Genomic DNA, 56,792 nt, shown 5'->3' with positions numbered 1-56,792 from the left:
CGCCCGTGGGGCACACGCCCACGCAGGGCGCGTTCTCGCACTGCTGGCACTGCATGGGCATCCAGTACATCTCGATGTCGGGGTACTCCCCCGTGGGCCCGATGGCCATCACGCGGTTCCAGAACGATCCGAGCTTGATGTTGTTCTCGTACTTGCACGCCACCGTGCACGAATCGCAGCCCGAGCAGCGATTCAGATCGATGACCAAAGTTCGTCTTGCCATGGTGCGCCCCCTAGTTCTTGAAAGTCTCGTTGGTAAACGTGTGCGCTTCGTCGAACGTGACCACCGGCGTCCAGCTGGCCGCGGGATCGCTCATCGTCTCTTCGAACGGGTGCGCGTCGACGTACTGGTTCTTGTTCGTGTACATGAGCGGCTGGAACTCCTCCGGCTCCACCCATACGCGCGCCGGCTTCTCGGCCTTCTCCACCTTCACGCAGAAGCCGCGGTTGGTGTAGGAGCCGTAGCATTCGTTGAACGGCGCGGTGTTCTTGGTCAGGATGTTCACGTTGCACTCCTGCCAGCCGCCGCTCTTCGTCTCCTGCGAGGAGTCGAAGCACTCGGGGTTCCAGAAGCGCTCCATCCACACCACGTTCTCGTGCATGCCGTCGGTGACGTACACGCGCGCATGCGTCGAGCCGCGGCGCGAGGTGACCTTCACCCAGTCCATGTGCGCAAGCCCGTACTTCTCGGCCGTCTTGCTGTTCATGCGCAAGTCGGGCGCGGGCCATATCTCGCGCATGTAGGGCGCCTGGCGCTGCGTGCCGTGGTGCGTGTAGTACACGCGGCCGCTCGTGAGCGTGAGGGGGTACTCGGCGTCGTAGCCCTCCGTGCCCTCGAGCGGGCTCTCGGCCGGCTCGATGTGTTGGCAGATGGGAGCGTAGGTGCCCTCGTACTCGCCCTGCCCGATGGACGGGTCGACGTCCACCTGCGCGCGCGGATAGCAGCAGGGGAAGCCCGTCTTCGCCAGCTGCACGAGCATCTGGGCGTACACCTCGAACTTGCGGCTCTCGGTGCCGAAGCCCGCCTTCAGGCCGTCGACGGCCATCTTCTCGTGCTGCTCGTACGTCCAGAAATCGTCCGGCGAGCTCCACCAGCGATGCGTGCCGTCCGCCTGCAGCTTGCCGCCGCCCTCGCCCGCCACCGGCGTCTGGTACTGCTCGGGGTTGGCGTGCAGGGCCTCCATGTCCGGCGCGCCGAAGCGCTCGGCGAACGACTGCTGGATGCGCTCGTCCGACTCCTCGCCGAACATGATGCCGGGAGGCAGGGGGAAGCGCAGGTTGAACTTGCTGCGGTCGATCTCGTGCAGGTACGAGGCGCCCTTCGACGTGGTGAGGAAGCCGTCGACGGCAACCGTCGGGTTGTCCTGGTACGTCTTGTTCGTGGCCTGCCCCACCGCGCCCAGCACGATGTCCTCGCCGGCTTCCAGCTTGGCGTTCAGCAGCTCGGCCACCTTGCCCGTCACCTTCTTGGGCGCCACGAAGTTCGACACCGTCTCGCCCAGGTGCAGGATGGGGAACATGCCGAACTTGAAGTTGAGCTGGCCCGTGTCCGTCGTGTCGGGCGAGGGGTCCTTGATCTCGCCCTCAGTGGTGATGTCGCGCCCGTCGTGGCTCGTGACTTCGAGCCACTCCTCGATGGGGAAGATGAGGTCGGCCACTTCGGCCTGGAACGAGGTGATCATCGGATGCTGGCAGATGCAGAAGTCGATCTCGGGGAACACGTCGTACCACGACTTCGCGTTGCCCAGCATGGCCAGCTTGTTGCCCGACATGTCGAACCACACGCGCGGCTTGTAGGGCTCGCCGGTTTTGATGGCCTCGAGCACCGACGGGATATGGCTGTGCTCCCAGTGGTACAGGCCCTTGTGGTTCTTCATGCCCAAGCGGTCGAGGCGCAGCTGGTTCGTGACGTACAGCAGCTCCGCGGAGTGCGGCGTGGGGAATCCGTCGGGATCGGGCGCGAACGCTTCGAGGCGCGCGGCGTTCTCCTCGGGCGAGTTGCCCACGATGTAGCCCACGCCGCAGTCGTGCACAATGTCCACGTTGCGGTACTGGAAGATGGTGGTCGGGCGCAGCGCCTTGCCCGCGTCGTCGGTTTTCGCCGGCGCGTTCTGCGTGAGCGTGCAGCCGGGCTTGTTCACGTAGCCCATGATGGCGTCGAGGCCGCACAGGCCCACGGGAAGCTGATGGGCGATCTGCTCCATGTCGGAGGACACGCCGTGGCAGATGCCGCCGCACTTCCCCTCCTTCAGGGGCGCGGTGTACAGCAGGATGGCCTTCTCGTTGACGTCCGCCGGCACCCAGGTGACCTTCTCGGTCTGCTCGAGCGTCCATACCGCGGCGGCCTCTTTGTAGATCTGCCCGGCGCTGCGGGCCGTCACGCCCAGCTCGTCGATGGTGCCGCTCCAGAAGATCTCGGGGTCCACGCTCTCGTCCTGGTACTCGAAGGGCACGAGCACGCCGGTCTTGGCGTCGAAGCACACGTAGGCCGGGGTGTCGGCAGGCGTGCTCTGCACGTAGTCGGGCCAGATGTCGGTGGCGCGGTACGGCAGCTTCGTGTCTTCGTTGACGATGAAGGGCAGGTTCGTCCACTGCTTGGTGAACTCCCGGTCGAACAGCTCGTGCTCGATGATGTAGTTCCACCACGACAGCGCGAGCGCGCCGTCGGCGCCGGGCCGCACGCGCAGCCACACGTCGGCCTTCACGGCGTCGGGGCTCATGTTCGGGTCCACCACCACCGTCTTGCAGCCGGCATCGCGCAGCTCGGCCATGCCGCGGCCCGACTGGGCCGTCTGCGACACCGAGGGCTGCGCGCCCCACAGCACGAGCATCTTCGTGTCGATCCCGTCGGCGTAGCCCTTCTTGTTCTCGTCGTCGATCTGGTCCCACACGCCCATCTTCTCGTACCAGCGCTTCGCGATGCCCTTGAACGGCTCCTGGGCCGCCGCGTCGGCGATGGACTGGTCGGCGCCGCCGTACATGAAGAGCGCCACGGAGTAGCGCGGCAGGTAGCACTGCGCGCAGCCCGGCTCGAACACCGTGGGAGAGCCGAGCGAATGGCTCATGGTGATGGCCTGGCGCATCGCGTAGGACCCGCCGCCGCCCACCGAGGTGAAGAACGAGTACGTACCGTACTTCTCGATGGATTCGGCGATCTTGGTGGCCGCGAGGTCGATGGCCTCGTCCCACGAGATGCGCTCCCACGCCATCTCCTCGGCGCCGCGCGGGCCCGAGCGCTTGAGCGGGTACAGCACGCGACGCGGGCTGTAGCAGTTGTTGATCTGGTTCATGCCCTTCATGCAGAAGGCACCCAGCGACGTGGGCGCGTAGGGATGGCCCTCGATCTTCACGACGATCCCGTTCTCCACGTACACGCGGCAGGGGCAGGCCTGGATGCAGCCGCGGCACGTCGAGACGTACGTCTTGCGCTGGCCGGCGGCCGAAGCGTCGGCGGCCCACGCCTTATCGGTTTTCTGAAGCTTCCCCCCGTACTGCGTGCCCAGTGCCGCAGCGGCGCCCGTCAGGGATGCCGCCTTGATGAAGGAGCGTCTGGTCAATCCCTCACTCGTCATAGAACTTCCTTTCTTTGGCAGATGGCATAACGCTACGAGCGCCATTCTTGCCGCTGACGAAAGGGCGAGCAATGATCCTGAGGTATGAAAAACGCAGGTGAGGGGAATATAACCTTCTGGGTGATGCGGGTTAGACGACCTGTTTAGAGGTCTTGGATGACGTCGATGAAGTCCTGGCGGCGGTGCACGCCGAACTTCGTGTAGATGTTCCTGATGTGCGTCTTGGCCGTGTTGCGCGAGATGCACAGGCTGTCGGCGATGTACTCCGCGTCGCGGCCCGCCTTCATCAAGGCGAACACCTCGAGCTCGCGGGGCGACAGGTGCACGCTGCCCAGGCCCTCCTGCTGCGCAACCGGCGCGGCGGGCGCCTCGGCAACCGCATCGTCCACGAGGATGGACGAGATGTCCACGCGGCGGATGGCGACGGCGCACAGCAGCAGGATGGCGATCATCACGATGACGATGACGGGCAGCGTCTGCTCCAGATCGACCCCCGACAGCACGTGCACGCCCACGAGGCTGCCCACGAGCGAGCCGCCGGCGTACACGCTGCGCCCGTAGCCGAACACCTGGATGGGCGAGAAGTAGCGGCTGTGCCCCAAGTACGACATGAAGAACCAGATGTAGGACGAGAACAGGCAGTAGATGAGGAACGTGCCGCCGATGCCGACGGGGTTTCCGAAATCGAGCAGGTAGGCAAGCGCCACGAACGCGATGAGGCAGAAGATGATGGGACGGTACAGCCGCTCGAACTGGATCTCGCGCATGCGGACGAAGAACACCGTCAGGACGAACGACGCCATCACGAGCAGGCTCACCCCCAGCGTCAGGCCGCTGTCGAGGTCGGCTTGCGGGAACCACGAGCCGCCCAGGCCGTTTTGCAGGAAGGCCACCGCGCCGATGAGGAACACCACCACGAGGAAGCGCAGGAACGACTGCCAGGGCATCCCGCCCGCGTCCACGTAGCCCGCGCCCACCGCCGCATCGTCGTTGGACGGCGCGGCCGCCACGATCATCGCGGCCGACAGCGACGGGAGGACCACGGCCACGAACAGGCAGATGATCGGCCAGGTGCCGATGCAGAAAAAGAAGATCATGCCCGCCGCCACGTCGCTCAGAAGCGTCGCGATCACCGCGGTGTTGATCTTCACGGACGAGTAGATCTGCCCGGCCCTGATGGAGATCGGCGCCGTGCAGACGCCCGTGAGCCCGCTTCCCACGAGGAACAGCCAGCTCGCCGGATCGCGCAAGAGCGCCAACGAGGCGAACTCCATGGCCACGCCGAGGCTCGCGACCGCTCCGAACAGGATCATCGACCACTTCAGCGAGAAGAGCTTCGCGGCGCGCACGTGCAGCACCGAGAGTAGGATCGACACGACGATGTAGCATGCGGTGGAGACGTAGTACATGCTCAAGCCGGGATTGACGCCCTCCGGCAGCACGAAGTTGAGCCAGAGCGGCGAGGAGTACATGATGAGGAACCATGCGCGCCAAAACGCGTACGACAGATACTTCGCTGCAGACCAACTGGCCATATCAGAACCCCCGCTCCGTGCGCCTCGCACGATCTCCCCCGCTCGGGCCTCGCGCCCGCTCGCCGTCGAAGCGGGCCCCGACCCCCTTCGCGACGAGCTTCATTCTAGCATGACCTACGAAAGCAGGCCCGCGTCGTCGAAGGGCCAGAGCACGGCCAGGCTGCGCGCTTCCGCCGAGGCCGCGGGCACGGCGCCGAAGAAGCGCGAGTCCTGGGAGTTCGTGCGGTTGTCGCCCATCATCCACATCATGCCGTCGGGAACGGTGTAGGGATACGTCACCGCGCTCGGCAGCGTGTAGGTGGGGCGGCCGTCGGTGTAGGGTTCGGCCAGCGCCACGCCGTCCACGTACACGAGGCCGTCCTCGTCGTTGACGTCGACGGTCTGGCCGCCCACGGCGATGCAGCGCTTGAGCAGCAGGCGCCCCGGCACTTCCGGGTCCTGGAACATCACGATGTCGCCCGGTACGGGGTCGCGAAAGTAGTAGCTCACCTTCTCGGCGAGCACGCGATCGCCCGTCATGATGGTCTCCTCCATCGAACCCGAGGGAACGGCGTAGGCGTGCCCCACGTAGGCGAACGTCAGCCATGAGATCAGGGCGACGAAGCCCGCCCACACGAGCAGGTCGACGAAGCGGCGCAGGAGGCCGGGACGGTCGTCGCGCGCGTGATCACCGGAGTTCATGGCGCCCCCCTACGCTTCCGCGGGCTCGTCGGCCAGCGTCTGCAGGAAGGCGCGGTCGGCCTTCGACAGCTCCACGGCGTCCAGCAGGTCGGGACGCAGGCGGGCGGTGCGCTCGAGGCTTTGCTCGCGGCGCCACGCGGCCACGGCCGCATGGTTGCCCGACAGCAGCACGGGCGGCACGTCCATGTCGCGAAACGTGGCGGGCCGCGTGTACTGCGGGTACTCCAAGAGACCGTCGGCGAAGCTCTCGCCGAGCGCGCCCGTCTCGGCCCCCAGCACGCCGGGCAGCTTGCGCACCGCGGCGTCGATGACCACCATGGACGCCAGCTCGCCGCTCGTCAGCACGTAGTCGCCGAGCGAGATCACGCGGTCGGCCAGCGTGTAGGCGCGCTCGTCGATGCCCTCGTAGTGGCCGCACACGAACAGCAGGCGCTCCTCGCGCGACAGCTCGCTTGCCACGGCGTCGGTGAAGGGCTCGCCGCAGGGCGAGAGGAACACGGTGGTGGGACGCGGGCCGCTCGAGGCGATGGCGTCGTAGGCTTCGAAGATGGGCTCGCACTTCATCACGAGGCCGTCGCCGCCGCCGTAGGGGTCGTCGTCGGTCGTGCGATGGCGGTCGTGGGTCCAATCGCGCAGGTCGTGCGCGACGAACGTGAGGATGCCCTTCTCCTGGGCGATGCGCATCATGGAGGCGCCCATGACGGACGCGTACATGTCGGGAAACGTCGACAGCGTTTCGATGATCACGGGCCAGTCCTTTCGGTGCGAGCGGATGGCGGCCCGCTAGAGTTCCAGCAGACCGTCCGGCAAATCGACGTCGATGCGGCGGGCGTCCTCGTCAAGGCCCGTCACGAGCGCGTCCACGAGCGGCACGAGCACCGCCCCGGCGCCCTCTTCGCGCGCCACGCTCAGCAGGAACTGCCCCGGGTTCTCCACGACGGATTCCACGGTGCCCACGAAACCGGCGCGCGCATCGTGCACCTCGAAGCCCACGAGCGTGTCGGCCTCGGTGGCAAGCGCCTCCTCGGGCAGGTCGGCGCGGCGCACGAGGCAGCTGCACCCCACGAGCAGTTCGGACACGTCGATGGAATCGACGCCCTCGAACGTCACGAGGTAGCCGCCCTTGCCCGTTTCCTGCACGGATTCCACGCGGGAGCGGCGCGGCGCGTCATGCTGCGGCGGCACGAAGGCAACCTCCATGCCCGGCTGCAGCAAAAAAGGAAGACCCGGCGCGCAGCGCGCGACGAGCCCTCCTGTCAAGGTCTTCGTTTTAGATAGCTCGGCTACGTTCGCCCACGTGCGCATTTAGTCGAGAAGCTCCACTTCGACATGGGTGTTCGTACGCGATGCAGCGGCACGTGCCAGCGTGCGGATGGCCTTGATGACCCGTCCCTGGCGACCGATGACCTTGCCGGCATCTTCTTCGTTCACGCGAACTTCGACGAGAATAGAACCGTCCTCGGCGTCGCTCGACGTGATCTCCAGCTCGTCGGGAAACTCGACGAGAGGGCGCACGACGGACTCGACGAGACCGACGATATCTTCCGTCTGCTCGGCCATGGGTCTTACGCGTTCTCGCGAGCGCGCTTGATCAGGCTGGCAACCGTGTCGGTCGGCTGAGCACCGTTCTTGATCCACTGATCGACCTTGTCCATGTCGAACTGCACCATGGCAGGCTCGGTGCAGGGGTTGTAGCGGCCGACTTCCTCGATGAACTTGCCGTCGCGCGGGCAGCGCGAGTTGGCAACGACGATGCGGTAGTACGGGCGCTTCTTGGCACCGTGACGGGCCAGGCGAATTTTGACTGCCATGAAGATGAACTCCTTTTTGCTTCTTACATACGATTCGATGCGTACATCGCAACATTGCGGTGCAGCGAAAACAGCAATTGCTTATGATACGGTGTAAACGCCCGTTTGACAAGCGGATTACTTGCTGGAATTGTACCGAAATGCGCGCCTGCGCCCCACCTCGACCGCGCGCGTCCTCGAAAATCCCATGTTTCGGGCCTCCGGCACCCCTTTGGCAACCCTTCCGCGCACCCGCTTGACGCCGCCTGCGCTCCTGTAGTACGATCGCCGCCAATTGAAGAGCAGACCTGCCGCCGGGTAGGTCAAGACGTAAGCATGCGCACCCTCATCGGTAGGCCTGAGAAGATGAGGGAGGTCGCATGCTTTTCCTTTGGGAGGAACCCATGAACTGGATTATCTTGATCATCGCCGGCTTGTTCGAAACCTTTTGGTCCTACGAGTTGAAGCTCTCCGAAGGCTTTTCCAAGCTCCTTCCCAGCATCCTCACCATCGGCGGCATGGTGGTGAGCTTCGGCCTGCTGGCCCATGCGCTGAAAACGCTGCCGCTCAGCGTGGGGTACGCCGTGTGGACCGGCATCGGCATCGTGGGGGCCGCCATCCTGGGCATCGTGCTGCTGAAGGAGCCGGTGAGCGCGGCGAAGGTGCTGTGCATCGGCCTCATCGTCGTGGGCATCGTGGGGCTGAACCTCACGTCGGGCGACTAGGCCTGCGCTTCGCCGAACAGCTTGCAGCGGTTGCGGCCGGCCGTTTTCGCCTCGTAGAGGGCGCGGTCGGCCTCGTCGTAGAGCTGCTCGTAGGTTTTGCCGCCGCCGACGCAGGCGCTGATGCCGATGCTGCACGTGACGGGCTCGCCGATGGCGCGCTCCCCCACGCCGGGCATCTGCGCGCAGATGCGCTCCGCCACGAGCTTCGCCTCCTCGGCGCTCGACAGCGCGTCGAGGTAGATGCAGAACTCGTCGCCGCCGATGCGCCCCACGATGTCGCGATCGCGCACGACGGACCTGATGGCCTGCGTGCTGCCCTGCAGCACGGCGTCGCCGCGCGGATGCCCGAACGTGTCGTTGACACCTTTGAAGTCGTCCAGGTCGAAGATCATGAGCGCACCGGTCGCGCCCGCGTCGGCTTGCTCGAGCCGCGCGGCGATGAGCGAAGCGGCCGCGCCCAGGTTGCTGGCGCCGGTCAAATGGTCGGTGGACGCCTGTCGCTGCAAGCGCTCCCGCTCGCGTTTCTGCTCGTCGATGTCGGCGAGCCGGTACACGCCCTTCCGCGGGTTGCCCTCCTGGTCTTTGATGATGCGCCCGCTGACGGAAAACCACGCCATGCCGCCGTCTCGCCGCGCGAACCGGCACTCGACCGCCGTCGCGTCGTCCGCGCGTTCGACGAGGTCGTACAGCCCCTTGAACGTGGCGGCGCTGCGATCGTCGGGATGGTCGATCCAGAAGCGGCTGAACCGCCCCACCGTACTCGGGCCGTCGTAGTAGGAGCCGTAGGCGCCGAGCATCGTGAGTTCGTCGGAGGCGTAGTCGTACTCCACGAACATCTCGCCGGTCAGGTCCATGAGGATGCGCTGCCGCTCGAGCTCGATGCGCAGGCGCTCGTTCGTCTCCACGACGTCGGTGACGTCGGTGTAGAACAGGTACATGACGGGATAGACGTCCTGGTAGCGCTCCTCGGTGAGCATGCCGTTCGTCTTGACCCATATCCGATGGCCGTCGGCGTGCACGAGACGGTACGTGATGCTGAAGGGCTCGCCCGTCTCGATGGCATGCTGCACGGCCCGCTCGAGCCTCGGCTGATCCTCGCGGTAGATGTACAAGCTGCTGTTGAAGCCCTGCGATTCCACCACGCCGCGATCGACGCCGCACAGCCGTGCCAGGCCGTCGTTGTAGTACAGGATGCTGAACTCGTCGTTGCAGGCGAACTTGCCGATGCCGTCGGCGATGGCGTCGAACACGCTTTCCAGCTCGTGGTTCTTTTGATCGACGAGCTTCTTGAGCAGCTCGAACGCTTTGTCGTCGTGGGGCATACACTCTCCGTTCTTGCAGGTAAGAGTAGTATATCACCCCCCCCCCCCCCGCTCAATGCAACCGGGTGCCGAAAGTTTACTAGATTAGTATAGTTTCAGCACCCCAGCGGCGTGCACCCTCAGCAGGGGCCGCCCGTGTCCACGACGTCGCGGTAGTAGATATGCATATCCTCGTAGCCGCCCATGTTGCCGCAGAAGCCGCCCGGGATGGTGCCCACGCGCGTGAAGCCGAGGTCCTCGTACAGGTGGATGGCCGACGCGTTCGAAGCCACCACCGCGTTGAACTGCAGGCCGCGGAATCCCCGCTTCGCGGCCTGCTCGATGGAATCCTTCACCAGCTCGCGGCCGAGCCCCAAACCGCGCGCGCTCGACACCACGGCATAGCTGGCGTTCGCCACGTGCGCGCAGCGCCCCACGTTGTTGGGGTGCAGGATGTACAGCCCGAACAGCTTACGGTCCACCACCGCAACCACCGTGAGCGCCTGCGCGGCGAAGAACTCGCGCGCCTCGTCGATGGACAACGGCATGATCTGCGGGAAGGCGTTGCCCGCCTCCACCACTTCGTTCCACACCTTGATCATTCCGGCGAGATCTTCCTCGCGATAGGGGCGTATCTCAAGCGCCATGTGCGCATCCTCTCCATCCGTGCCGATTACCGATGGCAACGATTATAGAGGATGAAGCGGCACTGCGGCGCAGCATCCTCCCCTACTCGGCCACCAACTCCCGCACGTCCACGCGCTTGATCTTACGTGCCGAGACGAACGCGGCGGCCAGGAACACGAGCGCGAGGCCCACGGTGAGGGCCGCCACCATGAGCGGGTTCGTGTCGAGGACGAACCGCGTGACGCCGAACATGCCGAACAGCTGGCTCATGAGCCACCCGCCGCTCGCCGCCGCGGCCGTCGCGCCCAGGAGGCACCCCAGCAGCGCCACGATGAAGAAGCGCAGGGCGAACTGGCGGCGCAGACGGTTCGAGGTGAAGCCGAGCGCGCGGTACACGCCCAGGTCCTGCCGCTCGGCGGTGAACATGCGGCCCGTGATGAGCGACACCGCCAAAAACGCGAGGGTCGCCGCGACGAGCGCCATGAGGTAGGCCATGGTGATGAACAGCGTCTGGATGAGCGTGATCATGTCGTCGGTGTCGGTGAACAGGCCGGTCGGCCGCACATCGACAGCGTCGCCGAAGCGCTGCTCGAGCCCGCGGCGCACGTCGTCGGCCACGTCGGGGTCGGCCAGGGCGTACTGGCGCGCCACGGTTTCGTCGTCGGAGTCTTCGCCGAACAGGGTGCAGAAGGCGTCGTAGGTGAGCACGCTGCCGTAGCCGGCGTTGAACATGCCCGAGAGGAAGCCGCACACGATAAGCGTGCGCTCCTCCCCCGCCACCTCGATCACGAACTCGTCGCCCACCTCGAGCCCCATGGACGAGGCAAGGTTCGGGCCGATGAGCACTTCGTTGTCCAGGCGAGGCGCGCGCCCTTCCACCACGTCCTGGATGAGCGACAGGTCGGACAGCCCCACGAACGAGCGGCTCTCCCCATCCAGATTCACCATGGTGAACAGCTCTTTCCACGATTTCTCGACGGGGCTCGACTCCTCGATGAAGCGCTCCACCTCGTCGAAGTCAACCTCGCCCGTCGCACGCACCGACACGTCGCTCTTCCACATGCCGAACGTGGTGTACGCCGCGCCCGGCGCGCCGAGGGTGCCTCCGATGCCGAACACGAGCACGATGAACGCGCATAGCACGAACGAGCAGGCCAGCAGGCCGACGTAGCGGCGCTTCGCCGACACCACCGCGCGCATCGCCACCTGCAGATCGAGCGGCGATCCCGTCACGGGACGCGCGAGGCGGCTCGCGAAGCGCACGTCCGACGCGCCGCCGCGAAACGCCACGAGCGGCGAGATGCGGGACAGCTTGCGCGCCTTGAACGCCACCACGCCCACGACAAGCGCCATGAGCAGCGCGAGGCACGCCACCGCGGGCAACGACACGCCGCCGTGCGCGGCCAACACGCCGGTGAGCTGCGTGAAGAACGGCAGGGCGACGGGCACGAGCACGAGGGACAGCCCCGAGCCCGCAAGGAGGCCGAACAGGCTCGCCCCCGCGTACTCGATGACGAGCACGCGCGACAGCACGGGGCAGGACACGCCGAGCGCTTTGAGCGTGCCGTAGTCGGCGTAGTCCTGCTCGATGGACGTCGACACGGCGTGCGTGCAGATGACGAGCGCGATGACGAACAGGAGCAGCGCGAACACCCCGCACACCGCCGAGCCGATGACCACCACCATCATGGCGTAGCCCGCAAGCGTCGTGGCGCTGAACAGGCCCGAGGTGGACTTGCCCCAGGACGTTTCCTCAGAGATGATGCGCGTGAGGTCGTTCGGCCCCATTCCGGCGGCGCGCGCCTCCTCGGTGAGGTCGACGTTCATCTGGACGATGCGGTACGCCTGCTGCTTCGAGGTGAACACGTCGGACGGCGCCCCCGATTCGAGGGTGAGCGCGTCGACGTCGTCGCCCATGCCGTCGATGTCGCCGGGCGCGAGCAGGCAGCGCTTGACCTCCATGAACGGCGTTCCCAGCTGCGGGTCCTCGAAGAACGCCGCGATGGTGAACGTGCGCGTCTCATCGCCGATCAGCAGGTCCACCGTGTCGCCGACGTCCACCCCCGGCGACGATCGCCACGAGGCGGGCGCGTACAGCTCGCCGGGGCGCGGGGATGCGGGGTTCTCCACGAACGACCCGCCGTCGTCGGCGAGCACCCGGTAGGCCAAGCCGGCGCCCCATGCTTCGAACATGTTCGACGACGTGGGGTTCTTGTCGAGGTCGCCGCCTGCATGGTGGAACTTCGTGGGAATGCGCAGCGCGTCGTACGCCCGCGCGTCGCCCACCTCGTCGATGGCGCGCACGTCGTCCACCACCTCGTCGGTGAGGTTCCACGGCACGTCGTACACGTACACGTCGCCCGCGCCCGATTCCGCGAGCGCCTCGGCTTCGCGCGCGTTCAAATCCACGTACATGCCGATGGTGAAGCACAGCGCCGTCGAGGTGAGCGCCATGAGGAAGAACAATCCCAGAAACGAGCCTTTGCCGCGTTTGATGCCGGCTTTCGCCAGCGTGCTCACGAGCGCCATGGCGCGCCCCCTACCACGACAGCGACGCGAGCCAGGCGTTCACCTGCGCCTCGCGCGCCTTCACCGTGGCCGCCGCGTCGTCCGTCCACGCGGGCAGCCCCAGCTCCCCCACGATGGCGCCGTCCTCGAGGTACAGCACGCGGTTCGCGCGCACGGCGCTCTGCACGTCGTGGGTGACCATGCAGATGGTCTGGCCCTTCGCGTTGAGTTCGGCCAGCAACGCGAGCACTTCGAGCGTGTTCGCGCGGTTGAGCGCGCCGGTGGGCTCGTCGGCGAACACGATGTCGGGGTCGTTCACCACGCTGCGCGCCACGGCACAGCGCTGCTGCTGCCCGCCCGACGTCTGGCTCGGCAGGTGATGCGCGTCGTCCTCGAGGCCCATGCGCTCGATGAGCGCCTGGGCAACCGCGCGCGTCTCGGCCGGCGTGCGGCCCTCCTTCAAGTAGCCGGGCACGGCGATGTTCTCGAACAGCGTGAGGTTCGACACGAGGTGCGCCTGCTGGAACACGAAGCCGAAGCGCTGCGCGCGCAGCTCGGCCATGTCGCGCTCGCGCAGGGCGGTGAGGGAGGCGCCGCGGTAGCGCACCTCGCCCGCCGTGATGCCGTCCATGCCCGACAGGCAGTACAGCAGCGTCGACTTGCCCGACCCCGACGGGCCCATGATGGCGGTGAAGTCGCCTTCGTAGAGGGTCAGGTCGACGTTGCTCAGCACGTGCGTCTGCACGCCGTCGGCCGCGTAGCTCTTCGAGAGCTTATCGGTGCGGATGATGGATGGTTTCATGACTGCCTCTCAGATCGGTTCGTGTCCGAGAAGCATCCTACGGCGCCCAACATTAAGGCGTCCTTAAGGCTCGCAGGGAAATTCGAGAACCGCCCGCAGCCCCGGGGCGGCGTCTTCGAGCCGGACGACGCCGCCCATCTGCTCGACGAGGTAGCGCACGATGAACAGGCCGAGGCCCGCGCCGGGCGCGTCGGCGGCGTTGCGGCCGCGGTAGAAGCGGTCGAAGGCGAAGGGCACGTCCTCGGGCGCGATGCCCGGCCCGCGGTCGCGCACGGCCACGCGGTAGGCGCCCGCCTCGGGCACGCGCGCGCCCGACACCTCGACGGCCGAGCCGGGCGCGTACTTGCGCGCGTTCGCGATGAGGTTCTCGAGCACCTGCGCGAGCCGCTTCGGGTCGTGGCGCACCGTGGCATGGTCGAGGCGGCCGAGGACCACGTCGCCCGTCGCGTCGAAGTCGGCCACGGCGGCGCGCAGCGTCTCGTGGATGGCGGCGTCGGCGCTCGTCACCGCGATGCGGTCGAGGTCGGCGAGCGCATGGAGGAACAAATCGTCGGTGAGCGCGGTCACCTCGTCGCACTTGCGCGCGATGGTGCGCGCGTAGCCGGCCCGCTCCTCCTCCGTGCGGGCGAGCCCCAGCTCGAGCGCTTCGGAGTAGGCGCGGATGGACGCGATGGGCGTCTTGATGTCGTGCGACAGCGCGGCCACGGTGGTCTTGCTCTGCTCGACCGCTTCCGTCTCGGCGGCGCGAGCGCGCTTGATCTCCGTGCGCATGTTGTCGAACGCCCAGGTGAAGCGGCCGAAAGGGTTGCTGCGCTCGTAGGAAAGCGGCAGGTCGAGATTGCCTGCCGCCACCTCGTCGGCGAACCGTTCGAGCTTGAGGAAGGGCCGCACGACGCTCGCGTACAAATACGCCACCACGATCCACGCCGCCGCGATGCCCGCCGCGGCGAGCGCCCACACGAAGGCGAACGGCAGCGTCGAGCGCACGTCGGCCGCCTCGCGCAGCGTGTCCTGCGCCGCGGCGAGCGCCCGGTCGGCCTCCTGCGCCGGCGCGTCCCCGTCGAGCGAGGCGCGCGCCTCGTTGAGCGCCACCACGCCCGCGCGCACCGTGCGCGCGGAGCCGTCCGTCGAGAGCGCCGCGCTTGCGCCCGCCGCGAGCGCGAGGAGCAGTAGCGACGCCGCCACGGCGCACGCGAACAGGCGGTTCATGATGGGCCGCGCCTCGCGACCGACGGCGGGGTTCGTCACGACGCCGCGCCCGCAGGGTCGAAGCGGTAGCCGCGGCCCCGCACGGTTTTGAAGTAGCGGGGATGCGCCGGGTCGTCCTCGAGCTTCGCACGTAGCCAGCTCAGATGCACCGACACCGTCTGCGGCTCCACCTCCGAGAACGCGCCCCACACCTCGGCCAGCAGGCGCTCCTTCGACACGACCTCGCCGGGATGTCGCACGAGGAAGCGCGCGAGCGCGAACTCCTTGGGAGAGAGCGCCACCGCCTCACCGTCCTTCGACAGCGTCTCGGCGGCCTCGTCGAGCGCGAACGGGCCCGCGACGAGCGTCTCCGCCGCGCCGCCCGCACGTCCCCGTGTGCGCCTGAGCAGCGCGTTCACGTGCGCGAGCAGCTCGCGCAGCGAGTAGGGCTTCGGCAGGTAGTCGTCGCCGCCCGTGTCGAGGCCCACGATGCGGTCCGTCTCGCTCGTGCGGGCCGACGCGAAGATGAGGGGCACGCCGCTTGTGCGCCGCAGCGCCGCGCACGCGGCGAACCCGTCGTCGCCCGGCAGGTTGATGTCGAGCAGCACGAGGTCGAACGAGCGGGTGCGCAGCACCTCGTAGGCGTCCTCCGCGCTGCCGGCGCGCACGACCACGAACCCCTCGTTCTCAAGAAAGCGCCCGACGATGGCGGACAGGTCCGCATCGTCGTCGATGATCAGTATGCTGGGCACGCGCGATCCTTTCTCGGGTTTCGCGCGAAGCGCGAAGCAATCTGCCGGGTTCGCGCAGTGCGTCAGCGAGGCCGCCCGAGATGCCCGAGATCGTGGGGATCGCGCGGGCGACGCGTACCGCGGTACGCGAGTCCGCGGGATCGCCGCGAGATCGGGCATCTCGGGCGGCCGCAGCGTCGGCTCCTTCCGCTGGCCGACAGGCCGGCGGAACCCTTACTCCCCCAACATGTCCTGGAGCTTTTTGAGGTCGGCCATGTTCATGCCGCCCATGCCTCCGGGCAGGCCCATGCGACGGCGGCGGCCCTTCTTCCCCTTCTTGCCCTTCTTGCCGCCCTGCATGTCCTCCATGGCGGGCATCATCTTCTTCATCATCTTCTTCGTCTCGTTGAACTTCTTCATGAGCTGGTTCACGTCCGAGACGGTGACGCCCGCGCCCGCGGCGATGCGCGCGCGGCGGGAGCCGTTCAGGAGGTCGGGCCGTTCGCGCTCGGCCTTCGACATGGAGTTGATGATGACCTCCATGTGGTCGAACGCGCCCTCGTCCACCTGGCCGGCCGCCATGGCCTTGTCGCCGCCGGGCAGCGCGGACAAGAGCTTCGACACGCCGCCCATCTTGCGGATCTGGCGGTTCATGTCGATGAAGTCGTTGAGCGTGAGGTTCGCGCTCATCATGCGCTCGGCCTGCTCCTGCTCAACCTCTTCCTGCTGCACCTTGACGGCGCTCTCGATGAGGCTGACCACGTCGCCCATCCCGAGGATGCGCTTCGCCATGCGGTCGGGGTGGAATTCCTCGAGCGAGTCCGGCTTCTCGCCGGACGAGATGAACTTGATGGGCTTGCCGGTGACCTGCTTGATGGACAGGGCGCCGCCGCCGCGGGCGTCGCCGTCCATCTTCGACATGATCACGCCGTCGAAGTCGACGCGCTCGGAGAACGCGCTGGCCACGTTCACCACGTCCTGGCCGGTCATCGCATCAACCACCATGAGGATCTGGTCGGGCTTCACCGCGCGCTTGATGTTCTCGGCCTCGTCCATCATCTCGTCGTCCACATGCAGGCGGCCCGCCGTGTCCACGATGACCACGTCGCGCAGGTTGTCAATGGCGTCCTGGATGCCCTCCTGCGCGATCTTCACCGGGTCCTGCCCGTCGCCGCGGTACACGCGCACGCCGATCTCGTGCCCAAGCGTTTCCAGCTGGTCGGCCGCGGCGGGTCGGTACACGTCGCAGGCCACGAGCAGCGGGACATGGTTCTCCTGCTTGAGGCGGTAGGCCAGCTTCGCGGCGGCCGTCGTCTTGCCGGAGCCCTGCAGGCCCACGAGCATGATGACGTTGGGGATGCGGCTTGAGAGCACGAGTTTGGAATCGGTGCGGCCCAGCAGCTCGGTCAGCTCGTCGAGCACGATCTTGATGACGTTCTGCGCCGGCGTGAGCGAGTCGAGCACCTCGGCGTCGAGGCAACGCTCCTTCGTGCGCGCGACGAACGACTTCACCACCTTGAAGTTGACGTCGGCTTCCAGAAGCGCCATGCGGATCTCGCGCATGGCGTCGTTGATGTCGTCCTCGGTCAGGCGGCCCTTGCCGCGCAGTCCGGAAAATATGCCCTGCAGGCGCGTCGATAGGTTCTCGAGCATGGTCGGTGTGCTCCTCGTCGTATGCGTCGATTAAGCGTAGTATTCAAATTATACGCCACACCGCCCACCGCGGCCACAAACACACAACCAATCCGACCGTTCCTCAGAAATACCGGTGGATTCCGGCTTCGTCGGGTTCGCGGCGGATGGCGCGGCGGTCGACGAGGTGGTTGAGGATGACGAGGCCCTCGGTGACGATGCACCAGCGCTGCACGAACGAGATGGCCTCCCAGGTGTCGAACGGCACGTTCCAGCGGATGGCCCTGATCACCTCTTCGCCTGTGAGGCCCGGGTTCTCGCGCACGATGGCGCGCGTCTCGTCGAGCCGCTCGAGGTGGTGCGCGGCCAGCCAGTCGATGCGCGCCTCGAAGTCGTCGCGCGGCTCCCCGTGCGAGACGAACAGCCTGCGGCACGCCAGGCGGCGCACCTTGTCGAGGCTGTCGAGGTAGGCCTGCAGCCCGTCGGCGCCGTCCGGGAACAGCGCGATGCTCGGCGAGATGACGAACAGCACGTGATCGCCGCTGAACAGGATGCGCGACTGCGGCTCGTACAAAGACAGGTGGCCCGGCGTGTGGCCGGGCGTCTCCACCACGCGGAAGCGGTAGCGCCCCACGTCGATGGCGTCGCCCTCGCAAGACGGCACGAGCGTCAGGCGCGACGCGTCGAACAGGCGCGGCTCGACGGCGTAGCGAGCGTAGCCCGACGCGTCGGACGGCGAGACGCCCTCAGCCACGAACGCGCGGCGCGCGCTGTCGTAGGAGGAGGCGGCCCGCGAGGCGCGCACCGCCTCGAAGTCCACGGGGCTCACGTAGAGCCGCGCGCCGGGAAGCGCGATGCGGTCCACGAGCCCCGCATGATCGAGGTGCAGGTGCGTGAGGAAGAAGGCCGCGCGCGCCCGATCGACGCCGAGCTCGGCGAGCGCGGCGTCGAGGATGGCGAAGCCCTCGTCCGACGGCGCACCCGTGTCCACGACGAGCGTATCGTCGCCGTCCCGCACGATGTAGCAGTTCGTGTCGTTCGTGGAGATGTTCTCGAACGGCACGCGCACCTCGAACACGTCCGGGTCGCGATGCACCTGCACGCAGGCCACGCTAGCCCCGCTCGTCGAAGGAGCCCACGAGAGCGCGGGAGAAGTCGTGCGCGTCGAAGTCCTTGAGGTCGTCGAGGCCCTCCCCCACGCCGATCTTGAGCACGGGCAGCCCCAGCTCGTGCGAGACGGCCAGCGCGATGCCGCCCTTCGCCGTGCCGTCGAGCTTCGTGATGATGACGCCGTCCAAGTCGAGCGCGCGGTCGAACTCGCGCGCCTGCTGCAGGCCGTTCTGGCCCGTGGTGGCGTCGGTGACGAGCACGGTGTACACGGGCAGAGCGCTGCGCTTGCGCACGACGTTCACCACCTTCTCGAGCTCGCGCATGAGGTCGGCGGACGTATGGAGGCGCCCCGCCGTGTCGATGAGCACGAGATCGGCGCCGGCGGATTCGGCGCGCTCGATGGTGTCGTAGCACACGCTGGCCGGGTCGCTGCCGCGCTCGCGCGTGACCACTTCGACGTTCGCGCGCTTCGCCCACACCTCCAGCTGCTCGATGGCGGCGGCGCGGAACGTGTCGGCGCTGCCGAGGATCACCGTGCGGCCGGCGTCGGTGGCCTCCTTGGCCAGCTTGCCCACCGTGGTGGTCTTGCCGGTGCCGTTGATGCCCACGAACAGCACGAGCGCGGGCTCGCCGCCCAGCACCTGTTCGCCGCCTTGCGCGAACGTAGAGGCGATCTGGTCGTTCAGCAGGTCGAGCACGGCGTAGGCGTCGGGCAGCGCCTTGCGCGTGGCCTGGTCGCGCAGGTTTTCCACGATCTCCGTGGCGGCCGCGCCGCCGATATCGGCCAGGATGAGCGTCTCCTCAAGCCCGTCCCAGAACTCTTCGTCGAGGTCGGGGCCGCGGTCGAGCAGGACGTTCATCTGCTCCTTGAACTTGTCGCGCGAGCGGGTGAGCCCCTCGCTGATGCGGTCGAACAATCCCATGATGGCGGGCTCCTTTCTTGGTAGCCTGAACAGTGTATCCCAAATGAGGCCGCGCGTCAGCGGCGGGGGTCCTCCTCCTGCTCCACGTGGAGCGTGTGCAAGGTTCGCGTATAGCCGACGAAGGGGAAGAACGCGAAGACGAACCCGGCGGCGAACACCAGGCATCCGACGAGGCTCGCCCACGACCCCGCCTCGTTGCCCTGGGCGGCAAGGCGGCCCTGGAGCGCGAACAGCAGCACCGCCGCGAGCGCGCAGACGAGCGCGGCCCATCCCGCGCCCGTCCGGCTCGCCGACAGCGTCTCCGCCTCAGCGTCGTCGTCGGTGTAGAGCGGGACGGTGCCGGCCTCGGCGCGCACGATCTGCCACGTCGGCCCCAAGGCGACGGGCTGCCAGCCCGCCATGGCGTAGAGCTCCTGCGCCTCGGCCGAGAAATCGCGCTGGAAGTCCACCGCGTAGTCGTACGCATGCGGCGCACCCGCCTCGAAGCGGTACAGGATTCCGCACGAGAAGCCGCTCAGGTGCCACCCGCGCGCGCTCATATCGGCGAGCATCTTCATATCGTGCTTCGGCATGATGGCCAGGCCGCCGCACATCCGGTACTTAGCCATGATCCTCCTCGTTCGCCTCGCCCAGACGAGCCTCTGCCACGGCCAGCAACCGCCCTCGCCGTTCGAAGTCGCGCTGCAGCACCGCGCGGCCCTCGTCGGTGGCCGCGTACAGGATGCGGCTCTCGTCCTCGGCGATCTCGGCGATCCAGCCCGCCGCCTTGAGCTTCTTGAGCGTCGTGTACATGGTGGCGGGACCCACCTCCACGGCGCCCGACGTGGACTCCTTGACGTCCTGCATGATCCGATACCCGTACGCCGGCTCGAGCGTTGCCAGCAGGATCAGAAAGATGCTGTCGGACAGCTCCCCGGTCTCGTACGGGCTCCTCTTCGCCATTTCGTTCCTCTCGTATATCCATCATGGATACTATGCTACAATGGGCCTGCTTGCAAGCGAATCCACTACGATTTCCCACTATACTCTATCTTGAAATGGAGCGTCCCATCATGGCTGAAGAGCGTTTGGAAGCAGCGGTTGCAAGCGAGCATGCCCCGGCACCGGCACCGCAGAAAGAAGCCTCCCCCTGGAGCAAAGAGCGCGGCACGAGGATATTCCGGATCATCACGATGATCGCCCTGCCCCTTCTGTGGATCGGGTTCTTCTACGCGCTGTACGCGGGCAACGAGAGCACCATGTCCAGCTACTCGCTGCTCATACTCATGTTCTCGCTGCTGAACGCCGATGTGCTGGTCAAGGGCGAGAAGCTGCCGAACAAGGCGCTCAACGTCCTGGCCAAGGTCAACGCGGTGCTGCTCTGCACCTGGGCGGTCGTTGTCATCGTCCGCCTGCTGATGGGGTAAGCGCCCCCGGCCGTGCAGGCCGGCGCGCTATTCGGCGTACTGCAGGGCGCGGTCGAGCTTCTGGCTGACCACCTTCGTCACGCCGTCGGCCTGCATGGACACGCCGAACAGCACGTCGGCCATCTCCATGGTGCGCCTCTGGTGCGTGATCATGATGAGCTGGGTGGAGTCGCGCAGCGATTCGAGGTACATGGTGAGGCGCCGCAGGTTCGAGTCGTCGAGCGCGGCTTCCACCTCGTCGAGGATGTAGAACGGCGTCGTGCGGATGCGGTACACCGCGAACAACAGCGCGAGCGCCGTGAGCGACTTCTCGCCGCCGGACATGAGCATCATCTTCGTGATGCGCTTGCCCTTCGGCTGCGCCGTCACCTCCACGCCCGTGTTCTCCAGGTCGTCGGGGTCGGACAGCGCGAGCTCGGCGCTGCCGCCCGGGAACAGCACGGCGAAGATCTCGCGGAAGTTCGCGTCCACCGCCTCGTAGGTGCGGATGAAGTCGTCCTTCATGCGGGCGTCGATGACGCGCACGATCTTCGTGAGCGAGCGGCGCGCGCTGTCGAGGTCGGCCAGCTGGGCGGCCAGGTAGTCGTAGCGCTCTTTGAGCTGCTCGTACTCCTCGGCGGCGTCGGGGTTGATGGTGCCCATGTTCGCGATGCGGCGGCGCAGCTTGAAGGCCGCGTCCTCGCACGCGCCGCGATCCTCGAGCTCGGGAAGCTCGAGCGCGCGGTCGAGCGGCACGTTGCAGTCGTGCACGATGACGTTCACCGCCGCGTCCACCTGCACCTCGAGGCGCCCCTTGTCCACGCGCGCCGCCGACAGGCGGGCGTTCGCGTCGTCGAAGGCGTCGTGCGCCGCACGCGCGACGGCGCGGGCCTCGTTCACGGCGTTGTGCAGGCCGGTCGAGGAATCCTGCGCGGCCGTGGCCGCCTCCTCGAGGTCGCGCGTCCACTTCCGGGCGCTTGCCACGAGCTCCTCGAACAGGGCCAGCAAGGGCTCGATGCGCTTCTGCGCCACCGTCTTCCTGAGCAGCGTCTCGCGCGCTTCGGCGTCGCTTTTCGCCACGGCCTCGAGGTCGCGCGTGCGCGCGTCCACCACGCGGCTCGTGTAGGTCTGCCGCTCGGACAGCGTGGCCGCCTTGAGCTTCGCCTCGGACAGCGCGTCGCGCAGGCGCGCGGCCTCCTTGCGCAGCGGCACCACCGTGTCCTGCGCCTCCTCGAGACGCGCCGCACCCTGCTCGAGCTCCTGCTTGAGGGCGGCCAGCTTCTGCTCGAGCGCCTCCACCGACGGACGGGCCTCGGCCACCGTGCGCTCGGCCTCGCCGCGCTGCCGCTCGATGTCCTCGAACTCGCGGCGCACCGCGGCCAGCTTCTCCTCGCCGCGACGCGCTTCGGCGCGGGCCGAATCGGTCTTGCCGCGCAGCTCGGCCAGCTCCTGCGACAGGCGCAGGCTCTCCCCCTGCGCCGTGCGCAGCGCGGCCTCGGCCGCCGCCGCGCGCTCCTCGGCCGCGGCGCGCGCCTCTTCGGCAGCGCGCAGGCGTCCGCGCAGCTCCTCGAGCCGGCGGGCGCGCGCGAGCACGCCTTCGTCGCTGTCGGCCGCGGCGGCGCCCACGGTCACCTTGCCGTTCGGCCACACGATGCAGCCGTCGGACGTGACGTAGCGCACGCCCTGCGCCCGACGCGCATGGGCGGCGAAGGCCGCGTCGAGGTCGGCGCACACCACCACGTCGCCCAGCAGCGCCTCCACGGCGTCGGCGTCCTCGGCGGCGTACGTCAGCTCGTCCACGAGCGCCCGACCGAGCCCCGCGGCCGCGGCCTCGCGCGCCGCCGCAGAGCGCACGCTCTCGCCCGTGCGCGGCACGAGCACCACTTCGCCCCGCTCGTCCTGCGCCACGAGCGCGGCCGCCGCAGCGTTCGCGCGGGTCGCGTCGTCCACGAGCAGCGCCGACACGTCGGAGGACAGCAGGTGCTCCACGAGCGCCTCGAAGCCCTCGGAGGCGCGCACGGCATGCGCGAGCGGGTCGAGGCGCACGCCGAGGTCGGCGGCGTTGTCGAGCAGCCAGGCGCGGGCCGGTCCCGCCGCCGCGCTCGCGCGCTCCACCTCTTCGAGCCCCTTGATCTCGGACGCCACGAGCGAGGCCGCGTCGCGCGCCTCGTCCAGCTCGCCGCGCGCCGTCTCGCGCGCGCCCAGCGCCTCGCCCACGCGGGCGCGGGCCGCCCCTTCGGCCTCCACGAGCGCATCGAGCGCCGTGCCTGCCTGCGCCGCCGCGTCCGCGAGCGCCACGGCCTCGGCTTGCGCGCGCTCCAGCTGCAGCTCGAGCTCCTTGCCGTGCCCCTCGATGAGCTTCACGTGCGCAAGCCCGCTCGTGAGCGCCTCCTGCGTCTCGGCCAGCTCGCGGCGCGCCTGCTCCTGCGCGCGCTCGCCCGTGCGCTTCGCGCGCTCGAGCTCCTCCACCTCGCGTTCGAGCGCGCGGCGCTGCTGCGCGTTCTCCGCTTGCTCCTGCGCCAGGCGCGCCACGGCGGTGTCGGCCTGCTCGCGGTCGTGCTGCACCTCGGCCAGCTGCGCCGCAGCCTGCGCGCGGTCGGCTTCGGCCTGCGCGCGCTTCGCCTTGTTCGCTTCCAGCGTAACGCGCAGCTCGGCCTCGTAGCTCTGCGCCGCGCGGCGCTTCTCGTGCAGCAGCAGGGTCGCGCCGTCGAAGCGCTCGACGGCCGACGAGGCGCGGCGGTGCTGGCGGGCCAGCTCGCCCGCGTCCACGCTCTCGCGGCGAATCTTCTCCTGCAGCTCCTCGGCCGCCGCCTCGGCCTGCGCGATGGCGGCGCGCTTCTGCTCGAGCTCGGCCTCGAGGGCCTGCTCGCGGCTCACGGCGTCGTTCCATCCGCGCCGCAGCGTGCGCAGGTCGTCCACGGCGAGCCCCAGGTTCAAATCGGCCAGCTCGTCGGCGAGGCCCTGGTAGGTGCGGGCGCGCTTCGCCTTGCGCTCGAGCGGCCCCAGCTGCCGCTCCACCTCGGCGGCCACGTCCTTGACGCGGGACAGGTGCGCGTCCATGGCGGCCAGCTTGCGCTCGCTCTTCGCCTTGCGCTGCTTGTGCTTGAGCACGCCGGCGGCCTCCTCGATGAGGGCGCGGCGATCTTCGGGCTTCGATTGCAGGATGGAATCGAGCGATCCCTGGCTGATGATGGAGTGCGTGCCCGTGCCCAGCCCCGAGTCGTGCAGGATGTCCAGCACGTCCATGCGGCGCGCCACCACGCCGTTGATCAGGTACTCGCTCTCGCCCGACCGGTACATGCGGCGCGTGATGGCCACCTCGTCGAAGTCCACCGGCAGCGTGCCGTCGGAGTTGTCCAGCACGAGGTCCACCTCGGCGATGCCCACGCTCTTGCGCGCCGACGACCCCGCGAAGATGACGTCCTCCATCGCCTGGCCGCGCAAATGCTTCGCATTGCGCTCGCCGAGCACCCACAGCACGGCGTCGGAGATGTTCGACTTGCCCGAGCCGTTCGGCCCCACCACGGCGGTGATGCCCGGTTCGAGCGCCAGCACGCTGCGGTCGGCGAACGACTTGAAGCCTTTGAGAACGAGCGATTTCAGATACATGGAACGGCTACCCCTGCTTGCGCTGCTTCGCGCGCTCGCGTTCGGACTTCTTGCGCGCCTTCTCCTCGGCGCGGGCGGCGGCCTTCTCGGCCTTGGCGAGCTTGGCCGCTTCGGCCTTCTCGGCGCGCGCCTCGCCGTCGACCCCGAGGCCGAAGAACTCGCCCAGACGGGCGAGCGTGCTCTTGGCGGCCTGGCTCTCGGCCTCCTTCTTCGTGCGGCCCGTGCCGCGCGCGAGGCCCTGCGAGCCGGCGAACACCTGCGCGACGAACGTGCGGTCGTGCGGCGGCCCCTGCGTCTCCACCAGCTTGTACGTGGGCGTGATGCCGTCTTCCTGCAGCTTCTCCTGCAGGGCGCTCTTGGGGTTCTCGGGCTCGCGCGCCATGTCCACCGACATGCGCGGGATGAGCGTGCTGTTCACGAACGCCACGGCCGCGTCGATGCCGCCGTCCAAGAACAGCGCGGCCACCACGGCCTCGTACACGTTCTCGAGCGCGGAGTGCAGGCCGCGACGGCCCGTGCCCGTCTCCGAGGAGCCGAACACGATGATGTCGGTGAACCCGAGCCGCTCGGCGACGTCGGACAGGCTCGCGCCCGACACGAGCGCCACCTTGATGCGCGTGAGACCGCCCTCGTCCAGGTCGTGGAAACGATCGAAGGCGATGGTGGCCACGATGGCGCCCAGGATGCTGTCGCCGAGGAACTCAAGGCGCTCATAGGAGTATTTGACCGACTTGCCCTCGGTGGCCGAGGGGTGGGTGATGGCGGAGAGCAGCAGTTGCTCGTCGGCGAAGCGGTAGCCGAGGATTTCCTGCGCGCGCGTCAGTTTTCTCTGCTGTTCATCGGTGAAGGTCATGGAGTGCTCGGGCTTTCGTTCAGGCTGCGGATGGGGAGCTGGTGCAAGGTCCAATGACGGGTCGGGCATCGCGCTATGCCCCCTCCTCGGTAGCGGCGGGACGCGGCGACGCCACGGTTTGAGCGATTATATCAGAAACGCCCGCGCGCGCGATGCTCGCGGTGGTCAGCACGCCGTTGCGCACGGCGAGCGCGTTCGAGGACCCGTGACCCACGAGCAGCGCGCCCTTCACGCCGAGCAGCGGAGCGCCGCCGTACGTGTCGGGGCTCACCTGCGCCATGAGCTGCTTGAGCCCACCCTTGATGGCGAGCGCCCCCAGCTTCGTGAGCGGCGTGGACAGCATGATGCCCTTGAGCGTTTTGAACAGCGTCTTCGACGTGCCCTCGATGGTTTTGAGGCACACGTTGCCCGTGAAGCCGTCCGTGACGATGACGTCGAAATTGGCCGGCAGGATGTCCGACCCCTCCGCGTTGCCCGCGAAGTTCGGCAGCTGCTCCTTCAGCAGGGCGTGGGCCTCCTGGGCGAACTGCGAGCCCTTCGTGTCCTCCTCGCCGATGTTGAGCAGCGCCGCGCGCGGATGCTCGATGCCGATGATGCGCTCGGCGTAGATGGAGGCCATCTGGCCGAACTGCACGAGGTACTCGGGCTTGCAGTCGGCGTTCGCGCCGATGTCGCTCATGACGACGGGGCGCACGGGCGACGGGATGACGGTGGCGAGCGCGGGGCGGGCGACGCCCTTGATGCGGCCCATGACGAGCGTGCCCGCCGCAAGGCAGGCACCGGTGGAGCCGGCGGAGAAGAAGCCCTGCGCGGCACCCTCCTTCACGAGGCGACAGCCCACCACGATGGACGAGTCCTTCTTCTTGCGCACCGCGTTCGCGGGGTGCTCCGCCATGCCGATGACCTCGGTGCACACCTGCGCCGTGCAGCGCTCGTGCGCCGCCGCGAAGGGCTCCACGACGTCGGCCGGGCCGCACAGGATAACCGTGAGGCCCTCGTCGGCGGCAAGCGCCTGGGCAACGCCTTCGAGCACCACGCCAGGAGCGTCGTCGCCTCCCATGGCATCAACGGTGATGGTGACCTTATCGTCAGACATTTCGAAACCTCACTTCTCGCACTAAAGTCAGCGAGAGGCTTTGAGGTACCTGATATTGCCCCGCCGCGCGGCTGAGCGTACTTCGGTACGCGAAGGAAAGCGCACAAGGGGCAAGATCAGGTGCATCAAAGCCTCGCAGTGTCGGGCGGTTCCGCCGTTCGTAGAACGGCGGAACGCAAGAAAAGCCTCCCGGCGCATCACACGCGGGGGCGCGATGTGCGGGGAGGCTTGTCAATGCGCGGCAGCAGTACGCACGCGCATGGGCGGTGCGCTAGTCCGTCTCGATGACTTCGCGGTTCTTGTAGAAGCCGCAGTTCGGGCACACGCGATGCGGAAGCTTGACCTCGCCGCACTGCGGGCACACGGAACGCGAAGGCGCTGCGATTTTGTCGTTGCTGCTGCGACGGGCGTGGGTGCGGGCACGGCCCATTTTGCGCTTAGGTACTGCCATGATTCTCTATCTCCTTCTTTAAGCCGAGCGACGGGCGCTCGTTTCTCGCTTAAGTAAACACGCGAAACGGTATAGTATCAAAGCTCGAAGCTCACCGCAAGCCCCGATCATCCGCAAAGTCCAATCCGCATGGAGGTTTCACAACCGAACGCGCTCCTGCCGCGCCCTCGTCCGCGGGGCCGAACTGCATCTCGTAGTAGTGGGCGTACGTGCCGCCGAGGGCAAGCAGCTGCTCGTGGGTGCCGCGCTCGGCCACGCGGCCGTCCTCGACGACGGCGATGAGGTCGGCGTTGCGGATGGTGGACAGGCGATGCGCGATGACGAGCGTCGTGCGTCCCGCCGACAGCTCCTCGAGCGATTTCTGGATGGCCCGCTCGCTCTCGTTGTCGAGCGCGCTCGTGGCCTCGTCCAGGATGAGGATGCGCGGGTCCTTCAAGAACACGCGCGCGATGGCGATGCGCTGCTTCTGCCCGCCCGACAGCCGCGCGCCGCGCTCCCCCACGTACGTGTCGTAGCCGTCGGGCAGCCCGCGCACGAACTCGTCGATGTTCGCGCGGCGCGCCGCCTCCACGATCTCCGCCTGCGTGGCGTCGGGGCGCCCGTAGGCGATGTTGTCGCGGATGGTGCCGCCGAACAGGTACACGTCCTGCTGCACGATGCCGATGGCGTCGCGCAGTGATTCCACGGTGACCGTGCGGATGTCGATGTTGTCGATTTCCACCGACCCGCTCGCGGGGTCGTAGAAGCGCGGCAGCAGCGAGCAGGTGGTGGTCTTGCCGCCGCCCGAGGGACCCACGAGCGCCACCGTCGTGCCCGCCGGGATGGACAGGTCGAGCCCGCGCAGCACCTCGTGCTGCCCGTCGTAGCTGAAGTGCACGTCGCGGTAGCGCACCTCACCGGCCACGTGCCCGTCCGGGCCGCCGCAGCGGGCGCGCTCCGCGGCGTTGAGGTCCACCGCGTTCGGCGCATCGGCGATGTCGGGGCGCACGGCGAGCACTTCCATGAAGCGGCGGAAGCCCGCGTAGCCCTTCTGGAACGTCTCCACGAAGTTGATGAGCTGCTCGATGGGCGAGATGAAGATGCCGATGTACAGGGCGTAGATGGCCAGGTCGGTCACCGCGAGGCCGCCCGTTGCCACGAAGTAGCCGCCGCCCACGATGGTCACCGTGTACAGCACGCCGATGAACAGCGAGTTCACCGCGTGGAACGACCCCATGAAGCGGTACGAGCTCTCCTTGGTGGCCACGAAGCGTGCGTTCGTGCGGTCGAACTTCTTGATTTCCACGCGCTCGTTGCCGAACGACTTCACCACGCGAATGCCGCCGAGGGAATCCTGCAGGCGCGCGTTGATGTCGGCCATCTTCTTGCGGTTCTCGGTGAAGATGACGCGCTTCTGGTAGTTGCGCCAGAACGAGTACACGGCCAACAGCACGGTCGCGCCCAGCATGATGGCGGTGAGCGGCACGTTGATGAAGAACAGCAGCGTGAACGAGCCCACGATCTTGAGGATGCAGATGAACAGGTTCTCCGGCCCGTGGTGCGCGAGCTCCGAGATGTCGAACAGGTCGGTGACCAGCTTGCTCATCATCTCGCCGGTGTTGTTGCGGTCGTAGTACGAGAAGCTCAGGCGCTGGTACTGCCTGAACAGGTCCATGCGCATGTCGGCCTCCATGCGCGCGCCCATGATGTGGCCCCAGCTCGTGATAAAGTACTGGCAGGCCGTGCGCAGGCCGTACAGCGCGACGAACAGCAGCGTGATCCAGCCGAGCGAGGCGATGATGGCCTCGGGCGTGCTTTGGAAGTAGTCCTTCGTGAAGAAGCTGAGGAACTGCGGGAACGCCAAGTCGACGCCCGCGAGCACCGTGGCGCATACGAGGTCGAAGACGAAGAGGAACTTGTAGGGCTTGTAGTAGCTCGCGAACCGCGCGAACACCTGACGCGCCGACACCTGCGGCTCCTGCCCGTCCGCGGCATCGGGGGCGTGCTCGGACGCGGCGGCCTCGCGCTCGCGCTGCGCGGCGGCGCGGGCCTCCGCGGCGGCCTCGCGTCGCGCTTCGGCCTTCTTTCGGGTGAGGTTCTTGATGGTATCCATGTCGAACATTGTAGCGCTAGTCTGAGCGCCGAGCACTTCGAATCGACGCGGGGCGCGGCGTTTCGTCGGCTTCGCGTGCGTTCGGCGCCGCGGCTGCGCGGTGGGTTCTTGCCGTTTCATCGGGCCTCCTTCGCCGTCGGTTCGTCCTGCGGGGTATCGGCATCGCGTGCCCGACGCGCCTCGCGGCGCACGTGCAGCACATGCCCCGCCGCGCCGCGTCCGAACACGCCCACGTCGTAGCTGCCCGCGTACGCCACCGCCACGGCGATGAGCAGAAACGGCAGCGCCGCCCAGCCGAATATCTCGGCGCCCATGAGCAGCGCCGCGAATGGGCAGCGGCTTGCCGCAGCGAACAGCGCCGCCATGCCGATAGCGGCCGAGAACCCCGCCGGGGCGCCGGCGACGTGCCCGAGCGTGCAGCCCAGCAGCGCGCCGATGGTGAACATGGGCATGATCTCGCCGCCCTTGAAGCCGAAGCCCAGCACGAGCACGGTGAGCGCGGCCTTGATGGCGAAGTCGGGCCCGCCCGCCTCGCCGGCCAGCGCGCCGCGCAGAAGGCCCATGCCCGTGCCCTCGTACGCCTGCCAGCCGAACGCCAGCACGAGCGCGGCGAACAGCAGGCCGCCCGCCGCGACGGCGACGAAGGGGCGTCCCACCCGGTGGCGCACCACGCGGCGCAGCAGACGCAGCCCGCTCGCGAACAAAACGCCCGCCACGGCGCAGCACAGCCCCACGAGCAGGCAGTGCGCTGCGATGTCCCACGACATGCCGGGAAGGGCCACCTTCGGGATGACGTCGCCGATGCCGACGGCCCTCGCGATGAGGTAGGCGGTGACGGTGGCGATGAGCATGGTGGGCACGTGGCGCAGCACGGCGCGGTCGAAGCGCGCGAGCTCGAGCACGAACATCATGGAGCCGAGCGGGGCGAAGAACAGCGCGCTGAACGCCGCCGCCATGCCGAGCGCGGCGGGATAGCCGTCGGGAATGGTGCGGCCGCGGCGCCACACGGGCGCCAGCTTGAAGGGACGGCCGATCACCGAGCCCACCGACGCGCCCATTTGCAGCGCGCCCGACTCCATGCCCACCGACGCGCCGCCCAGCACGCTGAGGCACGTGCCCGCGAGGATGCCGGGAGCCACGCCGCCCGAGATGCGCTCGTTGGCGCGAAATTGGTCGATGACGTTGTCGGTGGCCAGGTTCACGGGCAGGCGCAGCAGCTTGTACAGCCCGATGGACGCGAGCCCGAAGGCGGGCAGCGCGAACAAGAGCCAGGGGTAGCGCGCCGAAAGGCCGCCCGCGAAGGTGACGGACAGGGTGAGCACGATGGACGCGGCAGCTCCCGCCGCGCCCACGACGAGGGCGAACGCCACATGGCGTGCGAGCTGCACGAGATCGACGCGGCCGTCCTGCGGGCCCTGCGCCTGTTCGCTTTCCTGCGCGGCCACGCCGCCACCTCCTTGCCGTCCTACCGTATCCGCACCATGGTACGCACACGGGACTCGACAAGGAGGCCGCAATCAGACCCGTTACCGCGCCGCTGCGAAACGGTCAGCGTTCGCCCGTCGCAAAAGAGCCCAGGTGAGCGCGGCGCAGAGCACAACGGGTATCGCCGGGGCGAATGGCAAGCCCGTCAACGCGGCCAAGAACCTGCCGTAGGCTTCGATGCCGCCCGGCACGGCCAAGAAGCAGCCGGGGATCACCACGGCCACGAGCGCGTAGAGGCCGATCAAGATCGCCACCGTCCATCCGGTGCCGACGCGCCGCTTCAGCACCGTCACGACAAGCGTGCACGACGCCACGGTCAGGTTGAGCAGGAACACCTGGATGAACAGGGCAGCCGAATAGGAGCCCGCCATGCGCAAGAAGAGCGACTGCTCGACCCAAAACCCCGGCACCGCCAGCGACATGACGGCGTCAAGAAGAGCGAACCCGAAGGCTTCGACCACGACGGCCAACGAGAAGATCGCGAACGTCTCCCTGCGCGTGAGCCCGCTTTGCAGGAACAAGCCGGCGTCCTTGTCGAAGGCGATCGCGGTCCAGAACACGAAGAAGAGGAACGCGAACGCATACGACCCGCCAAAACCAACCGACCCGAACCGCTCAAACCCCGTAAAGGGAAGGGCGATCACCTGGATCGCTCCCAGAAACGCCGCGACGCCGACGATGAAGAGAACGCCGTGCTTCAGCAGCTTGCGCATCTCGTAGCGCACGCCCATCTCGAGCTTCGTCATCGCTTGCTCCCTTCCGTCAGCTTCACGAACAGCTTCTGCAGGCTCATCGGGGCAAGCGTCAGCCGCTCATCGCCCGCCTCGGCGTCGAACGCGCCCTGGAGGTAGGCCACTTTGAGACCGCCGAGCTCGTCGATGCCGAGCACCTCGCGCCCTTCGCAGTACGCGTCGACATCCGCCGCGCGACCGGACACGCTGTAGCCGCTCGCACGCAGCTCTTCGGACGACGCTTGCAGGAGCACCCGCCCGTGGTCGATAACCGTCACCTGCTCCACGAGGTTCGCCACTTCCTCGATGAGGTGCGTGGCCACGATGATCGTGCGCTGCTTCTCCAGGTAGTCCTCGAGCAAAAGGCGGTAGAACAACTCGCGGGCGTTGGCGTCGAGACCCAGCACCGGCTCGTCGAGCAGCAAGTACGCTTCGGTCGTGGCCAACGCGATGGCCAGGCGATACACCGTCCGGTACCCCGTCGAGAGCGCGTCGATGGTCGCGTCGGCCTCAAGCCCGAACCGTTGCGCGATGGACAGGGCGGCATGCGGGTCGAAACCCTCGTGGAAGGCGGCCAGGTTCCGGTAGAGCCTGTCCACCCGCATCGTCTCGGGGTACAGATCGCACGGCCCGAACGCGTACACCTTGGCAAGCGCCGACGGGTTCTCCGTCACCGGCTCGCCGTCGACGAGCACCCGCCCCGACGTCGGAAACAGGCGGTTCGAAGCGATGCCCAGCAGCGTGGACTTCCCGGCTCCGTTGCGGCCGAGCAGCGCGTGGATCTTCCCCGCCTCGAACGCGAGCGACACGTTGTCGAGCGCCCTCGCCCCGCCGTAGCGCTTGGTGACGCCCTCGATTCGGATGCCCCGTTCCTCACTCATGTCCCAGCCCCTTCTCAACGAGTGCAAGCACCTGCTCCTTCGTCATGCCCAGCTTGCGCGCTTCGGCAACGAGCGCGTCCACATAGCGTTCGGCGAACGCCGCCTGCCGCTTCGCCCGGATGGCGGCGAGCGCGCCGTCGCTCACGTACATGCCCATGCCCCGCCGCTTGTAGATGATCCCCTCGTCCACGAGGAGGTTCATGCCCTTGAGCACGGTGTGCGGGTTGATGCCGAAGAGCGCCGCCACCTCGTTGGTGGACGGCACGCGATCGCCTTCGCCGTAGACGCCGGTGAACACGTCGTCCTCGATCGACTCGGCGATCTGGACGAACAGCGGCGTTTCAATGCTTGGATCGACCTTCATCCCCTGGTCCGTTTCTTGTTCGTTGGTTAGTCACTCAAGTAACTAACTAACATTGTAAAGAGGGTAAAGGGAGCTGTCAAGCCCCTTCGCACCCGCTCGCCCCCTGTGTCCTCACGACGCGCGAAAGCGGCCGCAGCGCGAAGCTGCAGCCGCCAACTGTCCGTTCGCTTTTGTTTCACGTGAAACACTCGTTCGCGCAAACAGATGTTTCACGTGAAACATCCGCAAGCGAAAAAGCTATCGCCGCGCGCCCTGGAACACGACGCCCTCGTCCTTGCACAGGTGCTGCACGGCGGTGCGGGCCGTTTCCGCCGCGGTGGGCAGGCCGCCGGGGGCCGTGATGCGCTGCCCGGCGAAGTAGGCGTGCGCGATGCCCGCGGGCTTCGACGGGTAGCTGACCATCTTCTCGCCCGGCTTCATGTTCGACATCCACGAGCCCTTGTAGGAATGCAGATAGCGCTCGTACGTGAGCGGCGTGGCCACGTCCCACACGTCCACCCTGCCCTCGATCTGCGGGTACTTCTTCGCGAGCGCGGCGATGACCGCCTCGGCGAGGCGTTGCTTCTCCTGGGCGTACGTGCCGTCGGCCAAGCGATCCGCCCACCAGTCGTACGTGTCGCCGTTGAGGAACAGGGTGAGCGCCGTGCAGCCCTCGGGCGCGTAGTCTTCGTAGGCCGCGTAGTTGTTGATGGCCAGGTTATCGTGGCGCTGCCCGCCGCAGAACACGGGCTCGCTCACGGGGAAGCCGACGCTTTCGGGCACGTCGGAGAGGTCGGCGCGGATGCCGAGGCTCACGAACGTGTCGAGGATGGGGCTGACGTTCGCGCGCAGCCGCTGCGCCCAGTCCTCGACGAGGGGCGGGTCGAACAGCTCGTCGATGGCCATGCGCAGATCCTGCGTCACGATCACGGCGTCGAAGGCGCGCCGCTCGCCGTTCACGACGAGGCCAACGGCCCGCCCGTCCTCCACCGTCACCCGCTCCACCGGGCAGCGGTACTCGATCGTGCCGCCCAGCCCTTGATACGTCTCAGCGATGCGCGCGGCCATGGCAAGCGAGCCGCCCAGCGGGTAGCCGCCGTCGCCCGAAGCGAGCGTGGCCAGCGTGAACGCGAGGCCCATGGCGCTCATGTCCTCGCCCACCATGCCGGAGAACAGGGTGCGCAGCAGCGGGCTCGAGAAACGCTCGGCGAAGGTGCCGGCGGTCTGGCCCGCGTAGAACGGCATGCGCATCATCGACGGCACCATGGCCAGCATGCTCAGGGGGCTCGCCGCGCGTTTGGAGGCTGTCTGCACGCCCTTGACGTCGGTGATGGGCATGTCCACCTTCATGAACTTCCGCACGTCCTTCGTCAGGCGGCGTATCTCGCGCTCGTCTTCGGGCGCGACGTCGATCAGGTGCGCCTCGAGCCGGTCGATGTCGCGGTACAGGCAGATGGTCTGCTCCTCGAACTCGTAGACGAGGAAGGGGTCGCGATTGTAGATGGGAACGTCGGGATTGAGCGCGCCGATCTCGTTCCACACGGCGTTGAGCGCCGTGCGCGGCGACGATCCCGTCAGCCAGTGCATGCCGCCCTCGAACAGGTAGCCCTTCCGCCTCCAGCTGGTGGAAGCCCCGCCGGGGATGGTGTGCGATTCGAAGATGGTCGCGTCGAAGCCGCTCTGACGCGCGTACACGCCCGCCGTCAGCCCTGCGATGCCCGCTCCCACGATTGCCACGTGCGCCATGATCTACCTCTTCCTCACGATGTCGACGATCCATGCGCTGTCGGGACACGGCATGTCCGGGTTGAGCGCCAGTTCTTCCGCGATACCTTGGATGGCGCACCAGAAGGCAATCGAAAGCGCCACGGGGTCGCCCTCGCGGATGGTGCCCTCGCGCTGCCCGCGGCGCACGATCTCGGCCGTCGGCGTGTGCACGTCGAGGCCGGCGAGCAGCGTGCGCGCGCCCTCGGGCACGGCTTCGTCCATGAGGGCGTTGCCCATGAGCACGAACATGTCGGCCATGGCGGGCTCGTCGCGCAGAAATCCCATGATGCCCGCGGCCGCCCCCTCGAAGAACGAGAGCGCGTCGCCCTCGGCCGCCATGGCCCCCACCATGCCCATGGGACCCTCGACGCCCAGCTTCACCAGCTCCTCGTACAGCTTCTCCTTCGAGTCGAAGTAGTGGAACATGAGACCCGTGCTCATGCCCACCGCTTCCGCGATGTCGCTCACCTTCGTCGCCGCATACCCTTTGCGCACGAACAGCCTGAGCGCCTCCCCGAGGATCTCCTGCCGCCGCCGTTCCCGCTGCTCCTGCCGCGTCACCATTCGTTGAACTTCCTTTCATTGAATTTCTGTTCAACATTGTAGCATGGGCGGAGGCGAAGGGGAAGAGGAGCCCTCCCCTCCATGGCGCGGAGAGGGATGTACGACCGGAAGGAGTATGCCGCGCCGATTCGTGACGGGGGCGGCGTGCGATCGGCGCGGTATTGGACGCCCTGCTCCCCCGCCCTCTGCCGCGCCAAGAAGGAAGAAAGCTGGGAGAAAAAAGAAAACGGCGGGCCGTCTCCGGCCCGCCGTCGTTCGGTTCGCTTCGCGCAAACGCCGCTTCCTAGTTCTGATCGAACGGGAAGTCCTTGAGCGCCGCAAAGGGGTTCGGCGGCGTGTCGTCGTCATCGTCGGGCACCGGCTCGCAGCCGCAGGGGCCCTCGTTGAGGTTCGCGCCGCACTGCGGGCACAGGCCCCGGCACTCGTCGTCGCACAGCGGGATGAGCGGGAATTCCAGCAGCAACGCCGCGGTGATGAGCGGCTCGAGGTCGATGATGTTGTCGGATGGCAGCACCTCGAACTCGTCGTCGTCCATGTCCTCGGGCGCGGCCTTCGTCTCGTCGAGCAGGTAATACCCCTCGACGTCTCCCGTGACGGAGAAGCCGAACGCGTCGAGGCAGCGGGCGCAGGCTGTCTTGGCCTCGCCTTCAACCGTGCCGGTGACCAGCAGGGCATCGCCCGTGTTCGTGATGTCCACCTGCCAGGACAGCGGCTCGGCGAAATCGTACAGATCCGGACCCGCCTTGATGACGGGGATGGCCACGGTTCCCTCAAAATGAGAACTCTCCGCCGGTGCGAAGAGCTCGGAAGGTATATGGATGCGCAGCGATTCCATTAGCGCCCCGATGCGAGGGAGTTGGCGTTCAGGCGGTCGCGGCAGCGGCGCACGTTGTTGAGCAGCGTGTCGAGGCTCTGCTCCACGTGGCCGAACACTTCGTCGGCGTAGTCCTCGGCGCCGGCGCGCGTCTGGCGCTCCAGCTCGCGGGCGTCGGAAAGCACCTGATCGGCCTGCTGCTGGGAGATGCGGACGATCTCCTGCTCGCTGGCGATGGTCATAGCCTGGCTGCGCGCGTCCTCGATCATGCGATTGGCCTCGGCCTCAGCGTCGTCGAGCAGACTCTGGCGCTCGCGCACGATCTGACGGGCTTGGGCGAACTCGCTGGGGAACGTGTCGCGGATTTCATCCATGATCTCGAACGCCGCGGCGATGTCGACCTGGCGCATGTTGCCCTTGCCGAAAACCGGCTTAGAGTCCTCAAGCAGAATCGAGAGCTCTTCCAACAGCCCCAAGACTCCTGTTTCGTCCATGATTGTCCTTCCACCCAGGCGTGCTGCGTTTCATCTGCGTTGGCGCACACGGGTATCTTCGCGTGCATGCGTCGCAATATTCTAGCATGTATGCTGGGAAAACCAACCTCCAATGCACAAAGCGTGCACATTTTACCCGGTCGGGCCCGTGCCGACACCAAACTGTGAGGTGCGCGCACCCCGTTTCGTGTTAGGCGTTCGCGAACTTCTCGAGCAGCGCCTCGTTCACGCACGCGGGCACGAACTGCGCCACGTCGCCGCGCAGGCTGGCGATCTCGCGCACGATGGACGACGAGAGGTACATGTACTGCGGGGGCGACATGATGAACAGCGTCTCGAGCTCCTGGTTCAATTGGTAGTTGAGCGCCGTCATCTGGAATTCATATTCGAAGTCGGTGATGGCGCGCAGGCCCTTGATGACCACGGTGGCGTCGAGGCGCGCGGCGAGGTCCACGAGCAGCTCGTCGAAGGGCTCCACGCGCACGTTCGGCAGATGGCTCGTGGCCTGACGCACGAGTTCGGCACGCTCCTCGAGCGTGAACAGCGGCTTCTTCTTCGGTGATGCGGCCACGGCCACCACCACCTCGTCCACCAGCTGCGCCGCGCGGGTGATGACATCGAGGTGCCCGCTCGTGATGGGGTCGAACGTTCCGGGCGTCAGTGCACGTTTCATGTGTGAATCCATTCCTTTTAAGCGTATCTCAGCATGGTGCGTCGGGCAATGCTGCCACGCGCAGCACGTCCACGACAGTATCCCCGTACTTCTTGCGCTGCGCAATAGACAAATCGCGCGCTTTTGCCGCATCGTCCACCGCATCGCTCGCGCCCGCCGCGTGCTCGTACACCACGAGCGCGTCGTCGGCGAGGGCCGCGCGCGAGCGCAGCGCGCTCACGAAGTCGAGCACGGCCGCCGCGTCGCAGGCGTACGGCGGGTCGAGGAACACGAGGTCGAACGGCGGCCGCGCGTACGGCACGTCCTTGAGCACGTCGCCCTTGCGCACGCGCGCGCGGCGGGCGTCGAGCCCGAGCGCGGCGACGTTCGCGTTGAGCGCCTTGAGCGCCTCCCCTGCGCGCTCGCAGAACTGCACGCACCGCGCGCCGCGGCTGAGCGCCTCGAGCCCGAGCGCGCCCGAGCCTGCGAACGCGTCGAGCACCACGGCGTCGTCGAAGCCGTCGCGCGCGCTGTTCACCACGCTCATCATGGCCTCCCGCACGCGGTCGGTGGTGGGGCGAGTGCCCTCCCCCTTCGGCGCCTTGAGCACGCGGCCCCGGTACTCGCCGGCTATGATTCTCATCGATCAGCCTCCTTGGGACACATGGTCGTGGGCGTACATGAGGCGCACTTCGCGCGCGAGCGCGCGGTGCGCCGGCGCTTCGAGGTTCGGGTCCTCGGCCATGATGGCCGCCGCATCGCCGTGCGCGGCCTCGATCACCGCGCCGTCGCGCACGACGTTCACCAGCTTGAGGCCCGAGGCGCCGTGCTGCCGGTTGCCCAGGATGTCGCCCTCGCGGCGCAGCGACAGGTCGTAGCTGGCCAGCTCGAAGCCGTCGTCGGTGCGCTCCATGGCGGCGAGGCGCGTGAGCGCGGCGTCGGACTTCGACGCCGACACGAGGTGCACTTCGGCGGCCTTCTCGCCGCGGCCGACGCGGCCGCGCAGCTGATGGAGCTGCGAGAGGCCGAAGCGGTCGGCATCCTCCACGATCATGACGGTGGCGTTGGGCACGTCCACGCCCACCTCGATGACCGTCGTGGCCACCAGCACGTGCGTCTCCCCCGCGCGGAAGCGCTGCATGACGGCCTGCTTCTCGGCGCTCGGCATGCGGCCGTGCAACAGCTCCACCTGGTAGTCGGCGAACACCGTCGTCTGCAGGTAGGACGCCTCCTTCGTGGCGGCGGCCACGTCGTCGCCCGCCAGGTCGGTGTCGTCCTCGATGCTGATGGCGGCGTACTCGTAGGCCTCTTCGTCGGCCTCGCGTCGCCGGCCGCCCGTGCCGCCGCCCGACGCCTTCGCGTCGCGCTCACCGGTGTCCTGGCCGATGAGCGGGCACACCACGTACACCTGCTCGCCGCGCCCGAGCGCCGCGCGGGCCGCGTCGTAGGCGTGGCCGCGGTCGGTTTTCTGGTGCACGAACGTGGTGCGCCGGGCCGCGTCGTGCGGCCGGTGCTTGAGGTAGGACAGCGTCAGGTTGCCGAACAGGGCCAGGGCGAGCGAGCGCGGGATGGGCGTTGCCGTGAGGTACAGCGCGTCGGGCGCGTCGCCCTTCGCCAGCAGCTTCGCGCGCTGCTCCACGCCGAAGCGCTGCTGCTCGTCGATCACCACGAGGCTCAAGCGCTGCGGCGCCACGTCGTCCTCGAGCAGCGCGTGGGTGCCGATGAGCACGTCCACCGTGCCGCCCGCCACGCGCGCGAGGATGGCCTCGCGCTCCGCAGGCGCCGTCGAGCCCGTCAGCACCTCCCAGGTGACGCCCGCGGCGTCGAACAGCGGCCCCAGGCTCTTGCCGTGCTGCCGCGCCAGCACCTCGGTGGGCGCCATGAGGAGGGCCTGCGTGCCCGTGTCGGCGGCGGCGGCCAGCGCGAACGCCGCGACGACGGTCTTGCCGGTGCCCACGTCGCCCAGCAGCAGGTGGTTCGCCGTCTGCGGAGCCGCGAGCGAGGCCAGGATGTCGTCCTTCGCGCGCACCTGCTCGTCGGTGAGCTGGAACGGCACCGCGGCGGCCAACGCGGCCACGTGCTGGCCGTCGGTCACGTGCCGCACGGCAACGCGTCCGTCGCTGCGCTCACGCGACTCGCGCATGAGCATGAGCTCGAGCAGCAGCAGCTCCTCGTACACGAGGCGGCGGCGCGCTTCGGCCACCTCGTCCATCGCATGCGGGAAGTGGATGCACGCCAGCGCCGCGCTGCGGCTCATGAGGCGATATTTCGCGCGCAGCTCGAGCGGCAGCGGGTCGTACAGCCCGGCCGTCGCTCCCAGCGCGTTGCCCACGAGGCGGCGCATCCAGGCGGCCGATATCTTCTCGCAGGCGGGATGCACGGGGATGATCATGCCCTCCGCCGCGCCCTCGCCGTCGAGCACCTCGAGGTAGGGGTTCGTCATGCGCTTGAACCCGAAGTTGAATTCCAGCTTGCCCGCCACGGCGATGCGCATGCCGGCGCGCACCTGGTCCATGAGCCACGGCTGCCGAAAGCACGTCACCATGAGCAGCCCCGTGCTGTCCACGAGCGACACCTCCACGAGCGACAGGCGCGGCTTCGGGCGCTTGAGCTTGATCTCGTGCACCGTCCCTTCGATGGTGCACTGCTCGCCGATGCGCGCGGCGGCCACCGTGGCCTTGCGCGACAGGTCGATGTAGCGGCGCGGGAAGTGGGTGGCCAGGTCGCGCACCGTGCGGATGCCGAGCGCGTCGAGCGCGCGGGCGCGGCCCGGGCTCACCAAACGAACGCGCCCGACAGGTTCGTCGAGCGCGAGCGTGGCAGCCAAGCGATCAGGCGCGTTGGTGTCGAGGGTGTTCGGCAAGGGCCGCTACTCCACCGACATCACGACGGGGTACAGGGGCTGATCGCCGCGGTGCGCGTCGATCTCGAGGTCGTCGTAGGCGCCCTCGATGCGCTCGATGAGCGCGTTGAAGGCGTCCTCGTCCAAGTCCTCGCCCGCGAGGATGGTGAGCGTGTCGGCGTCGGCGGCGTCCATCGTGTCGAGCAGCGACATGACCACGTCCTCGGTGGACGACCCCACGGCTTCGATGGCGCCGTCGGCGATGCCGATGACGTCGCCCTCCTTGATGGGATTGTCGTGCGCGTCCTTAGAATCCTTGATGGCCGTGGTCACTTCGCCGGTTTTCACCTCGTCGTAGGCCTCGGTCATCGACTCGACGTTCTCCTCGAGGCTTGCGTCCTCGTCGAAGCCGAACAGCGCGGCGAAGGCCTCGGGCACGCTCTTCGTGGGCACGACGGCGCAGGGGAACTCGGCCAGATCGCAGGCGGTTTGGGCCGCCATGATGATGTTCTTGTTGTTCGGCAGGATGATGACGGCGTCGGCGTTCACCTCGCCGGCGGCGTCGAGCAGGTCCTTCGTCGAGGGGTTCATGGTCTGCCCGCCGGACACCACCACGTCCACGCCGAGGCTCTTGAGGATCTTCGCGTTGCCCTCGCCCGCGGCCACGGCCACGAATCCGAGCGGCTTAGCACTCGCCTCCTGCTCGGCGGCCAGCGCGTCGGTGCGCGCCGCGCTCTGCTGCTGCATGTTGTGGATGTGCACCTCGGAGATCTGCGCGTCGTGCGTGAGGAACCAGCCGAGCACCTGGTCGGGGCGGTTCGAGTGCACGTGCACCTTGAAGTTGGGGTGCATGCCCACCATGAGGTCGCAGTCGCCCATCGTGGGCAGGAACTCCTTGGCGGCTTCTTCGTCCACCGTGTCGGAGTGCACGAGGAACTCGGTGCAGTAGCGGTAGGCCGAGCCCTCCCAGTCGTTGATCTGCTCGATCTCGACCTTCGGGGCGGTGCCGCGCGCGAACGCCAGCTCGTCGACCATGGGGCCTTCCTTGCCCATGAGCGCCGAGGCGAACGCGTCGAAGAAGATGGCCAAGCCGAAGCCGCCGGCGTCCACCACGCCGTTCTCCTTGAGGACGGGCAGCAGGTCGGGCGTGCGCTGCACGGAGGCGTAGGCCTCCTCCACGACGTGGGCCAGGGCCTCGTCGGTGCCGAGCTTCTTCTTGCGCGCGTACTTCGCGGCGGCGGCGCTGTCGCGCAGCACGGTGAGGATGGTGCCCTCCACCGGCTTGCGCACGGCCTGGAACGCCACTTCCTGGGACTTCGCGAACGCCGCGTCGATGCTTTCGGCGTTCAGCTCGTCGTGTCCCACGCTGCCCTCGCACAAACCGCGCAGGATCTGCGAGGTGATGACGCCGGAGTTACCGCGAGCGCCCATGAGCGCGCCGGTGGTGATCGCCTTGCGAATGTCCGCGCCTTCGGCCCCGATGGGCAGATGGGCCAGGTTCTCGACAACGGTCTCCAGCGTGAGCGACATGTTCGTGCCCGTGTCCCCGTCGGGCACGGGGAACACGTTCAAGCGGTTGATCTCGTCCTTGCGCTCGCTCAGCGTTTTGCTGGCAACGGCGATGGCGTTGAGCAGATCGTTCGCGGTATAGGGTTCTGACATGCTTTCGATTCTCCTTAAACGTAATGCCGCGGAGCACCGCACCCCTCTCGGGCGGTCAGCGGCTCATCATGACAGGGGTTGGCGCGTTACTTGCGCACCTTGACGCCCTGCACGTGCACCTCGACGCCGTCGAGCGGGACGCGCGCGTACTCGGTCAGTGCGAACGTGACCTGGTCGATGAGGTTCTGCGACACCGTGTTGATGTTCGTGCCGTACTCGATGACCACGTAGAGCTCGACGTGCACGCCGGCTTCCGTCGTCGTGACCACCACGCCGCGGCGCAGCCGGGACGTGGGGAGTATCTTCGCGATGCCGTCGACTGCGGTCGGGGCGGCCATGCCCACGACGCCGTAGCACTCGAGCGCTGCATTGCCGACCATGTCGGCCAGAACATCATTGGCAACGTGGAGGTTGCCTGCTATCGTATCGTTCATGGCATTCCTTTCACGGCGCGGCGCAGCCGCGCACGACAAAAAACCTGCTAAAGCAGTATACCGCAACGACCCGCGCGTGTGCGGCGCACCTGGTGGCAGCGGCGCGTATACTACATGAAAAATGCTTGTAACCCTCCGATCTAATGTGCTATAGTATGAGGGCTTTTTTGTCATCAACGGCCTTTGCCGATGAGAAACCAACGTACATGGAGTGATGAACGATGTCGAAGATTTGTGAAGTTTGCGGTAAAGCGCCGAGCGCAGGGCGCAACATCAGCCACTCGCACCGCGTGACGAACCGCTGGTTCCGTCCCAACATTCAGAAGGTGACGATCAAGGACAAAGAGGGTCATGTCCGCAAGGCGAACGTCTGCACGAAGTGCATGAAGGCCGGCAAGGTCGAGCGCGCGTAATCGTGCTTTCGTCGGCCGCGCGGCCGACGAACAATCCCGACGCTGAAAAAGCCCGCTCGCGCGGGCTTTTTGTCGTTCTGCTGCGCGCTGCCTGCTACTCCAGGATGAGCAGGCGGCCGCATTGCGGGCAGGGCGCCACGTTGCCCTGGCCCTGCATGTCGATGAGACGGCCGCCCTCGATGGCCATGCGGCACACGCCGCAGTTCGAGCCCTGCAAACGCCCCACCGCCACGCCGCCGGTGCGCGCCGCCGTTTTCTCGTACGTGTCGAGCAGCTCCTTCGGCAGCGAGGACGCCAGCATGGCGCGCTCGGCCTCGATGCGCGCGGCGGCATCCTTGAGCGCGCCGCCCTGCTTCACGAACGCGGCCGTTGCTTCGGCCTCCTGACGCTCGAGCCCTGCGAGGGCCGCGGTCACCTGCGCCTGCACGCCCTCGATCTTCGCCAGCTCCTCGCTCACCGTGTTCAGCTCGGCTTCCAGCGTGTTGCGGCGCTTCGCGAACCCGTTGAGCTCCTTGGTGCGCGCCTCCACGCCGCGGTAGTCGCCGCGCACCGCATCGATCTCGCCCTGCACGTGACGCTGTTTCTCGGCGAGGGACGCGTCCTCTTCGTCGATGTGCGCAAGCTGCGCGTCGGCCTTCGCATGGAGCGCGTCGAGCTGGGCGCGCTTCTGCTCGATGGCCTTCTTCTTGGAGCGGGCTTCGAGGATGACCGCACGCTGCGGGAGCTCCTCGAGCTGCTTCTTGACGCGCAGGGCCTCGAGGTCGAGGTGCTGCATCTTGAGCAACGTGGCAAGATCGTCGGTGTCTACGTGCATGCGCTTCCTTTGTTCGCGTGGCGCGCCGCCGCTGCGACGCTGCCTCTATTATACCCGCAGAGTTTCGGGGTACGACCAGTTATCTCCCTGATCCACCACCATAACCAGATCGCCGGGGATGCCCACGCTCTCCACCGCGTCGGCCAGCACCGCGACGAGTGGCAGCTCGCTCGTGTCGTGGCCGAGGTCGATGATGGCGAGGCCCGCCTGCGAGAGCTCGAGCGCATCGTGGTACTTGATCTCGCCGCACACGAGGCAGTCCACCTGGGCCTGCAAACACGCCCTGCCGAGGTCGCCGGCCGATCCCGTGGCGGTGACCACGCGGTCGAGCTCGCGCGGGAAGTCGCCCCACACGCGCGGCGTGCGCCCGAACACCGAGGTGCAGCGCGCGGCGAGCTGGCCGAGCGTGAGCCCGTCGTCCTCGCCGAGGGTGCACAGCTGGCCGTAGCCCTTGTCGCGCGAGCCCGGGATGGGCACGAGCACCTGTTGGAAGTTCAGGTTGAGCATGCCGGGGAGCACGCGCTGCGCGCGCACGCTCACGTCGAGGGCCGTGTGGTACGACAGGATGGACACGCCGCGCTCGACGGCGCGCCACACGCCCGCGCCGGGGTTGGCGGCCACCGACGACGCCGGCATGAACGAGGAGGGCGGCGCGAGGAAGGCCGGATGATGGGTGACCAGCACGTTCGCGCCTGCGTTGGCGGCGTTCTCGATGGCTTCGACCGTGGGGTCGAGCGCGACGGCCACGCCGGTGACGAGACGGGCCGGGTCGCCCACCGTCATGCCCGTGCGGTCCCACGCCTCGGCGTCGGCCGCCGGAAACTCGGCCAGCAGCGCCCGCTCGAGCGCACCGGTGGTGACGGCGGAGACGGGCTTGGACAGCACGCCCGATGCGCGCTGCGCGAGGCCCTTCTGCGTTTTATCGTCTTTCTGGCTCTTCTTCGCTGCAACCATGTGATCAAGTCCTTTCGGTCCTGGAATACGCTCACACGATGGTAACCTCTCGACGGTCGCCGTCGGCTGTCGGGACCGTTACCGTTCTATAACCTGCTTGCGCCATGAGGCGGTACGCCTGCTCGATGTCGCGCGCGACGTTGGCCGGCGTGTGCGCGTCGGTGCCCACCGTGCAGGGCACGCCCGCGCGGCGAAACGCCTCGAGCAGCGCCGGCGCGGGGAACATCTCCTTGCACGCGTAGTACGAGCCCGACGTGTTCACCTCCACCATGCGGCCGGCCGCGGCGCAGGCTTCGGCGGCCTCCTCGTAGAGCGGCCGGGGGTCGAAGCTCGGGTAGAAGTTGAACTTCTTGGCCAGGTCGGGATGGGCCATGACGTGGAACGGCGCGTCGGAGGACACGGCCTCGCACCACACCTCGAAGTAGCGGCGCCAGATATCGTCGGCGCCCACCTCGTCCCAGCGGCCGCGCTGCGCGGGGTCGTCGAAGGGCCAGCGGTCGACGAAGTGCACCGAGCCCAGGATGAGCTTGAAGGGCGCGAAGTCCTCCGCGGCGAAGACGCGGTCCTCGTCGTCGCCGAGCCAGTCGAGCTCGCAGCCCGTGATCACCTCGATCTCGGGATGCGCGGCGCGCGCCTCCTCGATGGCCGCGAGGTACGCCCCCATGCGCTCGGCCGGCATGGCCAGATAGTGCTCGGGGTCGAACGCGTCGGTCATCGGGTAGTGCTCCGTGACGGCGATGGTGGTCACGCCCGCGGCCACGGCGGCGGAAACGAGCTCCTCCACCGTGCCCTCGCCGTGGTTCGTGAAGCAGGTGTGCGTGTGCGTGGTGACAAGTTCCATGGACGATGCTCCTCGGTATCAGTTCCAGGCCAGGCTCTTCGCCGTCGCCTCGATGAACGCGTCGATGTCGGCCTCGGTGGTGTAGCGCCCCATCGAGATGCGCAGCGCGCCGTGCGCGCGGTCGGCGTCGATGCCGAGGGAGCGCAGCACATGGCTCGGCTCGAGGGAGTGCGACGAGCAGGCCGACCCGCCCGACACCCCGAAGCCCTGCATGTCGAAGCGCAGGATGAGCGTCTCGCTTTCCAGGCCGCTCACCAGCACGTGCACGATGTTCGGCAGGAAGTCGGCGCTGCCCGGCTCCACGTCCACCGTGGCCTCGACGCCGTCGGTGGCCGACAGGGCCGCGTACAGCTTGTCGCGCAGCGCGCGCAGGCGCGCGGCCTCGAGCTCCTGCGCCTCCACCGCCGCGTGCGCCGCCGCGACGAAGCCCGCGACGCCCGCCACGTTCTGCGTGCCGCTGCGCCGGCCGCTCTCCTGGCCGCCGCCGATGGCGTAGGCCTCGAACGGGATGCGCGAGCGCAGGTACAGCGCGCCGACGCCCTTCGGCCCGCCCACCTTGTGGGCCGAGAACGACGCGGCGTCCACGTCGAGCTCCTGCAGGTTCACGGGCGCTTTGCCGAGCGCCTGCACGGCGTCGGTGTGGAACAGCGCGCCCGCCGCGTGCGTCGCGCGCGCGAGCTCGGCGATGGGCTGGATGCTGCCCACCTCGCTGTTCGCGGCCTGCACCGACACGAGCACCGTGCTCTCGTCGAGGGCCGCCTCGAGCGCGCGCACCTCGATGAAGCCCTGGCGGTTCGGGGCGAGCCGCGTCACGCGGAAGCCCTGCGCCTCGAGGCGCTTCGCGGGCGCGAGCACCGCGTCGTGCTCGACGGCCGTCGTGATGACGTGGGGCGTGAAGTCGCCCGCGCCCGAGCGGCGGCGCGCGGCGGCGGCCGCCTGCGCGAGACCGAGGACGGCGGCGTCGTCGGCCTCGGTCGCCCCCGACGTGAACACGATCTCATCGGGACGGCGCGCGCCCAGGTCGCGCGCGAGCGACTTGCGCGCGTCCTCGAGCGCGGCGAAGGCCGCGCGGCCGGGCGCGTGGAGCGAGTTGGCGTTGCCGCCCACCGCGAGGTTGGCGCGGCCGGGCACCTGATAGGGCGCCATGGCCGCGGCCGCCTCTTCGCACAGGGGCGCCGTGGCCGCGTAATCGAGGTAGACGTAATCGGAAGCGACGGAGGGCATGCCTCACGCCCCCTTCGGCGCGGCGGCCAGCGCGGCGAGGCCCGCCTCGTCGGCTGCGGCCTGCACGGCGGCGAGCGCGGCGGCCGGGTCGTCCGCGGCGAACACGGCGTTGCCGCACACGAGCACATCGGCGCCGGCGGCGGCCACGAGCGGGGCCGTCTTCACGCCGATGCCGCCGTCCACCTGGATGAGCGGGGACGCTCCCACGGCGCGCGCCACGTCCACGATGCGCGCCACCTTCGCGTCGCTGCCCTCGATATAGCTCTGGCCCGAGAAGCCGGGCTCCACGCTCATGACGAGCACCATGTCCACGTCCGCGATGACCGGCGCCAACGCGCCTGCCGTCGTGCGGGGCTTCACGCTGACGGCCGCCTTCGCGCCGGCGGCATGGATGGCCGCGATGGCGCGCATGAGCTGATCGGCGTCGAGCGCTTCGGCGTGCACCGTCACCGAGTCGGCCCCCGCGTCGAGGAACCACGGCAGCTGCTCGAGCGGGTTCGCTATCATGAGATGCACGTCGAGCGGCAGGTTCGTCGCCTTCTTGAGCTGCTTGACCACCGGCACGCCCATCGTGAGGTTCGGCACGAAATGGCCGTCCATCACGTCCACGTGCACGTACCCTGCGCCGGCTTCCTCGATGAGCGCGATGTCGCGCCCCAGATGCATGAAATCTGCCGACAGGATGGACGGCGCGATCTTCACCGATTCGAACATGCTGCTTCCTTCCTCATCGCTGTTGCGCTCATTCTAACGCAAACCGCCCGCGCCCTCGCTCCTGCGGCGGCGCGATGGAGGAAAACAACACGATGACGGCGAGGCTCAACCGCTTCCCCGCGACAGGGCGCACTACAGTATAATGATAGTCCCCTCTGGAAGAAGGCGCCGTGGCACCACGCATTGGCACGCATTACGTTTACTGGACGCCGCACGGGCCGGTCACCATCGCCGCGGACGAGCGCGGCGTGACCCGCGTCGTGTTCGGCGACGTCGCCCTGCCGGGAGAACGCCGCCCGAGTGCGCTCACAAGCCGCGCGGCGAACCAGCTGCTCGCGTACCTCGCCGGCAAGCGCCGGACGTTCGACGTGCCCCTCGCGCCGGACGGCACCCCCTTCCAGCTGGCCGTATGGCGCGAATTGGAGCGTATCCCCTTCGGCGAGACGCTCACCACCGCCGACGTGGCCGCCCTGCTCGGCAAGCCGGATTCGTACCGCGCCGTGGGAAGCGCGGTGCACAAGAACCCGCTTGCGGTGCTCGTGCCCGACCACCGCATCGTGGGCGCCGGCGGCACGCCTATCGGGGCGCACGCCAAGCTGCGCGGCGCGCTGCTCGCCCTCGAGCGCGAGCGCGCGAACGGCGCGCGCTAGGCGCCCGCCCGCCGCGCCGCGCCCGCCCCGTCCGTCCGACCCTCAACCGACCCGTGAACCTCGAAAGGCACTTTCCCGCATGAACGTCTACGTCTCCAACATCGTGATGGCCGCGCTGTCCTTCCCCCTCATCGCCTTCGTCATCACCATCCCCTACATGGTCTACCAGTACCGCAAGTTCGGGTCCATCCCGTGGCTGCGCACGCTCGTGGTGTACTCGTTCGTGTTCTACCTGCTGTGCGCCTACTTCCTCGTGCTGCTGCCGCTGCCGGAGGATCGCACGGCCATCGTGCCCTACGCGCAGACGCCGCAGCTCGTGCCGTTCAACTTCGTGCACGAGTTCCTGGCCGAGACCTCGTTCTCGCCGAGCAACCCGTCCACCTGGCTGGCCACCCTGCGCGACCCCTACGTCTACGAGGCGTTCTTCAACGTGCTGCTGCTCGTGCCGCTGGGCATGTACCTGCGCTACTACTTCCGCCGCACGTGGTGGCAGACGCTCATCATCGGCTTTCTGGTGACGCTGTCGTTCGAGACGACGCAGCTCACCGGCCTATGGGGGCTGTACGAGCACCCGTACCGCCTGTTCGACGTGGACGACCTCATGATGAACACGCTGGGCGCCATGGTGGGCTTCTGGATGGTGGGGCCCGCCATGCGCGTGCTGCCCGACTTCCGCCTCGTGAACGAGGAGGCGCGCGAGGCGGGCATGCGCGCGAGCGTGACGAAGCGCGCGCTGTCGTTTTTGCTCGACCTGCTCATCGCCGGGTTCCTCGGCATGCTCGTGGGCTTCGGGCTCGCGGCGGCGGGGCTTTCCGGGCAGGAGACGATCAGCGTGTGGACCGACCGCGCCGTCCTGCTGCTCTGCTTCGTCGTCGTGCCCGTCGTCACGCACGGCCAAACGCTCGGGCAGAAGCTGCTGCGGCTGCGCATCGTGCGCTCCGACGCGTCGCGCGCGCACTGGTACCAGTTCCTCGCGCGCTACGGCCTCCTGTACCTCATGATCTGGGCGCCGTTCGCCGCGCTGTCGGGCGTGGTGGGGCTCGACCCCTCCACCTCGGGGGAAATGGGCGCGATCGTCAACTTCGCCGCGCACAACCAGACGCTGCTCGTGTGGGCGTGGGTGGTGCTCATGGCCGCGTGGGGCGTCTCGCTTCTGGTGCGCGCCGTGCGCTCGTGGCGCCTCAAGCGCCCCTTCGTCATGCTGAACGGGCTGATCAGCAACACGCGCATCATGACGGTGGCGGGCGTGGAACGCGAGCGCGAGCGCCGGTGCGTGCTCGACGTGGCCGACGTGGCGGCGCTCGAGCGGCTCATCGCCGACGACGGAACCCCGCTGGCCGAGCTCATGGAGCGGGCGGGCACGGCCGTGGCCGACACGGTGCGCCTGCACGTGCCCGATCCGGCGCCCGTCGTGGTGCTGGCCGGCGCGGGCAACAACGGCGGGGACGGCTGGGTGGCCGCCCGCGCGCTGGCCGAGCAGGACTACCCCGTCACCCTCATCACGTCCGACCTGGCCGAGCGCATCAAGGCCGAACCGGCCCGCTCGACCGCCCTCGACGTGTTCGCCGACACGGCCGAGCGCGACCTGCCGCTGCGCGTGCTCATCGCCCCCGACGCCGACGTGCTGATCGACGCCATCGACGGCGCCGAGGCCGTGGTGGACGCCATCCTGGGCACGGGCTTCGCGGGCGACGAGGTGCGCCCGCCCTACGCCGCGTGGATTCGCGCGGCGAACCGCCGCCGGTTCGAGGGGTCGCGCGGGAAGGGCCGCGGCCGGCACCGCAAGCGCGCGCTCGAGCGCGGCCGCCATGAGCGCGGGGAGCGCCGCAGCGCGCCGATGCGGGCGAAGGACGCCCCTTTCACGGTGGCCGTCGACGTGCCGAGCGGGCTGTCGGCCCAAACGGGCGCGGCTGCGCGGCCGTGCCTCGCCGCCGACATGACGGTGACGATGCTCGCGTACAAGCCGGGGCTCGTGGCCACCGAGACGAACCGGTGGACCGGCATGGTGACGCTCGCCCGCCTCGTGGACACGAAACCCTACCTCGCCGCGCTCGGCGACGAGCTGGAAGACGATTAGCCGGCGGCGCGCCGACGCGAACCGCTACTGGACGCGGAACGCCGTGAGCTTGCCGCTTTCGGCGATCCCCACCGAGTACATGAGCTTTCCGTTCACGTAGTCCGCGGTCTGCGCCACGACGGCCGCCGTGCCGTCGGACTCGGTTTCGTAGCGCGCGAACGTGACGTCGCTGTAGAATCTGAAATCCCCGACGCCCTCGATGGTGGCGGCCGCCCGTTCGAAGTCGGCCGCCTTCACCTCGGGGTTGTCGAACCGGGCCACGACGGCGTCGTAGTCGCCGTCCGCGAACTCCTCGATGACCTCGAGCGCCTCGGCTTTGACCGCGTCCTCGTCCGCCCAGTCGGGCAGGCCCGCCTCGGCCGTCGAGCCCGCCGGCGGCACGCTCGACGCGCTCTGGCAGCCTGCCAGGCACAGCGCGCACACCACGCCGATCAGCACGGATGCAATCAGGAACCTCTTCTTCATCGCCACTCCCCTTCCACGCCTTCCCTCCCATGACGCGATGCGGGCTTGCCGTCGGCATGCGCCGCGTCCCTTCGCGCCTCTTCGCTTCGACACAGCATAGCAGATCGTCCGCCGTCCCCGATCGGCATGAAACCGGAAGGGACCGCGGATCGCAGCGAGCGAGGGATGGGGGCAAAATAAAACCTCCCTTGGGATGGGGGGTCCCAAGGGAGGCAATGCAGTACGCACAGAGGAGAAGGGGAAGGTGCGTATGCTCTTGGCCCGTCGGAGGTTTGAGAGAGTGAGAGAGAGGGGGGGTTCACACGAGAGACGAGACGACGGGCACTCGGATAGGTTGTCAAAAGGTCTTCGCCGCCGCCGGAGAAGGGGGCTCCGTTGGTGACAGGTAGTACCTTACGACAGCCGCGCCCCCGGCACAATGCGATTCGGGGTTCGGTCAATGCCCGGTCAACGCCTTGTTGCCCCCATGTGGATTGAAGCATGACGAAGACGCGAATAGCACGTGCGCGCACGGCGCACGGCGCACGGCGGGCGGGACGCGGACGAAAACGGGGCCGCATGCGCGGCCCCGTCTCTTACAATCCGTAGAATTCGGTGGTGAGCGGTCGGCTCGTGAGCGTTTGCGCCACCGTGCGCGGGTCGGCGCCCTCCCAGGCGATGGCCCGCACCACGTCGGTGATGGGCAGCTCCACCTGATAGGCCTCGGCCAGCGTCTGCAGCGTCTTGCACGCGAGCGCGCCCTCGGCCACCATGTGCGTCTCGGCGGTGAACTCGTCGAGCGTGCCGCCCTCGGCCAGCAGCTTGCCGAACCGGCGGTTGCGCGAGTGCTCGGAAGTGCACGTGGCCACGAGGTCGCCGGTGCCGGCAAGGCCCATGCACGTGAGGGCCTGCCCGCCGCAGCGCACGACGAGGCGGCTCATCTCGGCAAGGCCGCGCGTCATGAGCATGGCCGCCGTGTTGTCGCCGTACCCGAGGCCGTACGACAGGCCCACGGCGATGGCGATGACGTTCTTGAACGCCGCGCACAGCTCCACGCCGCACACGTCGTCGCTCACGTACGTGCGAAACGTCTCGGAGGCGAACAGCTCTTGGAAGAACGTCGCCGTGCCCTCGTCGGAGCTTGCGATGACGGTGCCCGTCGGGATGCCGCGGATGACCTCGGCGGCGAAGTTCGGGCCCGAGAGCACGGCCAGACGGCTCGCGTTGCCCATCTCGGCCTCGAACACCTCCACGGGCAAGAGGCCGCTGCCCTCTTCGACGCCCTTCGAGCAGATGATCACCGGGAAGTCGGCGTCCACCACGTCGGCGAGCGCGCAGGCCACGCCGCGCATGAGGTTCGAGGGCGTGACGATGACGGCGGCCTCCGCGTGCAGCAGCGCATCCTGGTACGAGGTGGTGGCCACGATGTTCTCGGACAGCCCGACCTCGCTCAGGTAGCGCGGATTCACGTGGTCGGCGTTGATGGAGCGCACCACTTCGGGCTTGCGCGCCCACAGCCCCACGTTATGGCCGTTGCCCGCCACAACCTGCGCGAGCGCCGTCCCCCACGACCCCGCCCCGATAACGGCTATTTTCATGGTTGGATTCCTTTCGACGTCCCGGCCGTTAGACCGGCGGAACCTCACTTCTTCTTGTCGCCGATCTTGCTTTCGGTGCCGGCCAGCAGGCGCTTGATGTTCTCGCGGTGGGCCCACACGACGGTAAGGCCCGCGACGGTGCAGAACAGCCAGGCCAGCCAGTCGCCCCAGAAGAAGTACAGCGCGAAGAACGGACAGGCCGCAGCCGCCGCGATCGAGCCGACAGACACGCGCTTCGTCACCACGACGAGCACGATGAAGATGAGCAGCTCGAGGCAGGCGCCCACCCAGCCGAACGTGACGAACAGGCAGCCCACGGCCACCGCGATGCCCTTGCCGCCCTTGAAGCCGAGCCACGGGCAGAAGATGTGGCCCCACGTGCAGCCGAGGAACGCCACCGCCAGCATGGTGTCGTACGTGACGAGCGCGCCCGGCTCGAAACCGCCGCCCGGCAAAAACCACGTGCTGAACGCCCAGGCCAGCACGCCCGACAGCAGGCCTTTGCCGAAGTCGAGCACGAACACGGAATAGCCGCCCACCTTGCCCATCGTGCGGATGGCGTTCGTGGTGCCGATGTTGCCCGAGCCGTGCTCGCGCAGATCGGTGTGGTAGAACACCTTCGAGATGATGAGCCCGAAGGGGATGGACCCCAAAAGAAACGCCGCGACGAACAATCCGGCCGCAACCAGCAAATCCCCCATAGTTCCTTAATCCTTCTTCTTGAACTTGACTCTGATCGGCGTGCCCACGAGATCGAACTGCTCGCGCAGACGGTTTTCGAGGTAGCGCTCGAAGTTGTCGTCCACGAGGTCCGGGCGGTTCGCGAAGAACGTGAACTGCGGCGGGCACGCGGCCGTCTGCGTCACGTACTTCATGCGCAGCACCACCTTGCCCTTGCTCACCGTGTGGCCGAACTCGCGGATGCCCGCAAGCCAGGTGTTGAGGCGGTTCGTGGTGATGGTCTGGCTGTAGTTCGCGTACGCCGTGTCGATGGCGTCCCAGATGCGGTCCACCTTCTTGCCGGTGAGCGCCGAGATGGCGATGACCGGCGCGTAGCCCACGAACGTCATGCGGTCGGCGATGCGCTCACGGATCTCGGCCTTCGCCTCGGGACCTTCGACGAGGTCCCACTTGTTCAGCACGATGACCATGGCGCAGCCGCGCTCGGCGGCGTACCCTGCGACGCGCTGATCCTCGTTCGTGAGGCCCAGCGTCGCGTCGATGACGAGCAGGGCCACATTCGCGCGGTCGATGGCGCGCATGGCGCGCACGAAGCCGTAGTATTCCACGTCCTCGTCGATCTGGCTCTTGCGGCGCAGGCCGGCGGTGTCCACGATGGTGTAGCGCCGATCGTCGTGCACGACATGCGTGTCGATGGCGTCGCGCGTGGTGCCCGCCACGTCCGAGACGATGGAGCGGTCGTTCGCCGTGAGCTTGTTCGTGAGCGACGACTTGCCCGCGTTCGGGCGGCCGATGATGGCCACGTTGATGCCCGGATCGTCATCGGCGTCGGCGGGCAGCTCCACCTTCTTCAGCTCCTCCACCACGGCGTCGAGCAAGTCGCCCGTGCCGTGGCCGTGCATCGACGACACCGGCCACGGGTCGCCGAGGCCCAGCTGGTAGAACTCCCACATGTCGTCCGTGCGGCCCGGGGTGTCCAGCTTGTTCACCACGAGGAATACGGGCTTGGCCGTCTTGCGCAGGATGCGCGCGACCTGCTCGTCGTCGGCGTTGATGCCGGTCTTGCCGTCCACGAGAAAGACGATGACGTCGGCCTCGTTCGCGCCGGCCAGCGCCTGGTTGCGGATGGAACCCTGGAACGCGTCGTCGTCGCCCATCTCGATGCCGCCGGTGTCGACGAGTTTGAACTCGACGCCGTTCCAGTCGGCATCATGGTACGAGCGGTCGCGCGTGACGCCGCGCATCGCGTGGACGATGGCCTCGTCGGCCTGGGCTATGCGGTTGACGAAGGTGGACTTGCCGACGTTCGGCCGTCCCACCACCGCGACGATTGGTAAAGGCATGAGCTACCTCGCAGAATTGGCTCGATTGGTTCGGTCAGGGGTCGGGGCGGTGCGCCCGACCAGGTCGATGATCTCGCGGAGATAATCAGACGCGTTACAGGATACCACGGACATAGGCGCACCCGCCCGCTTTTCCATATCCTCCAAACTCATGTCATCGAGCGTTACCGCATTGTCGTTGAACACCACCCTCGGCACGAGCGCCCGCTGCAGGCCGCGCTCGCGCTCGGCGCGCACGGCGTCGGCCATGTCGCAGCCGCACAGCAGGCCCGTCACGTCCACGTTGCCGCCGAAGAAGTCGTTCTTCACGAACAGCGGCACGAGCAGCCCCGCGAGCGGGCTCGCCTCGATGAGCGGCCCGAGGAAGTGGCGCGTGGCGCAGCCGGCCAGGTAGTGCATGCGCATGTCGGCGGCGCGCAGGGCGGCGGCGCATCGCTCGATCAGGCCCGCGCGCTCGGCCTGCTCCCAGTCGTCCACGAACGAGCGGATGATGCCCACGCCGTCCTCGAACATGCCGAAATCGCCGTAGTGCGCCGACGGCGGCAGGTTCTCGAGCAGCGTCGGGCCGTACGCGTTGTGGTAGAACTCGTCGGCCGCGAAGGCCCACATGGAGCCCCGCTCGGCGAGCGCGCGCTGCTGGAACGGGATGATGAGGTCCATGACGGCGCGCGAGGCCGTGGGGTTGTTGAAGCTGCGGTCGAACACGCTTTGATGCTTCGTGAAGCCGAGCGGCACGATGCAGACGTCCAGGATGCCGGGCCGCTCGTAGGCCCACGACAGCGTGTCCGCCAGCACCGCGCCGTCGTTCTCGTCGGGCACGAGCACGATCTGCGCGTGGAACTCGATGCCGGCGTCGAGCAGCCGTTCGAGCACGTCGATGCCGTGCTGCGCGTGCCGGCCGATCATGCGGCGGCGCACCTCGGGGTCGGCCACGTGCAGCGACAGGCGCAGCGGCGAGATGCGCTGCTCCACGATGCGCTGCTCGTCTTCGGGCTTGAGGTTGGTGAACGTGACGAACGTGCCCGCGAGGAAGCTCAGGCGGAAGTCGTCGTCGCGCAGCGTGAGCGACGAGCGCATGTCGTCGGGCAGCTGGCGCATGAAGCAGAACGTGCAGGCGTTGCGGCACTGCTTGACGCCGTCGAACACGACGCCCTCGAACTCGAAGCCCCATTCCTCGCCCTCGTCGCGCTCGAGCTCCACCTCGCCCGCGTCGCCATCGAGGTCGATGTAGCCCACTTCGATGACGTCGTCGGCCGTGAGCCAGCGCCAGTCGATGATGTCGCGCACGGGCCGCCCGTCCACCGTGGTGACGAAGCAACCGGGCTCGAACCCCGCGTCGTCGGCGGGGCTGTCGGGCAGCACCTCGCGCACGAGCGCGCGCGGCGCCTCGCCCCGTCCGCAGCACCCCTGCTTGGCCGCCGCCTCGCGATCGACGTCCGCCGGCGGATACACCGCCGGCACCGCCCGCGCGGAAAAGGAACCGCAATCGGATTCGTTATCGATATCTTGAGAGGAGAACGCGTTCATGCCAGCAGATCAGGATCCCACCCATCGCGCCCGAAGCGGGCGTTGTCCGTACCGTTTCGGCCCATCATATCAGGAGCTTCCGTCCTCCGCATCGCGAAACGGTCAAGCCCTCAGAAGATCGATGAGTTCCTGCCGCGAAGCCACGCCCGTCTTCTGGTAGATATGGGAAATGTGCGTCTTGACCGTCGCCCGAGAAACGGACAAGGCCTGCTCGACATACGGCTCGTTGCGCCCTTCGCCCAGCAAGACGAGCACTTCCCTCTCGCGTTTCGTGAGACGGCAGCGTCGCGCCACCGCTGCGCATCGATCCTCGAGCTGGGAGGTGTCAAGCTCGCTCGCGAAGTGCTGGCCCAAGCCCAGCAGCGATAGATAATCCTTCCACTTCGCCATGAACAAGGCCAGAAACAGGATGATGAGCACGGCGGGGATCGCAACGAACAGGCCGTCTTGAAACGAGTTGCCGTACAGCGGCCCGAGGAACACGAACGCGAACACGGCGGCGAGCGAAGCGCCCGACCCGCTCACACAGACGCAGGTCAAAAGGTAGAAACGGCCCTCGCGCGTCCGAACGTCCCCCATCGCCGACAGGACGAGCGCATAGCTGGAGAACACGAACACGACAGCGCAGGACATCATGAGCGCGAAGGGCACCGAACTTGAATTCATGAACGGCATGCTGAAGAAGATGCCCGCGATGAGAACCATCGACGCAATGGCCACGTAGGCGGCGTTGACTTTGCGACGCGCCGCCAGCAACGAGAGCGCGGCAAACAGCAGGCCGCAGAGGACGAACGCCGCCAAGGACGCGAAACTCACGCCCGCCACGCTCGTTTCAAAGTACGCGGGCGCCAACTGGGTCGTTTTCGGAAACATCGCAGGCAGATACACCGCAAGAAACGACGAAACGAACAGGAGCAGCCTCAGGCGCGGTGCCGCACTCCCTTTCGCCGGTTCAAGGCGAGACGCGCGGGAAGCGTCGCGCTCCCCCAGGTAGCCGCGCTTTCCGAACAAACACGCAGCCAACGCGCACGGGCACAGCAGAATGAGGACGACGAGCCCGTACGGCACGATCATCGCCGCAACCACGAGCGAGAACGCGACGACAAAAGCCGCTGTCGTCATGCCCACGACGGCGGGCACCCCGCACCCGCGAAGCCGATACGTCGTCAGAGCGAGCGCGCACGCCATGCAAGCTCCCACCATCGCACCCATGCCTATCGAATACGCCATCAAGCGTTCGGAGTCCTCGGGCACGAAACTTGCCGCGCACGCCCCCACCGCCAACGCGAGCACGCAGAGGACAGCGGCAAGGCCCCTTCGCCACGACGGCGAATCGAGCACGCCGGGCCGCACGACCAACACGAGCGCCATGACGAAGGCGGAAGCGATCGCCGCACAGGAGAACACTGAGCTCGCCAGCACGGAGTCGGTGAACCGGAACAGCTGATTGGTGAAGCGCACGTCGAAGAACCACGCGAGAAGCAGCGCCATGAGCAACACGTCGCGAAACCGCGTACGAACCGCACGAACCACCGCGCCTCGATGCGAGCTAGCTGCAGCCATGCGCCTCATACCTCCGGTAGGATATCGATCGTTTTCGAGAAAATCCATCCTCAGATAGGACGGATGGTAGCTGTCCGGATTATAGCATTCGTCGTGGCAAGGGAAAACGTTGACCCCCTTGCTCGGGGGTCCCATCAGGGACGAAGCAGCGCCTTGCAAGGCAAGGCCTATCAAAGGAGGATGCAATGGGTAAAGCTTTGAACAGAAGGTCGTTCTTGGGAATGGCAGCGGGCGCGGCGGCGCTTGGCGCCATGAGCTTGGCCGGATGCGCGCCGTCCGCAAGCAACGACGCGACGCCCCTCGCCTCGGCCGGCGTGCCGGAGTCGTGGGATCACGAGGCCGATTTCGTCGTGGTGGGAGCCGGCACCGCGCTGACGGGCGCGCTCAAGGCGGTCGAGCAGGGCATGTCCGCCATCGTGATCGAAGCCCGCGCCATCGCTGGCGGCACGACAGCGCTTTCCGGAGGCTCCGTGTGGATACCCTGCAACGATTATGCTAAGGATGATCGGGCCGCTGCAAAAACATACATGACCAAGGTGGCCGACGGGCTGTCCACCGAAGCGATCATCGACGCCTACCTGGACAACGCCTCGCCCATGATCAACTTCATCACGGAGCAGACCGGCGTCGCCTGGGAGATTGCCGACCGCACCGACTACCACGAGCAGT

Annotated in this window: 54 protein-coding genes (2 of these 54 cut by a window edge); 6 read left to right on the top strand and 48 right to left on the bottom strand. The window is 67.8% G+C overall.

The annotated features are described in order from the left end of the window. From C1876_RS05355 to rpsP, 8 genes are all read right to left on the bottom strand, one after another. Positions 1-223, bottom strand: the beginning of a protein-coding gene (locus C1876_RS05355) for a 4Fe-4S dicluster domain-containing protein (RefSeq protein ID WP_114545685.1). It extends 413 nt beyond the left edge of the window; only the first 223 of its 636 coding nucleotides appear in the window; it begins with the start codon at positions 221-223; the stop codon falls past the left edge of the window. A 10-nt stretch (positions 224-233) separates the two neighbouring features. Then, a complete protein-coding gene (locus tag C1876_RS17605; protein ID WP_158544624.1) occupies positions 234-3,572 on the bottom strand; it encodes a molybdopterin-containing oxidoreductase family protein in 3,339 nt (1,112 codons plus the stop codon). Between the two features lie 143 nt (positions 3,573-3,715). After that, a complete protein-coding gene (locus tag C1876_RS05345) occupies positions 3,716-5,107 on the bottom strand; it encodes a helix-turn-helix transcriptional regulator (RefSeq protein ID WP_114545684.1) in 1,392 nt (463 codons plus the stop codon). A gap of 114 nt (positions 5,108-5,221) precedes the next feature. Beyond that, complete coding sequence (lepB, locus tag C1876_RS05340) at positions 5,222-5,788, bottom strand: signal peptidase I (RefSeq protein WP_114545683.1); 567 nt, start codon at positions 5,786-5,788, stop codon at positions 5,222-5,224. 9 nt (positions 5,789-5,797) lie between these two features. Next, positions 5,798-6,535 (bottom strand): tRNA (guanosine(37)-N1)-methyltransferase TrmD, encoded by a 738-nt coding sequence (trmD, locus tag C1876_RS05335; RefSeq protein ID WP_114545682.1) that lies wholly within the window; start codon positions 6,533-6,535, stop codon positions 5,798-5,800. A 36-nt stretch (positions 6,536-6,571) separates the two neighbouring features. Beyond that, positions 6,572-6,973: a ribosome maturation factor RimM gene (locus tag C1876_RS05330; RefSeq protein ID WP_244910049.1), complete on the bottom strand. Its 402-nt coding sequence runs from the start codon at positions 6,971-6,973 to the stop codon at positions 6,572-6,574. 120 nt (positions 6,974-7,093) lie between these two features. Then, a complete protein-coding gene (locus tag C1876_RS05325) occupies positions 7,094-7,348 on the bottom strand; it encodes a KH domain-containing protein (protein WP_101722295.1) in 255 nt (84 codons plus the stop codon). A gap of 5 nt (positions 7,349-7,353) precedes the next feature. Then, positions 7,354-7,599, bottom strand: a complete 246-nt coding sequence (rpsP, locus tag C1876_RS05320; protein WP_114545680.1) for a 30S ribosomal protein S16 — start codon at positions 7,597-7,599, stop codon at positions 7,354-7,356. A gap of 383 nt (positions 7,600-7,982) precedes the next feature. Here rpsP and C1876_RS05315 point away from each other — a divergent pair, with 383 nt between their 5' ends. Beyond that, entirely contained in the window at positions 7,983-8,303 is a 321-nt protein-coding gene (locus C1876_RS05315) for a DMT family transporter (RefSeq protein ID WP_114545679.1), read from the top strand. On the opposite strand, the gene C1876_RS05310 is transcribed toward C1876_RS05315, so the two are convergent. The 11 genes from C1876_RS05310 to C1876_RS05260 all read right to left on the bottom strand — a co-directional run bounded on the left by C1876_RS05310 (position 8,300) and on the right by C1876_RS05260 (position 20,067). Then, a complete protein-coding gene (locus C1876_RS05310; RefSeq protein WP_114545678.1) occupies positions 8,300-9,625 on the bottom strand; it encodes a sensor domain-containing diguanylate cyclase in 1,326 nt (441 codons plus the stop codon). The genes C1876_RS05315 and C1876_RS05310 overlap by 4 nt on opposite strands. Positions 9,626-9,744: 119 nt before the next feature. After that, positions 9,745-10,251: a GNAT family N-acetyltransferase gene (locus tag C1876_RS05305; RefSeq protein WP_114545677.1), complete on the bottom strand. Its 507-nt coding sequence runs from the start codon at positions 10,249-10,251 to the stop codon at positions 9,745-9,747. A gap of 82 nt (positions 10,252-10,333) precedes the next feature. Then, positions 10,334-12,760, bottom strand: a complete 2,427-nt coding sequence (locus tag C1876_RS05300) for an FtsX-like permease family protein (RefSeq protein ID WP_114545676.1) — start codon at positions 12,758-12,760, stop codon at positions 10,334-10,336. Between the two features lie 10 nt (positions 12,761-12,770). Continuing rightward, entirely contained in the window at positions 12,771-13,541 is a 771-nt protein-coding gene (locus C1876_RS05295) for an ABC transporter ATP-binding protein (RefSeq protein WP_114545675.1), read from the bottom strand. A 63-nt stretch (positions 13,542-13,604) separates the two neighbouring features. Continuing rightward, positions 13,605-14,789, bottom strand: a complete 1,185-nt coding sequence (locus C1876_RS05290; protein ID WP_148707937.1) for a HAMP domain-containing sensor histidine kinase — start codon at positions 14,787-14,789, stop codon at positions 13,605-13,607. Beyond that, positions 14,786-15,481, bottom strand: coding sequence for a response regulator transcription factor (locus tag C1876_RS05285; protein WP_114545673.1), 696 nt, complete (start codon positions 15,479-15,481; stop codon positions 14,786-14,788). The genes C1876_RS05290 and C1876_RS05285 overlap by 4 nt, the downstream gene beginning before the upstream one ends. 213 nt (positions 15,482-15,694) lie before the next feature. Then, positions 15,695-17,113, bottom strand: a complete 1,419-nt coding sequence (gene ffh, locus C1876_RS05280; protein WP_114545672.1) for a signal recognition particle protein — start codon at positions 17,111-17,113, stop codon at positions 15,695-15,697. Positions 17,114-17,216: 103 nt separating this feature from the next. Then, positions 17,217-18,203 carry an MBL fold metallo-hydrolase gene (locus tag C1876_RS05275; protein ID WP_114545671.1) on the bottom strand — a complete coding sequence of 329 codons (987 nt, stop codon included), beginning with the start codon at positions 18,201-18,203 and terminating at the stop codon, positions 17,217-17,219. 1 nt (position 18,204) lies between these two features. Next, the gene (gene ftsY, locus C1876_RS05270; RefSeq protein WP_114545670.1) at positions 18,205-19,125 is read right to left on the bottom strand and encodes a signal recognition particle-docking protein FtsY; all 921 of its coding nucleotides are present in this window, start codon (positions 19,123-19,125) and stop codon (positions 18,205-18,207) included. 56 nt (positions 19,126-19,181) lie between these two features. Beyond that, the gene (locus C1876_RS05265; RefSeq protein WP_114545669.1) at positions 19,182-19,733 is read right to left on the bottom strand and encodes a DUF2812 domain-containing protein; all 552 of its coding nucleotides are present in this window, start codon (positions 19,731-19,733) and stop codon (positions 19,182-19,184) included. Next, positions 19,726-20,067, bottom strand: a complete 342-nt coding sequence (locus C1876_RS05260; protein ID WP_114545668.1) for a PadR family transcriptional regulator — start codon at positions 20,065-20,067, stop codon at positions 19,726-19,728. The genes C1876_RS05265 and C1876_RS05260 overlap by 8 nt, the downstream gene beginning before the upstream one ends. Positions 20,068-20,177: 110 nt before the next feature. Here C1876_RS05260 and C1876_RS05255 point away from each other — a divergent pair, with 110 nt between their 5' ends. Next, the gene (locus tag C1876_RS05255; RefSeq protein WP_114545667.1) at positions 20,178-20,531 is read left to right on the top strand and encodes a hypothetical protein; all 354 of its coding nucleotides are present in this window, start codon (positions 20,178-20,180) and stop codon (positions 20,529-20,531) included. A 27-nt stretch (positions 20,532-20,558) separates the two neighbouring features. Here C1876_RS05255 and smc read toward each other — a convergent pair whose 3' ends face one another. The 18 genes from smc to C1876_RS05165 all read right to left on the bottom strand — a co-directional run bounded on the left by smc (position 20,559) and on the right by C1876_RS05165 (position 41,280). Continuing rightward, positions 20,559-24,119, bottom strand: a complete 3,561-nt coding sequence (gene smc, locus C1876_RS05250) for a chromosome segregation protein SMC (protein ID WP_114545666.1) — start codon at positions 24,117-24,119, stop codon at positions 20,559-20,561. A gap of 7 nt (positions 24,120-24,126) precedes the next feature. Beyond that, complete coding sequence (gene rnc / locus C1876_RS05245) at positions 24,127-24,972, bottom strand: ribonuclease III (RefSeq protein WP_114545665.1); 846 nt, start codon at positions 24,970-24,972, stop codon at positions 24,127-24,129. A gap of 73 nt (positions 24,973-25,045) precedes the next feature. Continuing rightward, positions 25,046-26,068, bottom strand: a complete 1,023-nt coding sequence (gene plsX, locus C1876_RS05240; RefSeq protein ID WP_114545664.1) for a phosphate acyltransferase PlsX — start codon at positions 26,066-26,068, stop codon at positions 25,046-25,048. A 271-nt stretch (positions 26,069-26,339) separates the two neighbouring features. Beyond that, positions 26,340-26,519, bottom strand: a complete 180-nt coding sequence (gene rpmF / locus C1876_RS05235; RefSeq protein ID WP_101722275.1) for a 50S ribosomal protein L32 — start codon at positions 26,517-26,519, stop codon at positions 26,340-26,342. A 91-nt stretch (positions 26,520-26,610) separates the two neighbouring features. Continuing rightward, a complete protein-coding gene (locus C1876_RS05230) occupies positions 26,611-28,731 on the bottom strand; it encodes an ABC transporter ATP-binding protein (RefSeq protein WP_244910048.1) in 2,121 nt (706 codons plus the stop codon). After that, positions 28,728-30,056 (bottom strand): chloride channel protein, encoded by a 1,329-nt coding sequence (locus C1876_RS05225; protein ID WP_244910047.1) that lies wholly within the window; start codon positions 30,054-30,056, stop codon positions 28,728-28,730. The genes C1876_RS05230 and C1876_RS05225 overlap by 4 nt, the downstream gene beginning before the upstream one ends. A gap of 81 nt (positions 30,057-30,137) precedes the next feature. Then, a complete protein-coding gene (locus tag C1876_RS05220; RefSeq protein WP_114545663.1) occupies positions 30,138-30,842 on the bottom strand; it encodes a hypothetical protein in 705 nt (234 codons plus the stop codon). Further along, complete coding sequence (locus C1876_RS05215) at positions 30,839-31,708, bottom strand: ATP-binding cassette domain-containing protein (RefSeq protein ID WP_114545662.1); 870 nt, start codon at positions 31,706-31,708, stop codon at positions 30,839-30,841. Before C1876_RS05215 ends, C1876_RS05220 begins: the two co-directional genes overlap by 4 nt. After that, positions 31,701-32,072: a GntR family transcriptional regulator gene (locus C1876_RS05210; protein WP_114545661.1), complete on the bottom strand. Its 372-nt coding sequence runs from the start codon at positions 32,070-32,072 to the stop codon at positions 31,701-31,703. Before C1876_RS05210 ends, C1876_RS05215 begins: the two co-directional genes overlap by 8 nt. 237 nt (positions 32,073-32,309) lie before the next feature. Further along, positions 32,310-33,797 (bottom strand): phytoene desaturase family protein, encoded by a 1,488-nt coding sequence (locus C1876_RS05205; RefSeq protein ID WP_114545660.1) that lies wholly within the window; start codon positions 33,795-33,797, stop codon positions 32,310-32,312. A 3-nt stretch (positions 33,798-33,800) separates the two neighbouring features. Next, positions 33,801-34,382, bottom strand: a complete 582-nt coding sequence (locus C1876_RS05200; RefSeq protein WP_114545659.1) for a TetR/AcrR family transcriptional regulator — start codon at positions 34,380-34,382, stop codon at positions 33,801-33,803. 283 nt (positions 34,383-34,665) lie between these two features. Continuing rightward, positions 34,666-35,145: a YceD family protein gene (locus C1876_RS05195; RefSeq protein WP_244910046.1), complete on the bottom strand. Its 480-nt coding sequence runs from the start codon at positions 35,143-35,145 to the stop codon at positions 34,666-34,668. A gap of 71 nt (positions 35,146-35,216) precedes the next feature. After that, positions 35,217-35,690, bottom strand: coding sequence for an ATP synthase subunit B family protein (locus C1876_RS05190; RefSeq protein ID WP_009304513.1), 474 nt, complete (start codon positions 35,688-35,690; stop codon positions 35,217-35,219). A 190-nt stretch (positions 35,691-35,880) separates the two neighbouring features. Then, a complete protein-coding gene (coaD, locus tag C1876_RS05185) occupies positions 35,881-36,363 on the bottom strand; it encodes a pantetheine-phosphate adenylyltransferase (protein ID WP_114545657.1) in 483 nt (160 codons plus the stop codon). 28 nt (positions 36,364-36,391) lie between these two features. Further along, positions 36,392-36,985 carry a 16S rRNA (guanine(966)-N(2))-methyltransferase RsmD gene (gene rsmD / locus C1876_RS05180; protein ID WP_114545656.1) on the bottom strand — a complete coding sequence of 198 codons (594 nt, stop codon included), beginning with the start codon at positions 36,983-36,985 and terminating at the stop codon, positions 36,392-36,394. A 3-nt stretch (positions 36,986-36,988) separates the two neighbouring features. After that, positions 36,989-39,205 carry an ATP-dependent DNA helicase RecG gene (locus tag C1876_RS05175; protein ID WP_114545655.1) on the bottom strand — a complete coding sequence of 739 codons (2,217 nt, stop codon included), beginning with the start codon at positions 39,203-39,205 and terminating at the stop codon, positions 36,989-36,991. Between the two features lie 6 nt (positions 39,206-39,211). Further along, positions 39,212-40,846 carry a DAK2 domain-containing protein gene (locus C1876_RS05170; protein ID WP_114545654.1) on the bottom strand — a complete coding sequence of 545 codons (1,635 nt, stop codon included), beginning with the start codon at positions 40,844-40,846 and terminating at the stop codon, positions 39,212-39,214. 86 nt (positions 40,847-40,932) lie between these two features. Then, entirely contained in the window at positions 40,933-41,280 is a 348-nt protein-coding gene (locus C1876_RS05165; RefSeq protein ID WP_114545653.1) for an Asp23/Gls24 family envelope stress response protein, read from the bottom strand. Positions 41,281-41,501: 221 nt separating this feature from the next. Between C1876_RS05165 and rpmB the strand changes: the two genes are divergently transcribed. Continuing rightward, entirely contained in the window at positions 41,502-41,693 is a 192-nt protein-coding gene (gene rpmB, locus C1876_RS05160) for a 50S ribosomal protein L28 (RefSeq protein ID WP_114545652.1), read from the top strand. A 94-nt stretch (positions 41,694-41,787) separates the two neighbouring features. Here rpmB and C1876_RS05155 read toward each other — a convergent pair whose 3' ends face one another. The 5 genes from C1876_RS05155 to rpe are packed head-to-tail and all read right to left on the bottom strand — an operon-like array spanning position 41,788 to position 46,240. Then, a complete protein-coding gene (locus tag C1876_RS05155; RefSeq protein ID WP_114545651.1) occupies positions 41,788-42,507 on the bottom strand; it encodes a zinc ribbon domain-containing protein in 720 nt (239 codons plus the stop codon). Between the two features lie 48 nt (positions 42,508-42,555). Further along, on the bottom strand, positions 42,556-43,461 hold the full coding sequence (locus C1876_RS05150; protein ID WP_114545650.1) for a Nif3-like dinuclear metal center hexameric protein: 906 nt from the start codon (positions 43,459-43,461) through the stop codon (positions 42,556-42,558). 31 nt (positions 43,462-43,492) lie between these two features. Beyond that, positions 43,493-44,302, bottom strand: coding sequence for a histidinol-phosphatase HisJ family protein (locus C1876_RS05145; RefSeq protein ID WP_114545649.1), 810 nt, complete (start codon positions 44,300-44,302; stop codon positions 43,493-43,495). 18 nt (positions 44,303-44,320) lie between these two features. Further along, positions 44,321-45,526 (bottom strand): cysteine desulfurase family protein, encoded by a 1,206-nt coding sequence (locus C1876_RS05140; protein WP_114545648.1) that lies wholly within the window; start codon positions 45,524-45,526, stop codon positions 44,321-44,323. Positions 45,527-45,529: 3 nt separating this feature from the next. Continuing rightward, on the bottom strand, positions 45,530-46,240 hold the full coding sequence (gene rpe, locus C1876_RS05135; protein WP_114545647.1) for a ribulose-phosphate 3-epimerase: 711 nt from the start codon (positions 46,238-46,240) through the stop codon (positions 45,530-45,532). A 170-nt stretch (positions 46,241-46,410) separates the two neighbouring features. Here rpe and C1876_RS05130 point away from each other — a divergent pair, with 170 nt between their 5' ends. Both C1876_RS05130 and C1876_RS05125 read left to right on the top strand, forming a co-directional pair. Beyond that, positions 46,411-46,890, top strand: a complete 480-nt coding sequence (locus C1876_RS05130) for a methylated-DNA--[protein]-cysteine S-methyltransferase (protein ID WP_114545646.1) — start codon at positions 46,411-46,413, stop codon at positions 46,888-46,890. Between the two features lie 79 nt (positions 46,891-46,969). Further along, positions 46,970-48,967, top strand: a complete 1,998-nt coding sequence (locus C1876_RS05125; RefSeq protein WP_114545645.1) for an NAD(P)H-hydrate epimerase — start codon at positions 46,970-46,972, stop codon at positions 48,965-48,967. A gap of 24 nt (positions 48,968-48,991) precedes the next feature. Here C1876_RS05125 and C1876_RS05120 read toward each other — a convergent pair whose 3' ends face one another. The 6 genes from C1876_RS05120 to C1876_RS05095 form a co-directional block, all read right to left on the bottom strand. After that, on the bottom strand, positions 48,992-49,432 hold the full coding sequence (locus tag C1876_RS05120; RefSeq protein ID WP_114545644.1) for a DUF3887 domain-containing protein: 441 nt from the start codon (positions 49,430-49,432) through the stop codon (positions 48,992-48,994). Positions 49,433-50,007: 575 nt separating this feature from the next. After that, positions 50,008-51,009 carry an NAD(P)H-dependent glycerol-3-phosphate dehydrogenase gene (locus tag C1876_RS05115; protein ID WP_114545643.1) on the bottom strand — a complete coding sequence of 334 codons (1,002 nt, stop codon included), beginning with the start codon at positions 51,007-51,009 and terminating at the stop codon, positions 50,008-50,010. 44 nt (positions 51,010-51,053) lie between these two features. Next, the gene (gene plsY / locus C1876_RS05110) at positions 51,054-51,710 is read right to left on the bottom strand and encodes a glycerol-3-phosphate 1-O-acyltransferase PlsY (RefSeq protein ID WP_114545642.1); all 657 of its coding nucleotides are present in this window, start codon (positions 51,708-51,710) and stop codon (positions 51,054-51,056) included. Between the two features lie 6 nt (positions 51,711-51,716). Further along, positions 51,717-53,033 carry a ribosome biogenesis GTPase Der gene (der, locus tag C1876_RS05105; protein ID WP_114545641.1) on the bottom strand — a complete coding sequence of 439 codons (1,317 nt, stop codon included), beginning with the start codon at positions 53,031-53,033 and terminating at the stop codon, positions 51,717-51,719. Positions 53,034-53,036: 3 nt separating this feature from the next. Next, entirely contained in the window at positions 53,037-54,494 is a 1,458-nt protein-coding gene (locus C1876_RS05100; RefSeq protein ID WP_114545640.1) for a DUF512 domain-containing protein, read from the bottom strand. A gap of 168 nt (positions 54,495-54,662) precedes the next feature. Continuing rightward, positions 54,663-56,051, bottom strand: a complete 1,389-nt coding sequence (locus tag C1876_RS05095) for a helix-turn-helix transcriptional regulator (protein ID WP_158544622.1) — start codon at positions 56,049-56,051, stop codon at positions 54,663-54,665. A 257-nt stretch (positions 56,052-56,308) separates the two neighbouring features. On the opposite strand from C1876_RS05095, the gene C1876_RS05090 reads away from it, so the two are divergent. Further along, positions 56,309-56,792 carry the beginning of an FAD-binding protein gene (locus tag C1876_RS05090; protein WP_114545638.1) on the top strand. The gene runs 1,199 nt beyond the window's last position, so the window shows 484 of its 1,683 coding nt (coding positions 1-484); the start codon lies at positions 56,309-56,311; its stop codon lies off the right edge, out of view.

Origin of the sequence: Eggerthella sinensis (assembly GCF_003339815.1) — a bacterium.
Lineage (GTDB): Bacteria > Actinomycetota > Coriobacteriia > Coriobacteriales > Eggerthellaceae > Eggerthella > Eggerthella sinensis.
Note: the sequence above shows the minus strand (reverse complement) of the source record. Positions and strands in the feature narration are given on the sequence as shown.

Excerpts from the sequence above, each read along its gene's own strand:
- C1876_RS17605 (WP_158544624.1), bottom strand. The coding sequence starts at position 3,572 with ATGACGAGTGAGGGATTGACCAGACGCTCCTTCATCAAGGCGGCATCC.
- C1876_RS05345 (WP_114545684.1), bottom strand. The coding sequence starts at position 5,107 with ATGGCCAGTTGGTCTGCAGCGAAGTATCTGTCGTACGCGTTTTGGCGC.
- lepB (WP_114545683.1), bottom strand. The coding sequence starts at position 5,788 with ATGAACTCCGGTGATCACGCGCGCGACGACCGTCCCGGCCTCCTGCGC.
- C1876_RS05325 (WP_101722295.1), bottom strand. The coding sequence starts at position 7,348 with ATGGCCGAGCAGACGGAAGATATCGTCGGTCTCGTCGAGTCCGTCGTG.
- rpsP (WP_114545680.1), bottom strand. The coding sequence starts at position 7,599 with ATGGCAGTCAAAATTCGCCTGGCCCGTCACGGTGCCAAGAAGCGCCCG.
- C1876_RS05315 (WP_114545679.1), top strand. The coding sequence starts at position 7,983 with ATGAACTGGATTATCTTGATCATCGCCGGCTTGTTCGAAACCTTTTGG.
- C1876_RS05310 (WP_114545678.1), bottom strand. The coding sequence starts at position 9,625 with ATGCCCCACGACGACAAAGCGTTCGAGCTGCTCAAGAAGCTCGTCGAT.
- C1876_RS05305 (WP_114545677.1), bottom strand. The coding sequence starts at position 10,251 with ATGGCGCTTGAGATACGCCCCTATCGCGAGGAAGATCTCGCCGGAATG.
- C1876_RS05300 (WP_114545676.1), bottom strand. The coding sequence starts at position 12,760 with ATGGCGCTCGTGAGCACGCTGGCGAAAGCCGGCATCAAACGCGGCAAA.
- C1876_RS05295 (WP_114545675.1), bottom strand. The coding sequence starts at position 13,541 with ATGAAACCATCCATCATCCGCACCGATAAGCTCTCGAAGAGCTACGCG.
- ffh (WP_114545672.1), bottom strand. The coding sequence starts at position 17,113 with ATGCTCGAGAACCTATCGACGCGCCTGCAGGGCATATTTTCCGGACTG.
- ftsY (WP_114545670.1), bottom strand. The coding sequence starts at position 19,125 with ATGGGATTGTTCGACCGCATCAGCGAGGGGCTCACCCGCTCGCGCGAC.
- C1876_RS05265 (WP_114545669.1), bottom strand. The coding sequence starts at position 19,733 with ATGGCTAAGTACCGGATGTGCGGCGGCCTGGCCATCATGCCGAAGCAC.
- C1876_RS05260 (WP_114545668.1), bottom strand. The coding sequence starts at position 20,067 with ATGGCGAAGAGGAGCCCGTACGAGACCGGGGAGCTGTCCGACAGCATC.
- C1876_RS05255 (WP_114545667.1), top strand. The coding sequence starts at position 20,178 with ATGGCTGAAGAGCGTTTGGAAGCAGCGGTTGCAAGCGAGCATGCCCCG.
- smc (WP_114545666.1), bottom strand. The coding sequence starts at position 24,119 with ATGTATCTGAAATCGCTCGTTCTCAAAGGCTTCAAGTCGTTCGCCGAC.
- rnc (WP_114545665.1), bottom strand. The coding sequence starts at position 24,972 with ATGACCTTCACCGATGAACAGCAGAGAAAACTGACGCGCGCGCAGGAA.
- plsX (WP_114545664.1), bottom strand. The coding sequence starts at position 26,068 with ATGTCTGACGATAAGGTCACCATCACCGTTGATGCCATGGGAGGCGAC.
- rpmF (WP_101722275.1), bottom strand. The coding sequence starts at position 26,519 with ATGGCAGTACCTAAGCGCAAAATGGGCCGTGCCCGCACCCACGCCCGT.
- C1876_RS05230 (WP_244910048.1), bottom strand. The coding sequence starts at position 28,731 with ATGAAACGGCAAGAACCCACCGCGCAGCCGCGGCGCCGAACGCACGCG.
- C1876_RS05220 (WP_114545663.1), bottom strand. The coding sequence starts at position 30,842 with ATGACGAAGCTCGAGATGGGCGTGCGCTACGAGATGCGCAAGCTGCTG.
- C1876_RS05215 (WP_114545662.1), bottom strand. The coding sequence starts at position 31,708 with ATGAGTGAGGAACGGGGCATCCGAATCGAGGGCGTCACCAAGCGCTAC.
- C1876_RS05210 (WP_114545661.1), bottom strand. The coding sequence starts at position 32,072 with ATGAAGGTCGATCCAAGCATTGAAACGCCGCTGTTCGTCCAGATCGCC.
- C1876_RS05205 (WP_114545660.1), bottom strand. The coding sequence starts at position 33,797 with ATGGCGCACGTGGCAATCGTGGGAGCGGGCATCGCAGGGCTGACGGCG.
- C1876_RS05200 (WP_114545659.1), bottom strand. The coding sequence starts at position 34,382 with ATGGTGACGCGGCAGGAGCAGCGGGAACGGCGGCGGCAGGAGATCCTC.
- C1876_RS05190 (WP_009304513.1), bottom strand. The coding sequence starts at position 35,690 with ATGGACGAAACAGGAGTCTTGGGGCTGTTGGAAGAGCTCTCGATTCTG.
- coaD (WP_114545657.1), bottom strand. The coding sequence starts at position 36,363 with ATGAAACGTGCACTGACGCCCGGAACGTTCGACCCCATCACGAGCGGG.
- rsmD (WP_114545656.1), bottom strand. The coding sequence starts at position 36,985 with ATGAGAATCATAGCCGGCGAGTACCGGGGCCGCGTGCTCAAGGCGCCG.
- C1876_RS05170 (WP_114545654.1), bottom strand. The coding sequence starts at position 40,846 with ATGTCAGAACCCTATACCGCGAACGATCTGCTCAACGCCATCGCCGTT.
- C1876_RS05165 (WP_114545653.1), bottom strand. The coding sequence starts at position 41,280 with ATGAACGATACGATAGCAGGCAACCTCCACGTTGCCAATGATGTTCTG.
- rpmB (WP_114545652.1), top strand. The coding sequence starts at position 41,502 with ATGTCGAAGATTTGTGAAGTTTGCGGTAAAGCGCCGAGCGCAGGGCGC.
- C1876_RS05155 (WP_114545651.1), bottom strand. The coding sequence starts at position 42,507 with ATGCACGTAGACACCGACGATCTTGCCACGTTGCTCAAGATGCAGCAC.
- C1876_RS05150 (WP_114545650.1), bottom strand. The coding sequence starts at position 43,461 with ATGGTTGCAGCGAAGAAGAGCCAGAAAGACGATAAAACGCAGAAGGGC.
- C1876_RS05145 (WP_114545649.1), bottom strand. The coding sequence starts at position 44,302 with ATGGAACTTGTCACCACGCACACGCACACCTGCTTCACGAACCACGGC.
- C1876_RS05140 (WP_114545648.1), bottom strand. The coding sequence starts at position 45,526 with ATGCCCTCCGTCGCTTCCGATTACGTCTACCTCGATTACGCGGCCACG.
- rpe (WP_114545647.1), bottom strand. The coding sequence starts at position 46,240 with ATGTTCGAATCGGTGAAGATCGCGCCGTCCATCCTGTCGGCAGATTTC.
- C1876_RS05125 (WP_114545645.1), top strand. The coding sequence starts at position 46,970 with ATGAACGTCTACGTCTCCAACATCGTGATGGCCGCGCTGTCCTTCCCC.
- C1876_RS05120 (WP_114545644.1), bottom strand. The coding sequence starts at position 49,432 with ATGAAGAAGAGGTTCCTGATTGCATCCGTGCTGATCGGCGTGGTGTGC.
- C1876_RS05115 (WP_114545643.1), bottom strand. The coding sequence starts at position 51,009 with ATGAAAATAGCCGTTATCGGGGCGGGGTCGTGGGGGACGGCGCTCGCG.
- plsY (WP_114545642.1), bottom strand. The coding sequence starts at position 51,710 with ATGGGGGATTTGCTGGTTGCGGCCGGATTGTTCGTCGCGGCGTTTCTT.
- der (WP_114545641.1), bottom strand. The coding sequence starts at position 53,033 with ATGCCTTTACCAATCGTCGCGGTGGTGGGACGGCCGAACGTCGGCAAG.
- C1876_RS05095 (WP_158544622.1), bottom strand. The coding sequence starts at position 56,051 with ATGGCGCTGCTTCTCGCGTGGTTCTTCGACGTGCGCTTCACCAATCAG.